The following is a 57,031-nucleotide window of genomic DNA, read 5'->3' as shown; positions in this document are numbered from 1 at the left end:
AAGTGAGCCGGACGGCGGCCTCCGGGCCCGCTCAGGGCCCGGCCGCCGCGTCGGGACGCGTGTAGGTGCGGCCCTTCCAGGCCGCGCCGCGCCCCCTGTAGTGCTGCACCGCGGAGTCCACCGTCATGAACAGGTACAGCAGAGCGGTGACCGGCAGCAGCGGGGCGAGCAGGAGCGGCTGCCGGTAGTGGCGGAGCATCGGCAGGTACGTCGCCGTCATCGTCAGCCACGCCAGCGCCCCGGCCACCGCCGCCGTACGGCTGCCCGCCGCGAGCCCCACGACGAGGGCCACCGGGGGCACCAGGTACACCACGGCGAGCCCTGCCACGGTGCCCGCCAGCACCAGCGGGTTGTGCCGCAGCTGCGCGTACGCGCTGCGCGAGACCATCCGCCACAGGTCGTGCAGCCGCGGATAGGGACGCACACTGACGACGCGGTCGGCGAGCCCGAGCCAGATGTGTCCCCCGGAGTCCTGCACGGCCCTCGCCATCGCCACGTCGTCGATGACGGCCTGCCGGATCGCGTCCGGAAAGCGGGCCCGCTCGGCGGCGGCGGTCCGCAGCAGCACACAGCCGCCCGCCGCGGCGGCGGTCCGCGCCCCCCTCCGGGCGATCCACCGGAACGGATACAGCTGCGCGAAGAAGTACACGAACGCCGGGACCACGAGCCGCTCCCAGACGCTCTCCACGCGCAGCCGGGCCATCTGGGACACGAGATCGAGGTCGCCGGTGACGGCCGCGGCCACCAGCTCCCGCAGACTGTCCGGCGCGTGGGCGATGTCCGCGTCCGTGAGCAGCAGGTACTCGGGTCCACGCGCGCGTGCCAGGTCGATGCCGTGCCGCACGGCCCAGAGCTTGCCGGTCCAGCCCGCGGGCGGATCCCCGGGCGAACCGACGGTCAGCGGCAGCCCACCGTGCCGCCGGCCCAGCTCACGGGCCAGCTCCCCGGTGCCGTCCGAACTGCCGTCGTCGACGAGGAAGACCTCGGCCCGCCCCGGATACTCCTGCGCGAGGAGCGACGGCAGGCTCCTGGGCAGCACGGCGGCCTCGTCACGCGCGGGTACGACGACACACACGGACGGCCAGGTGTCCGGCTCCCGGCGGGGCGGCAACCGGACGTCCGTACGCCAGAAGAAGCCCTGGCCGAGCAGCAGCCACAGCCAGGCAGCCAGTGATCCGACAGCGGTCCACGCAAGGGCGCTCATCCGCCGCAGTCTGCCCCACCACGGCGACCCGCCGAGGCGGATCCACTATGGTGACCGGGTGAAGATCGCGCTCATGGACTCCGGAATCGGACTGCTCGCGGCGGCCGCCGCGGTACGTCGTCTGCGCCCCGACGCGGAGCTCGTTCTCTCCTCGGACCCCGGCAGCATGCCGTGGGGTCCCCGTACGCCGGACGACGTGACCGCGCGCGCCCTCGCCGTCGCGGAGGCGGCCGCCGCGCACCGGCCCGACGCCCTGATCGTCGCCTGCAACACCGCCTCCGTGCACGCACTGCCCGCGCTCCGCGCCCGGCTGGAGCCCGCGGTGCCCGTCATCGGCACCGTCCCGGCGATCAAGCCGGCCGCCGCGGGCGGCGGACCCGTCGCGATCTGGGCCACGCCCGCCACCACCGGCAGCCCCTACCAGCGCGGACTCATCCGCGAGTTCGCAGGCGGTGTCACCGTCACCGAGGTGCCCTGCCCCGGCCTCGCGGACGCCGTCGAGCACGCCGACCGGGCGGCCGTCGACGCCGCCGTCGCCGCGGCCGCGGCGCGCACCCCCGACGATGTAAGGACCGTCGTCCTGGGCTGCACCCATTACGAACTGGTGGCCGAGCGCATCCGCGCCGCGGTGCAGCGCCCCGGCGCGCCGCCGCTCGTCCTGCACGGCTCCGCCGGAGCCGTGGCCGCCCAGGCACTGCGCCGCACCGGCCGGGCCCCGGCCCCCGACGCCACCGGCCCGGGCACTCTCACGGTGCTGCTCGGCGGACGCGAGGGCGTCCTGTCCGCGAACGCCCTGACGTACGACGAGGGCAGACTGCTCCAGGCGGTCAGCCCGGCGCACTGAGCGCCGCCCCTCTTCGGAGGCCACGCCTTGGCCCGTGACAGTGACGGTCCGCAAGCAGGTGCCCCCTGTGCGGAACATGAGTACGCTCATTGGCATGACGGACCACCCCCACGGCGAACAGGGCGCTGCCGACGCCCCGCATCCCGAGGTCTGGCACGGTCGCGCGTCCAACCGTGTGCAGTGGCTGCTCGCCTGCATCGGCGCCGCGTGCCTGGCACTGGGCATCGAGCTGGCGGTCGACTCGGCCTGGACGTCCGGCATCGCCCCGCTCGCCATGTCCGTGGTCGGCTGCATCGCCGCGGGGCTGCTGGTCCTCTTCGGCACGCTCGCGTTCGTCCATGTCGCCGTGAAGGTCGACAAGGAGTGCCTGGAGGTGCGGTGCGGCCACATGGGCGTCCCGCGCCGCCGCATCCCGCTGTCGCACATCACGGGCGCCGACTTCGCACCCCGCGTGACCCCGCGCCAGTGGGGTGGCTGGGGTTACCGCTGGCGCCCCGACCAGGGCACCGCCGTGGTCGTCCGGCGGGGCGAGGGTCTGGTGCTCCGCCTGGGCGACGGCCACACGTTCACGATCACGGTGGACAACGCGGAGGCGGCCGTACGGGTGATCCGGGGCCGCCTGAGGGCGGCCGCCACGGGCCACACCCACTGACGACCTGTCCCTGCGGGGCTGCGAACCCCGGCCGCCGCGGCCGACTGCGCCCCCTGGGCCCCCGGACGCGGGCCGTCAGCGCCCGCGTGACGCGGACCCGCGGCCGACCTGAGCCGACCCGCGGGCCCGGTCTCACCGGTCGGCCGGGCCGACCCGGTCCTCCGGCGGATTGGCCGGGGTGGGGCGTGCCGTGGCCAGGCCCGCCAGGAGGCCCGCGCCGGCCGTGACCGTGGTGAAGCTCAGGGCGTTGCCGACCGCGGCGATCGCGGCCAGCGCCGTCAGCGCCGCGCCCGCGGTGAGGACGATCGGGGTGGGCCGCGGCGACCTCCACAGTGCGTACAGGACCCACCCGAACACCGCGGCGAGCAGGACGACGCCCAGGACACCCTGCTCGGCGGCCTGCTGCAACGGCGCCGAGTGGGGTTTGCCGTCGGGCGGCAGCGTCTGCGTGGCCGTCGGGCTGAGTTCCGCGAAGCGTCCGGGACCGATGCCAAGGCCCGGTTCCCGGCCCGCCATCTCCAGGGCGTCGTGCCACAGCAGCACCCGGTGCTGGGTGAGCTGCCCCTCCAGGGACGTGGTCAGGCCGTCCGGCAGCGCGTCCTCGGCGATCGCCCAGGTCGCCCCGGTGACCAGGGCGACAGCGAGCGCGAGACCGCCGAGCCCGACGGCCCGGCGGTGCATACGGTCGGCGGCGAGGGAGCAGAGCAGTACGCCCAGACAGGCCACGAAGCCCGCCGTCGAACCCAGGACGGCCGCGGTCACCGCGATACCGGCGGCCAGCAGACGCAGGACGAGCCGCAGCCCCGGCGGGCGGGCCGCCCAGGCGGCACAGCACGCGGCCCCCGCGGAGAGGGTGAGCAGCGCGGCGGTCGCACCGGTCTGCCCGAGCGGCGAGGTCACCTGGCTGCCCGGATTGATGTGCGGGGCCGCCACGGCGAGACCCAGTCCGGCGAACGCGCCCGCGCAGGGCGCGGCGACCGGCAGCAGCTCGCCGCAGATCCGTCCCGAGGCGTAGCCGGCGGCCACGGCGAGGACCGCGAGCAGGACCCCCTCGGGCCGGCCGCCGTGTGCGGCGGCCGTGATCAGCGACCAGGCGGCGCACGCTCCGAGCACGACGACACCCGTCGCGTCCGAAGCGCTGCGTCTGTCGTGTGCCGACGCCGGACCGGCCGCCGACGTCATCCCCGTGGACCCCACCCCGACGCCCCCCGACCTGTGACAGCCCCGACCGCCCGGCCGAAAACGACCCGTACGTCAAAGGCTCCGGCACACCGTAACGGGTGATGCGCCGGTTTGTGGACGAGTTGCGCAGAAACGATGCAGCACATGAGGGGGAAGCGCACCGGCGGGCGCCCGGGGCCGCGCTGTCGGCGCCCCGGCCGGCCGCCGTACACTCCGGGAGTGACCGTCACAGCGACCTCCGTAGACGAGCCGGAACAGCTCGAACCGCAGGCCCGGCCCGTTTCGCGCGTGGCACGGCTGGCCCGGCGGTCCGGCCCGGCCGCCGCCGCGGCACTCTCCGGGGTGCTGCTGTACGTCAGTTTCCCGCCGCGCACCCTGTGGTGGCTGGCGCTGCCGGCCTTCGCGGTGTTCGGCTGGTGTCTGCGCGGCCGCACCTGGAAGGCCGCCCTCGGTCTCGGCTACCTCTTCGGGCTCGGCTTCCTGCTGCCGCTGCTCGTGTGGACCGGCGTGGAGGTCGGCCCCGGCCCGTGGCTGGCGCTCGTCGTCATCGAGGCGGTCTACGTCGCGCTCGTCGGCGCGGGCATCGCGGCCGTGTCCAAGCTGCCGGCCTGGCCGCTGTGGGCGGCGGCCCTCTGGATCGCCGGTGAGGCGGCACGCGCGCGCGTGCCGTTCGGCGGCTTCCCCTGGGGCAAGATCGCCTTCGGCCAGGCGGACGGGGTCTTCCTGCCCCTCGCGGCCGTGGGCGGCACACCCGTGCTCGGATTCGCGGTCGTCCTGTGCGGCTTCGGCCTGTACGAGACCGTCCGGCTCGGCCTCGGGGCGCGGCACACCGGCGCCGTACGCCGGGGAGCCGCCGCGGCCGCCCTGCTCGCCCTCGTCCTGCCGGTGGCGGCCGCCTTCGCCGCCCGCACCCTGGTCAGCGACCGGGCCGAGGACGGCACCGCGACCGTCGCCGTCATCCAGGGCAACGTGCCGCGCGCGGGCCTCGACTTCAACTCCCAGCGGCGCGCGGTCCTCGATCACCACGCGCGGGAGACCGAGCGCCTCGCCGCACGGATCGAGGCGGGCGACGTCGACCGGCCCGACTTCGTGCTGTGGCCGGAGAACTCCTCCGACATCGACCCGTTCCGCAACCCCGACGCCTACGCCGTGATCGACAAGGCCGCGAGGGCGATCGGCGCGCCCATCTCGGTCGGCGGCGTCGTCGAGAAGAACGGCAGGCTCTACAACGAGCAGATCCTCTGGGACCCGGCGAAGGGCCCCGGCGCCACCTACGACAAACGGCAGGTTCAGCCGTTCGGCGAGTACCTCCCCATGCGCTCCCTCATCGGCGCCATCAACGGGGACTGGACGTCCATGGTCCGCCAGGACTTCAGCCGGGGCGACAAGCCGGGCGTGTTCACCATGGCGGGTACCGAGGTCGGCCTCGCGACCTGCTACGAAGCCGCCTTCGACTGGGCCGTGCGCGACACCGTCACGAACGGCGCCCAGCTGATCTCCGTGCCGAGCAACAACGCCACGTTCGACCGCAGCGAGATGACCTACCAGCAGCTCGCCATGTCCCGCGTCCGCGCCGTGGAGCACAGCCGCACCGTCACCGTCCCGGTGACCAGCGGCGTCAGCGCCGTGATCATGCCGGACGGGGAGATCACCCAGCGGACCGGCATGTTCGTGGCGGACTCGCTCGTCCAGAAGGTCCCGCTGCGTTCCTCCGAGACCCCCGCGACCCGCCTCGGCGTCGTGCCGGAGGCCGTGCTGGTCCTGATCGCCGCTGGCGGCCTCGGCCTGGTGGTGTCGTCGGCGGTGCGCGGGCGACGCGCCGGTGCCCTGTAGCCGTCCGCCGCGTGGCCGGATGCGGAACGCGCGCGAGGTGGGGGAACCCGCCCATTAGGGTCGGTCCATGGCTACTCCTGACTTCATCCGTACGATCCGGGCCACCGCGGGCCGGCAGTTGCTCTGGCTTCCCGGAGTCACCGCCGTCGTCTTCGACGACGAGGGCAGGGTCCTGCTCGGGCGCCGGACCGACACCGGCAGATGGGCCGTCATCGGCGGCATGACGGAGCCGGGGGAGCAGCCCGCGGCCTGCGCGGTCCGGGAGGTCCACGAAGAGACCGGCGTACGGTGCGTCCCCGAGCGCGTCGTCCTCGTACAGGCCCTGCAACCGATCACGTATCCCAACGGCGACGTCTGTCAGTTCATGGACATCACCATCCGCTGCCGTGCCGTCGGCGGCGAGGCCCGGGTCAACGACGACGAGTCGCTGGAGGTCGGCTGGTTCGCCGTGGACGCCCTGCCGGCGCTGGACGAGTACGGGCTGTTCCGGATCAAGCAGGCACTGTCCGACGAGCCCACGTGGTTCGACCCCGCGGTCTGACCCGGGGCGAGGAGCGGGCGGCGCACCCCGCCCGCCGCGACCGCGGCCGGCCGAAACCGTCCGGCGGCGACCTCGGGTGACCTCCGGCGCCCGGACCGTGGCGGAGTTGTGCGGGCTCCTGTCCGGTGGGGTCCCGTCACGAGATATCTTGATGTCGAGCAATGTTGCAGACGTGGAGCGGAGCACCCGGTGACTGACTCGACCATCATCTATACGCACACTGACGAGGCCCCGGCCCTGGCGACCTATTCGTTCTTGCCGGTGGTCCAGGCGTACGCGTCGCAGGCCGGTGTCACTGTGGAAACCCGTGACATCTCGCTGGCCGGGCGGATCATCGCCCTCTTCCCCGACTACCTGGAGGAGGGGCAGCGCATCCCCGACGCGCTCGCCGAGCTGGGTGAGCTGGCCAAGACGCCCGAGGCCAACATCATCAAGCTGCCGAACATCTCGGCCTCGATCCCGCAGCTCAAGGCCGCGGTCGCCGAGCTGCAGGCGCAGGGCTACGCGCTGCCGGACTACCCGGACGACCCGAAGACCGACGAGGAGCGCGACATCCGCGCCCGCTACGACAAGGTCAAGGGCAGCGCCGTCAACCCGGTGCTGCGCGAGGGCAACTCCGACCGCCGCGCCCCCGCGTCGGTCAAGAACTACGCCAAGGCCCACCCGCACCGCATGGGCGCCTGGACCGCCGAGTCGAAGACGAACGTCGCGACCATGGGCGTCGACGACTTCCGGTCCACCGAGAAGTCCACGGTGATCTCCGAGGCCGGCACCCTGCGCATCGAGCTGACCGGCGACGACGGTTCCACCACCGTCCTGCGCGACTCCGTGCCCGTCCTCGCGGGCGAGGTCGTCGACGCCTCCGTCATGCACGTCGCCGCGCTGCGCGAGTTCCTCACCGCGCAGATCGCCCGGGCCAAGGCCGACGGCGTGCTGTTCTCCGTGCACCTCAAGGCCACCATGATGAAGGTCTCCGACCCGATCATCTTCGGCCACGTGGTGCGCGCCTTCTTCCCGAAGACGTTCGCCCAGTACGGCGAGACCCTCGCCGCCGCCGGTCTGACCCCGAACGACGGCCTCGGCGGCATCCACAAGGGCCTCGAGTCCCTGCCCGAGGGCGCCGAGATCAAGGCGTCCTTCGACGCCGAGCTCGCCGAGGGCCCGGAACTCGCCATGGTCGACTCGGACAAGGGCATCACCAACCTGCACGTCCCGTCCGACGTCATCGTCGACGCGTCCATGCCGGCGATGATCCGCACCTCCGGCCACATGTGGGGCCCGGACGGCCAGGAGGCCGACACCCTCGCGGTCCTCCCGGACAGCAGCTACGCCGGTGTCTACCAGGTCGTCCTCGACGACTGCCGCGCCAACGGCGCCTTCGACCCGTCGACGATGGGCTCGGTCCCGAACGTCGGTCTGATGGCGCAGAAGGCCGAGGAGTACGGCAGCCACGACAAGACCTTCGAGATCCCCGCCACCGGCACGGTCCGCGTCGTCGACCAGGCCGGGAACGTCGTCCTCCAGCAGGCGGTCTCCGCCGGCGACATCTTCCGCGCCTGCCAGACCAAGGACGACCCGATCCGGGACTGGGTCAAGCTCGCCGTCACCCGCGCCCGCGCCACCGGCGACCCGGCCGTGTTCTGGCTGGACGAGACCCGCGCCCACGACGCGCAGCTCATCGCCAAGGTCAACGCCTACCTGCCGGAGCACGACACCGAGGGCCTGGACATCAAGATCCTGTCCCCGGTCGAGGCGACCAAGCTGTCCGTGGAGCGCATCCGCCGCGGCGAGAACACCATCTCGGTCACCGGCAACGTCCTGCGCGACTACCTGACCGACCTGTTCCCGATCCTGGAGCTGGGCACCAGCGCCAAGATGCTCTCGATCGTCCCGCTGATGAACGGCGGCGGCCTCTTCGAGACGGGTGCCGGCGGCTCCGCGCCCAAGCACGTGCAGCAGCTGGTCAAGGAGAACTACCTGCGCTGGGACAGCCTGGGCGAGTTCCTCGCGCTGGCGTCCAGCTTCGAGCACCTCGCGCAGACCACGGACAACGCGCGGGCCCAGGTCCTCGCCGACACCCTCGACCGCGCGACGGCCACGTTCCTGGAGAACGACAAGTCGCCGAGCCGTCGCCTCGGCGGCATCGACAACCGCGGCAGCCACTTCTACCTCGCTCTGTACTGGGCGCAGGAGCTGGCCGCCCAGACCGACGACGCCGACCTCGCGAAGGTCATCGCGCCGCTCGCCGACACGCTGGCCTCGCAGGAGGAGACGATCGTCGCCGAGCTGAACGCGGTGCAGGGCGCCGCCGCGGAGATCGGCGGGTACTACCGGCCCGACCCGGCGAAGGCCGCGGCGGTCATGCGGCCGTCCGCGACGCTGAACGCCGCGCTGGCCACGCTCGCGTAGTACTCCGCTTCGCGCCCGGGATCCGTCCGCGGGCGCGTCGTGGCCGAGCGCGCGGTTCCCCGCGCCCCTGAGGGATCAGGGGCGCGGGGACCTTGTCAGGTGCGGCCGGCGCCTGTGTACAGGTCCAGCTCGCCCTCCAGTTCCACGGCCAGGACTGTCGCCTGCTCGTCCAGGTCGGCGGCCGCGGGGGCGTCGATCCAGGTCACGCCGGGCACCGTGTCGAGACCGCCGGTGACGTGGTGGCCGAGTGCGGTCCCCGTACCGAGGACCGTGACGCGGCGGACCCGGTTGCGCAGGCCCCGTACCGAGACGGTCTCGCGCGGGGCGTCGAAGCACACCAGGTAGAGCGTGCGCCGGTCGGCGGACAGGGTGCTGGGACCGTAGTGGTGTCCGGCCGGCAGTCCGGCGACCGTGCCGTACACCGCCTCGCGGTGCCGGGCGATCCACGCGCCCAGGCCCTCCATGCGTTCGACCTGCTCCTCGGGGATCGTGCCGTCCTCGCGCGGCCCCGCGGCCAGCAGCAGGTTGCCGCCCATGCCGATCGTCTCGGTGAAGTACCGCACCAGCTGGCGCACCGACTTGAAGGCGCGGTCCTGCGGCCGGTGGCTCCACGAGTCGTTGATGGTCAGGCAGAGCTCCCACGGACCGTCCGGCGCCTTCAAGGGGGTGCCCTGTTCGGGCGTCGCGTAGTCGCCGTGACCCGACAGCCGGCCGTTGAGGACGGTGTCCGGGTTGCCGGCGAGGACCAGCCCCGCGAGCTCGCCCATCCGCCACTGCTCCGCCGTGCGCTCCCACTCGCCGTCGAACCACAGGATGTCCGGGCGGAACCGCTCGACGAGTTCGCCGACCTGTCCGTCGCGGTACGCCAGGTAGCGGGCCCAGGCCGCCGGATCCTCCTTGCCGGGCTCGGCCTGCGAGTACGCGTTGAGCGGCACCGCGTACGGGCCCGGGTGCCGCTCGCTCGCGTAGTCCGGGTGGTTCCAGTCGGAGTGCGAGTAGTAGAGGCCCACCTTGAGGTCACGGGCGCGCAGCGCCTCGACGAACCCGGTGACGAGATCACGGCCCGCCGGGGTGTCCCGGACCACGTCGAGACTGCGGTGGCCGGTGTCCCACAGGGCGACGCCGTCGTGGTGCCGGGCGGTGAGGACGGCGTACCGGGCGCCGACACGGGCGAACAGCTCGGCCCAGGCGTCGGGGTCGTAGCGCGAGGCGGTGAAGCCGTCGAGCTGCTCCATGTACTGCGCGTGCGTCATCTCGCCGGTGTAGAAGGACCAGGACTCGGCGGCGCCGCCCACCGCGTAGACGCCGTAGTGGAGGAAGATGCCCAGCTTGGCATCGGGAAACCAGGGTTGCATCGGCATGCGTCCACGCTAGACGCAGGCCGCCGTCGGCGGACGGGCGCCGGTCACCGGCACCGGCCCGCTGTCACTTGGCGGTATCCGGTGGGTACAGGAGCGTTGGTCGCGTGTTCAATCACGGGTGACGCGTCACGTACGGACGGCCCCCCACCTCAGGAGGCACCGTGATCGCCGTTCCCGAGCCCGGACTGACCGAACGCGAACTCATCGACCGGGCCGTCGCGCTGCGGCCCGCGCTGCTCGAACGCCAGGCGGAGACCGAGCAACTGACGCGCTGTCCACAGGCCACGCACGACGACTTCGTACGGGCGGGCTTCTACCGGACGTTGCAGCCCCGCCGCTACGGCGGCTACGAGTTCGGGCTGCCGACGTTCTTCCGCGTGGTCACGGAGATCGCCCGCGGCTGCCCCTCCACCGGCTGGGCCCTGTCCCTGTCCGCCGCCCATGTGCTGCAGTTCGCCGCGCAGTTCGGGGAGCGGGCACAGGACGAGGTCTTCGGCGCGGACGGCGAGTTCCGCGCCGCGTCCACGGTCGCACCCGTCGGCGTGGCGCGGCCGGACGGCGACGGCCACGTCCTCCTCGACGGCACCTGGCCGTACTCCTCCGGCGCCCCCTACTCCACGCACTACCTCGGCCAGACCCTGCGCGCCCCCGAGGAGCCGGGCGGCCCGCCAGGCCCGACGGTGCTGTTCGTCGCCCCGCGCTCCGCGTGGACCGTGCTCGACGACGGGCACGGCGCCCTCGGCCTGCGCGGCAGCGGCTCCAACAGCATCCGCATGGACCGGGCCCGCATCCCCCGGCACCTCACCCGGGAGGTGAGCCTGCTCGACCTGCCCGTGGAGGGCGGCACCCCCGGCTCGAAGCTGCACGGCAACGCCCTGTACGCGGGCCGCGCGCCCAGCGTCTACCACGGGGAGCTGGCGGCCGTCATGACCGGCATCGCGTACGCCGCCGCGGACGAGTACGCCCGGATCCTCGTCGACCGGCCGCTGACCCTGGAACCGGACCGTACCCGTGCGGAACTGCACGACTACCAGCGCCACCTCGGCGAGGCACTCGGCGTGATCCACACCGCGCAGGCCGCGGTGCAGCGCACCGCCGAGGACTACATGGAGGCATGCCGTCGCAACGTCTCGGGCGACGCGCCGTTCACCGTCGCCGACGACAACCGTCTCGCGATCGTCTTCCTGAACGCCGGCCGCACGGCGTGGGACGTCACGCAGAACGTCCTCTTCCGCACGGCCGGCTCGCGCCACGCCCGGGACGGCGAACGGATGCAGCGCTACTTCCGCGACGCCGCCGCCTACTGGACGCACATCGGGGCGAGCATGGCCGAACCGCTGGCCCGCCGGGTCGGCTGTGACCGGCTGGGGCTGCCCTCGCACGACATCCCGCTCATTCCGTGACCGTTCGGTGCCGGGTGTGTGGAGTGGGCATGGCACGCCTGCGTGGCGGGTACGCGCTCAGCCGCGCCCGGGCCGGAGACCGGACCGGGCGGTCTGTTCCCGCCACTACGTCTGGATGTGCCATGGAGATTCCCTCGAACGACACCGCCGCGGTGGAGGCCCAGCGCGCGCTGAGCGCCCTGGCCGAGAACGCCGGGAACGGCGCCGCGCTGGACACACTGGCCGGTAGTGACGTGCTGGTCCCGGTGCCCGACGACGCGGCCGCCGAGACGACCGCGGACCCCACGGTCGTGGCGCTGCCCGTCCTCGAACAGCCGGGGGAGGACCCGCTGGTCCCGGTGTTCACCTCGGAGGTGACCATGGCGGAGCTGCTGCCGTCCGTGTCGCGCTACCGCCTCGTACCGCTGGGGCTGCTCGCCGCGCAGTGGCCCGCCGGGGATCTCTCCCTCACCATCGACGCCAGTACGCCGCACGGGCTGACGCTCGACTCCCAGGGCGTACGCACGCTGCTGGCGCGGCCGTCGGCCTGAGCGCGGGCGGCGGCCGGGCCCGGCCACGGGACGCGGCGGCCGGGCCCCCGGGGCGCGGACGTCCTCCCGCCGGCTTCCGCGCCCTGGCCCGTGGCCGGAAGGGATGAACGGCGCCGACACCGCTCATCCCTGACGCACGGGCGCCGTGATCAACGGTAGGACGTCACGGTCCCGTAATCGCTCCGCTGAGCGCGGTCCTTGTCCGGTATACGCGGTGGTCGGGTCACCCGGACCGCAGAGTCTGCGCGGGCGACTCCCCGAAACGCGCCCGGTAGCGCTGGGCGAAGCGCCCGAGATGCGCGAACCCCCACCGGTACGCCACCTCCGTGACCGTGACCGTCGAGGGTTCGGCCGCGCGCAACTGCTCGTGCGCCCGCCGCAGGCGGACCTCGGTGACGTAGGCGGTGGGGGACATGCCCACGTGCTTGCGGAACGCCTCCTGGAGGGCGCGCACCCCGATCTGCGACAGGGCCGCGAGGCGCGCCGCGTCGTAGTGCTCGGCCGGCCGTTCCTCGATGGCCCGCATGACCCGCCGCACCGTCGCGGGCCGCGCCGCCGGCCCGGGCGCCTCCAGCGCGTCGCGGTAGGAGTGGACGGACGCGAGCAGCAGGCCCTCCAGCAGCGTCTGCTCGATCCGGGCCCGGATCAGGGGTTGGTGCAGCAGTCCGCCCGTGGTGTCCTTCTCCAGCAGGCACCACATCGCGAGGTTCAGCCAACTGCGTCCCGCCCCGCGGGAGAAGTCGATGTACGGCTCGAAGCGGGGCGCCTGCCGGACGGTCCTGCCGAGCAGGGCCTCCAGCCGTCCGTGCACGGCCGGCATGTCGATCTTCACGCTGAGCGCGCGGCAGTCCGCCGACCAGTCGTCCACCCGTATCCCGTGTTCCGGCTGGAGGAGGAGGGCGCGCTCGGGCACGGCGTACGTCGTCGCCCCGTGACCCTGCCGACAGCGGAAACGGCCGGTGAGCGGCACGGTCACGTGGTAGACCCGCGGCTGCGCGAAGTCGATCGTCACCTCGGTGCCGAAACTGACGTCACCGACGGTCAGGGCGCCGAGTTCGGCCACACCGAGCCGGGTGAGGAAGTCCTCGGCGCGGCCCGGCACCTCCAGACGGAGGTCGTAGTAGTGCTTCGCGATGACGTCCAGGGACTCGTCCACGCACCGCGTCTCGTAGCGCCCGGTCCCGGCTTTCCGCTCTTCCTCTGCGATCACTTGATGCCCCCTGGCACAGCCCGCGCCGTCCTGCGTACGGCGCACCTGGTGATCGCGGCGGGGCGGCCGTGGCGGCCACATGAGGTTCGTTGCCCGGGTGCACGCTCCGCTACGGTCACACCGACATCTGTGACCGTACGGGATGTCCCGCTCCGGACGGGAGGCTTCAGCCCGCGTCGGTCAGCATGCGGGCCAGGGCGGCACGCTGGATCGGCCGTACCCGGGTGTGCAGGTCGCGGCCCTTGGGGGTGAGGACGACCCAGACCCCGCGGCGGTCCTCCAGGCAGACGCTGCGCTCCACCAGGCCCTCCTTCTCCAGGCGGCCGATCAGGCGGGAGAGGGCGCTCTGGCTGAGATGGATCCGGTCGGCGATGTTCTGCACCCGGCACGGCTCGGCCGGGACGGTGTCCGGGCCGGCGCCGGCGTGCGCGTCCGGGATGTTCGATGCGAGGATGTCGAGCACCTCGAAGTCACTGGCGCCCAGGCCGTGCGGATGCAGTTCGCGGTCGATCTCGCACATGGTGCGGGCGTGCACCGACAGGATGTCCCGCCACTGGTCCTCGAGCCGGGGAGCGGCCTTCTCTGCTGCCATGTACGCACGGTAACAGAGAAGAGGCCGCTCGTTGAGTGTGCAACTAGTGCAGTTGCATACAGTTGGCCGCCCGGTCCGCGTCGCTGATCCGGCCCGCGTGGCAGGTCGTCCTTCCCGTGCGGGCGGCCGTCCTGCTCAGGACGCCTCCTGGACCAGACCGACGCCGTTGCCGTCCGCGTCCTTCACGGACGCGATCAGCATGCCGCCGCCGACGTCCTGGACCTCCTGGACCACCTCGGCGCCCGCGCCGACGAGAGCGGCCAGGGCCGCCCCGATGTCGGCGACGTGCCAGAACGGGACGGGCCCGGTCAGGCCCTTGGCGTGACCGTTCGGGTCCAGCCCGACCTCCGGCCGGCCCGGCGCCCGGAAGCCGACGTAGTACGACTCGTCCACGTACGGCTCCACACCCAGGAGCGCGCCGAACACCGCCTTGGCGCGGGCCAGGTCCTTGACGGGATAGGTGATGGTCCTGAGACCTTCGGACATGACGGGCTCCTTCGTCGACGTTCCTCCACCGGCGGTCGTCCGCCGGTCTCCGGCCGGTTTCTCGCCGGTGCCCTCACGCTACGACCGGGGGGCGCGAACCCGCTTCTCCGATCCTGACCGGTCCTGCCGGGCGGCGCCGGCGGGTGGAGTGTCAGCCCGTGAAGATCTCCACCACCGACCAGACGGCGAGGCCGAGCATGCAGACGCCGCCGATCCGCTGCACGGTCTTGAGCGGGACGCGCTTCGCGATGAAACGGCCGGCCAGCAGCGCGAGCGCGGAGACCGACATGAGGGCCGCCGCGGCACCGACGGCCACCGACGCGGCCCCGTTCGTGGCCGCGAGGTTGGCGGTCGTGATCTGTGTCAGATCGCCCCACTCGCTGATGAAGACGGCCATGAAGGCGGTCGTGCAGACGGGCCAGAACCCCGTGACGGTCCGGCCGCCCGCGTCCTCCTCGTCGTCGTCCCCGCCCCCGCGCAGCAGCATGAAGGCACCGAACGCGAAGAGTGCGGCCGACACCGACTTGACGGTCCAGTCGGGCAGCAGGCCGATGAGGCTTCCGGCCCCGACGGCGATGGCGACGTGGACGACGAACGCGGTGGACGTACCGAACCACACGTAGAGGGGGCGCATACGGGTGCCCATGGCCAGCGACGCGAACATCGTCTTGTCGGGCAGCTCGGCGAGGAAGATCAGCCCGAAGGCGGTGACGATCGCCAGAGGGTCGAGGTGCATTCCGGTGGCTTTCTGTAGGACCGGGCCCCCGGATCGTCGCGAAGCGCCCTCGGCTGGGGCGACGGGAGAACCGGTCGGCCCGGCATGTCGGACGCGCCGCGGGATCCGCGGGCACGGCGATGCCTGGCCGAAGGTCTCGCCCGCCGCCCGTGTGATCACGGGGGCCCGGCCACCGGGAACCCGGGGGTTCCAGTGTGTCGACGACCGGTTCGCAGGGCTACTCCCCTTCGCAGTCAGTCAGTGTACAGGCCATCTGCGCAGGCCACCCATGGGCACGGGCACGCGGGCGGAAGCCGCGGACCGGGCGGGCGGAAGCCACGGACCGCGCGGGCGGGAGGCGGCGGAGCCAGGGGCCGGGCCGCCGGAGCCGCACCCCGTCGCCCGGCCCTCAGGTCGACTGGCGCTTGACCAGTTCCGTCGGCAGGATGACCGCTGCCGGATCCTCCCCGCCGATCTGGGCGAGCAGCACCCTGACCATCTCGGAGCTGATGCGGTCGTAGGGCTGGCGGATCGTCGTGAGCTCGGGGCTCGACGCGACCGCCGCGGAGGAGTCGTCGAAGCCGCCGACCGCGACGTCCCCGGGCACCGTGCGGCCCGCCCGGTGCAGCGCGCTCAGCACGCCCTGCGCCATCAGGTCGGAGGCCACGAAGACCGCGTCCATGTCCGGCGCGCGCTCCAGGAGCAGTTCGGCGCCCGCCTCGCCGCTGGCCCGGCTGTAGTCGCCGGACACGACGAGCCGTTCGTCCAGGTCGATGCCCGCCGCGGTCAGCACCTCCCGGTAGCCGGCGAGCCGCTCGACACCGCCGGGGGTGTCCAGCGGGCCCGTCACCATGCCCACCCGGCGACGGCCGAGCGACACCAGATGGCGCACCATGTCGCGGGCGCCGTCCCGGTCGTCCGCGGCCACGTAACTGATCTTGGAGCCGACCCCGATGGGCTTGCCGCACATGACGAGCGGCACACCGGCGTCGCGCAGCTGCTCGGCCACCGGGTCGCCGGAGTGGCTGGAGACCAGCAGCACTCCGTCGACATGGCCCGCCGTGATGTACCGCGTGATGCGGCGCCGCTCGTCGTCGGTGCCGGCCAGCATCAGCAGCAGCGGGATGTCGTGCGCCGCCAGCGCCTGGGTGCAACCACGCAGCAGGACGTTGAAGTTGGGGTCCTCGAAGAACTTCTCCTGCGGTTCCGTGAGCAGGAAGCCGATCGAGTCGGAGCGCCCGGTGATCAGCGAGCGGGCGTGCCGGTTCACGACGTAACCCGTCCTGCGGATGGCGGCGTTGACCGCCTCCTGGGCGGCGGGGCTCACATAGTGCCCGCCGTTCAGGACGCGCGACACCGTCCCCCGGGAGACCCCCGCCTCGCGCGCGACATCGTGGATCGTCGGCGGTCGGCGCCGGCCCCCCGTTTGGCTCATGGTCACGACTTTACGGCTCCCGACAGGAGATCCAGACTCCAGAACCGCTGGATGACCAGGAACAGCGCGACGAGCGGGACCACCGCGAGCAGCGCGCCGGTGATCACCAGGGTGTAGAGGGCCGGGGTGTTGGCGCCCTGTTCGAGGAGCGTGAACAGACCGAGCGTGATCGGGAACTTCTCGTCGTCGCTGAGCATGATGTACGGCAGCAGGAAGTTGTTCCACACCGCCACGAACTGGAACAGGAAGACCGTCACCAGGCCGGGCACCATCATCGGCAGCGCGATCCGCGTGAAGATCCGCAGCTCGCTCGCCCCGTCCATCCGTCCCGCCTCGACGACATCGGCGGGCACGGCCGCGGCCGAGTAGATCCGCGCGAGATACACGCCGTACGGGGACAGGATCAGCGGCAGCAGCACGGACGCGTACGAATCCGTGAGGTCGGCCTTCGCCATCAGGAGGTACTGCGGGATGGCGAGGATCACCGGCGGCATCAGCACGCCCGCCATCAGGATGTTGAAGACGGTCTCGCGCCCGCGGAAGCGGTAGATCGCGAGCGCGTAGCCGCTGAGCGCGGAGACGGCCGTCGACAGGAGGGCGCCGAGCCCCGCGTAGAGGGCGGAGTTGCCCATCCACTTCCAGTAGACGCCGTCACGGTAGGCGTCGAGGTCCGAGACGTTCTCGGTGAAGCCCGTTCCCGGCAGGAACGTGAACGTCGCGAACAGCTCGCTGCCCGACTTGGTCGCCGCGATCACCACCCACGCCACCGGCAGCAGGCAGTAGAGCGCGCCGATCAGCAGGGTCACCGTCGGGACGAAGGAGGTCCGGCGGCGCGGGGGCGGCCCCTGGGCGGTGCCGGGTGTGGTGCCGGCGGCCGGGGCCGCCTTGCGGACGGCGAGAGCGGTCATCGTGCTGCCTCCTGCTTGTCGCCGGTGTTCGCGGCCCGCAGGAAGCCGAAGGACATGACCAGCGTGACGAGGGCGATGATCACCGCGGTCGCCGCGGCGGAGTGGAGGTCACCGTTGATGAAGGCGTCCTCGTACACCTTCATCAGCGGACTCCAGGTGGTGGAGACGGAGTTGGTGAGGGGCTTGAGCGTGGTCGGCTCGCTGAACACCTGGAGCGTCGCGATGATGGAGAAGAAGAAGGTCAGTACCAGCGAGGGCACCACCATCGGGATCTTGATCCGCAGGGCGATCTGCAGCGGGGTGGCCCCGTCCAGCTTCGCCGCCTCGTACACCTCGGCCGGGATGGACTGCAGCGAGGTGTAGATGACGATCATGTTGAAGCCGGTGCCGCCCCACACCGCGATGTTGGACAGCGCGACATACAGCGGCCCGCCGTCCAGCAGATCCGGTTGCGGCAGGCCCAGCCCGTCGAGGACGAAGTAGAAGGGGCTGACGTCCGGCAGGTAGAGAAAGCCCCAGAGCATGGCCGCGACGACACCGGGAACGGCGTACGGGAGGAAGATCGCGAGCCGGGTGAACGGTGCGAGGCGGACCCGGTCGGTGTCGAGCATCAGCGCGAAGAGCAGCGCGAGCCCGAGCATGACCGGGACCACGATGGCGCCGTACCCGAGCACGCGCAGCGCTCCGTCGAGCAGCTCGGAGTCGGAGAGGGCCTCGGTGTAGTTCTCCAGCCCCGCCCAGACCTCGCTCCGCGCGCCCGAACCGAGACCCAGCCCCTTGACCTGGACCTTGTGCAGGCTGAGCCACACCGCGTAGCCGATGGGGAGCGCGAAGAAGAGAGCGAACAGGATCGTGGCGGGGAGCAGGAAGACATAGGGCGCGCTTCGCGTCCGTCCGGCGGTGGGGGACGGGTGGGCGTACGGGGTCCGCTCGGCCCCGTACGCCGTCCCGTCCCGGCGTGCGCTGGTCACTCCGCGACCTCGAAGCCCTGCTTCTGGAGGTCGGCGACGGTGTCGTCCTGCATCTTCGCCAGGGCCGCGCCGAAGTCCGCCTTGTTCTTGGCGGCCGAGCCGAAGGCGTCCCGGAACGTGGTGTACGCGACGTTCACGTTCGGGCCCCACGCCGAGGGTGCGGTGTTCTTGGCGATGGAGGCGGCCTGCGAGTAGAAGTCCGGCTGGTTCGAGAAGTACGCCGGCGGCTCGGCGAAGGCGTCACTGGTCTGCGCCGTCGTGGCGGCCGGGTAGATGCCGCCCTCCTTCGCGAGCGCCGTCAGGGCGGCGGGGTCGGTGTTCAGCCAGGCGGCGAACTTCGCGGCGGCCGACCTGTGCCGGGAGTCGGTGGTGACGGCCGTGGACGAACCGCCCCAGCTGCCCGTGACGTTCTCTCCGGCGGACCACTGCGGCAGCGGGGCCATCGCCCACTTGCCCTTGGTGTCGGGCGCGGCGGTGGTGAGCGTGCCGGGTGCCCAGACCGCGCTGACCCAGGCGATCTGCTTGCCGGTGTTCAGCGCCTTGTTCCAGGAGGGCGTGTACATCGGCTGGTTGTCGATCGCGCCCTCCTTCACGAGGCCGCCCCAGAAGTCGGCGACCTTCCGCGTCGCCGCGTCGTCGATGCCGACCTTCCAGGTGTCGCCCTCGGTGGTCCACCACTTGGCACCGGCCTGCTGCGCGAGACCGGCGAAGAGCCCGGAGTCGTTGGCGGAGAAGGTGGTCAGGTCCGTCTCCGGTGCCTTCTTCTTCAGCGTCCGGGCGGTCTCGGCGAACTGCTCCCACGTCTCGGGGACGTCGAGGCCGTACTTCTCGAACAGGTCCTCGCGGTAGTAGAACATCATCGGCCCGGAGTCCTGCGGGATCGCGTACACCGCGTCCGAGCCCAGGGTGGTCTGCTGCCAGACGCCCTCGGCGAACTTGTCCTTCGCCCCGTCCACGTCACCGGCTATGTCGGCGAGCGCGTCATTGCTGACCAGCGTCGGCAGGGCCTGGTACTCGGCCTGGACCAGGTCCGGGGCCTTCTTCGCCTTGTGCGCCGTCAGGATCTTGGTGACCAGCGTGTCACCGGACGCCTGCTTCTTGACCGTGACCTTGATCCGGTCCTTCATGCCCTGGCCCTCGTTCCACAGGTCGACGACCTTGTCCATGCCCGGTGCCCAGGCCCAGTAGGTCAGCGAGACCGGCCCCGAGGCGGCCCCGCCGTCCCCGTCGGAGCCGTCGTCCGACGATCCGCAGGCGGCGAGTGCGGTGGCGCCGAGCGTGACGGCGATCGAGATGGTCACGAGGCGACGCAGCTTCGTGTGTGGCATGGATGTATCTCCCTGACCGTGGTCCCCGCCTGCTGCGGGGGCCTGCCATGCTTCTGTGAGCGTTCACAGTAGAGAAACATCTCGGACACTTGTCAATGGTTGTTGCTGTGCGGTTATGTTGGCTTCGCGCCGCTGTTCCAGTGTGTGCACGTTCCCAAATGATCGAATTACCGGGAGACAATCCATGCCGGAGACCACCCCCAAGGGCCTCACCGGGCTCGCCTTCGGTGGGGACTACAACCCCGAGCAGTGGCCGGAGGCCGCCTGGCACGAGGACGTCCGGCTGATGCGCGAGGCCGGCGTCACGATGGTCAGCGTCGGTATCTTCTCCTGGGCCCTGCTCGAACCCTCGCCGGGTGCCTACGACTTCGGCTGGCTCGACCGCGTGTTGGACCTGCTGCACGAGAACGGGATCCGCGCCGATCTGGGCACGCCGACCGTCGCGCCGCCCGCCTGGTTCTACCGCGAACACCCCGAAGCCCTGCCGGTGGCCGCCGACGGCACCCGTTACGAGTTCGGCTCGCGCGGCGCCATCTGCCACAGCGACCCGCACTACCGGTCGGCCGCCGCCAACATCACCACCCAGCTCGCCACCCGGTACGCGGAGCACCCCGCACTCGCCCTGTGGCACGTCCACAACGAGTACGGCGTCCCCGTCTCGGCCTGCTACTGCGACGGCTGCGCCGCCCACTTCCGCCGCTGGCTCGCCGGAGCGTACGGCACGGTCGACGCCGTCAACGAGGCGTGGGGCACGGCGTTCTGGGGCCAGCGGTACGCGGACCTCGACCAGATCAACCCGCCCCGGCTGACCCCGACGGTCGGCAACCCGGCCCAGGCGCTCGACTACAAGCGGTTCGCCGACGCCACCATGCGCGAGAACTTCGTGGCCGAGCGGGACATCCTGCACCGCCTGGCACCGGGCATCCCGGTCACCACCAACTTCATGACCGCCCTCAGCCAGTGCGACTCCGTCGACTACTGGGCGTGGGGCCGCGAGGTCGACCTCGTCAGCAACGACCACTACCTGATCACCGACGGCCGCCGTACGCACGTGAACCTCGCGATGGCCGCCGACCTCACCCGTTCCGTGGCGGGCGGCGCCCCCTGGCTGCTGCTCGAACACTCCACGTCGGGCGTCAACTGGCAGGCCCGCAACCCCGCGAAGGCGCCCGGCCAGATGACCCGCAACTCCCTCGCCCACGTGGCCCGGGGCTCCGAGGGCGCCATGTTCTTCCAGTGGCGGCAGTCCCGGCGCGGCGCGGAGAAGTTCCACTCGGCGATGCTGCCGCACGCCGGAACCGACTCGCGCGTCTGGCGCGAGGTGGTCGAACTCGGCGCCGCCGTCGACTCGTTGAGCACGATCCGCGGCACCCGCACGGTGGCCGACGCCGCCGTCCTGTGGGACTGGCACTCGTGGTGGGCGCAGAACCTGCAGTGGCGTCCGAGCGAGGACCACGATCCGCGTGAGCGCGCCGACGCCTTCTACGAGGCGCTCTACGACCGCCACCTCACCGTCGACTTCGCCCACCCGGAAGCCGACCTGTCGGCCTATCCCCTTGTCGTCGTCCCGGCCCTCTACCTGATGACCGAGGCCGCCGGACGGAACCTGGAACGGTACGTCGAGGCCGGCGGCACGCTCGTCGTCTCCTACTTCTCCGGCATCGTCGACGAGCACGACGCCGTGCACGACGGTCCGTACCCCGGCCCGCTGCGTGACGTCCTCGGCCTGACCGTCGAGGAGTTCTCGCCGCTGCTCGCCGGCGAGCGGGTGCGGATCACCGGCCCCGACGGATCCGAACTCGCCGGTGACGTCTGGAGCGAGGTCGTGGTGCCGCGCGGCGCCGACACCGTCTGGACGTACGCCGACGGGCTCGCCGCGGGCCGCCCCGCGGTCACCCGGCACCGGCTCGGCGCGGGGTCCGCGTGGTACGTGTCCACGCGGCTCGGGGCCGCCGGGCTCGACGCCCTGATCGGCTGGGCGGCCGACGACGCGCGGATCGCTCCGCGGGGGGATCTGCCGCGGGACGTCGAAGTGGTGCGGCGGGTGGGGGAGTCGGGGGCGTTCCTCTTCGCCGTCAACCACTGCGGTGTCGAGGTCAAGGTGCCGCTCGACGCGCACGGTACGGAGTTGCTCACCGGGGAGCGGGCCGCGGGGCGGCTCGCGGTGCCCGCGGGAGCCGTCCGGGTCGTCCGCCTCGACGACTGAGCCGGCTCGCCCACCCACAGTTTTCGCCCCCGCCGCCCCTTCCCGTCCCATCCCTGGGGGCTGCGCCCCCAGACCCCCGCGATCGCGCTCCGCGCTCGTCCTCAATCGCCGGACGGGCTGATTCTTCAGCCCGTCCGGCGATTGAGGACCGGGGGTTCGGGGGCTGGCCCCCGAGGTCGGGACGGGAAGGGGCGGCGGGGGCGAGGAAGACCCCGTCACGACCCGGGGCACACCCACACCACGTCGAAGGGACCACGGACGACGATGTTCCATCCCAGACGCACGCTCAAGGCCCTGCTCCTGCCGCTGGCAGCCGCCCTCGCCCTCACCCTGCTGCCCGCGCAGAGCGCGACCGCGGCCACCACCCTCACCAACCCCGGCTTCGAAGCCGACGGCACCGGCACGGCGACCCCGGCCGGCTGGTCGACCTACTCGGCGGCGGGCCAGAGCGCGGCCTCGTTCACCGAGCCGGGCGGCCACGGTGGAAGCCACCGGCTCACGCACTACTCGGCCTCCGCGTACAAGGTGGAGACGTACCAGTACCTCTCCGGTCTCACCAACGGCACCTACAAGCTCACCGCCTGGGTCCGCTCGGGCGGCGGCCAGAACTCCGCGTACCTCGCGCTGAAGAACTGCGGGAGCCCGGAGCAGCGCACCGACATCCCGGTCTCGTCCAGCGGCTGGCTCCGGATCGTCGCCTCCGTCGCCGTGACGAACAACCAGTGCACGATCGGCGTCAGCTCCGACGCGAAGGCGGGCAACTGGATCAACGTGGACGACCTGACGTTCGCGCCCGGGACGACAGGTCTGCCCGTCAAGGGATCCGACGTGTCCTCACTGGCCAAGAGCGAGGCGAAGGGCGGCGTCTACCGGACCGGCTCGGGCACGACCGGTGACGCCCTCGCCATCCTCAGGTCCGCGGGACAGAACTACGCCCGCCTCAAGGTGTGGGTGAACCCCGCCGACGGCTACAACGACAAGGCGCGCGTCCTGGCGACCGCCAAGCGCGTCAAGGCGCAGGGCATGAAGCTCCTCGTCGACTTCCACTACTCGGACACCTGGGCCGACCCCGGCGCCCAGTCCAAGCCCGCCGCCTGGGCCGGGCACTCCTACAGCCGGCTGCGGAGCGACGTCTACGACCACACGTACGACGTCCTGAACGCCCTGAAGGCGCAGGGCACCACCGCCGACATGGTGCAGGTCGGCAACGAGATCAACGGCGGCATGCTCTGGAACGAGGGCCCCACCTCGAACTGGTCGCAGCTCGCCGGACTGCTCAACTCCGGCCACGACGCGGTCAAGGCGGTCCACCCGGGCACGACGGTGGCGCTGCACCTCGCCAAGGGCGGTGACCTGGCGGGCACCCGCTGGTGGTTCGACAACGCGGTCGCGAACGGCGTGCGGTTCGACGTCATCGGGCTGTCCTACTACGGCTACTGGCACGGCACGCTCGCCGACTTCCAGACCACCCTGGACGATGCGGCGTCCCGCTACGGCCGGCCGGTGTACCTCGCCGAGACGGCCTACCCCTTCCGGCTGGACAGCAAGGACTCGCACGAGAACATCATCGACCTCGCGAGTGAACTCGTCCCCGGCTACGCCGCCTCGACGGCGGGTCAGACCCGGTGGATGAAGGACGTGGCGAGCATCGTGGAGGCCGTTCCGAACGGCCGCGGTCTCGGCATCTTCTACTGGGAGTCCACCTGGACCGCGGTGACCGGCAACGGCTGGGATCCGGCGGACCCCTCGTCCGGCAACGGCTGGGAGAACCAGGCCCTGTTCGGCTACGACGACAGGCCGCTGCCGGCGATGGCGTGGTTCAGCCACCGCTGACGGCCTGAGGGCGCACGCGGGTGTGACGGAGGAGAGTCCGCCTCCGTCACACCCGCGCACCCTCCGTCACTCGCCGTGCCAGAACGGCTCGCGCAGCTTGAACTTCTGGAGCTTCCCGGTCGCCGTACGCGGCAGCGACTCGACGAAGTCGACCCGCTTGGGCGTCTTGAACCCGGCGAGCCGCGTACGGCAGTGCGCGATCAGCTCCTGGGCCGTGACACCGGATCCGTCCGTCACCACGAGCGCGGTCACCAGTTCGCCCCACTTGGCGTCCGGGATGCCGATCACCGCCACCTCGCGCACCGCCGGATGCGAGGTGAGCACGTCCTCCACCTCGATCGACGAGACGTTCTCGCCGCCGGAGATGATGACGTCCTTCTTGCGGTCGGAGATCACCAGGTAGCCCTCGTCGTCGAGGTATCCGCCGTCCCCGGTGTGGAACCAGCCGCCCGCCTGGGCCTTCGCCGTCTCCTCGGGCTGCTCCCAGTAGCCGTCGAGGTTGTGGTTCGACGCGGTCAGCACCTCCCCGTCCACGTCGACGTCGACACGTACGCCCAGAGCGGGCACCCCCGCCCGCCCGAGCCTGCGGGCGCGCTCGGCGGGGGCCAGGTCGTCCCACTCGGCGCGGCCGCGGTTGACGGTGACGAGCGGCGAGGTCTCGGTGAGCCCGTAGATCTGGATGAACTCCCAGCCCAGCGTCTCCATCACCCGTTCGATCGTGCGGGTCGGGGGCGGTGCGCCCGCGCAGACGATACGGACCCGGTCGCGGCCGGGGATCCCGCCCTCCCAGTCGGCGGCGGCGTCGAGCACGGCGTTCAGCACGGCGGGCGCCGCGCACATCAGGGTGACGCCGTGCCGTTCGACGCGGCGCAGGATCTCCGTCCCGTCGATCTGGCGGAGCACGATGTGCCGGCCGCCGACCCCCGTGACGCCGTACGGCATGCCCCAGCCGTTGGCGTGGAACATCGGGAGCGTGTGCAGATAGACGTCCCGGTCGCTGATCGTGGTGTGCAGCCCGAACACGGCCGAGTTCAGCCACAGGTTGCGGTGCGTGAGCTGAACCCCCTTGGGCCGGGCGGTCGTGCCGGACGTGTAGTTGACGCTGGCCGTCGCGCCCTCGTCCGGATCCGCCCACTCCCGCGGCTCGGTGCCGCGCAGGAACAGGTCCTCGTCGTCGCCGAGGACGAACTTGTGCTTGACGTCGAGCGAGTCGAGCACGTCCGCGCACGAGGGGTCCGCGTAGACGACCGAGGCGCCGGAGTGCCGCACGATGTAGTCGATCTCGGACCGGGTGAGCCGGAAGTTCACCGGTACCAGGACGCGTCCCCAGCCGGAGACGCCGAAGAACGAGGTCAGCAGGCGTGCCGAGTTCTGCGAGACGACCGCCACCCGGCCGCTCACCGGGACGTCCAGCTCGTCCAGCTTGGCGGCCTGTGCGCGGGCGAGTGCCGCCAGCTCCCGGTAGGTGAGCTCGCCGAGGCTCGGCCCCGGCTGTTCCGGTTCGTCGACGACGGCGACGCGGTCCGGATAGACGTGGGCCGCACGGTCGAGGAAGTCACGGACGGTCAGCGGGTAGTACACGACAGCACCTCCGGGTCGGTGGTTCCTTCCTACCTCGTCCGGCCGCATCCGTACCCCGTGAACCGGTGCCGCGAAGCCCGTTGCGCGGTGACGCACCCCAAGAGTACTGTCCGAGACACCTATTCAACATATTGAGTATGAGGTGGATGATGCACCCCTTCCGCAAGGCGGTCGAGGACGGCGACCACGCGGCCGTCGTCGACCTGCTCGCCGAGGACGTCGTGTTCACCAGCCCGGTGGTCTTCAAGCCGTACACCGGCAAGCCGATCACCTCCGCGATCCTGGGCGCCGTCATGCAGGTGCTCGAGGACTTCCGCTACGTCCGGGAGATCGCGGACCCCGACGGCCGCGACCTCGCCCTCGTCTTCGAGGCCCGCGTGGGGGACCGTGCCCTCCAGGGCTGCGACCTGCTGCACTTCGACGAGAGCGGCCGGATCGACGACCTGACGGTGATGGTCCGCCCGCTGTCGGCGGCGCAGGCGCTCCAGGCGGCGATGGCGGCCCGCTTCGACGCCGTCGAGCAGGAGGCGTCGGGCACGTCCTGACCGCCGGGGGGCTAGCCTGATCTCCCGCCGCGACGCCGCGACCAGGAGACACGCACATGACCAGCCCTCGCTCCGAGCCGGCGGACGGCCCCGCCGGGCCTCCCGCGTCCGGTCCTCGGACCCCGGTGTGGCGGGGGCAGGGGCCGGCCGTGGCGGTGGTCGCGGCCGGCGGCGCGGCCGGTGCGTCCGCGCGCTACGGGGCCGCGCTGCTCTGGCCCACGCAGACGGGCGGCTTCCCCTGGACCACCTTCTGGGTCAACGTCGCCGGCTGCTTCGTGATCGGCGTCTTCATGGTCGTGGTCACCGACGTGTGGGCGGCGCACCCACTCGTCCGCCCCTTCTTCGGCACCGGGGTGCTCGGCGGCTTCACCACCTTCTCGACGTACGCCGTCGACCTGCGGGAGCTCATCGCCGACGGCCGCCCCCGTACCGCCCTCGCCTACCTCGCGGCCACCCTCCTGGCGGCACTCGCGGCGGTGTGGCTGGCCGTGACGCTCACGCGCGTCCTCGCGGGCCGGCGCCGCAGGACGCACGCCGCGGCCGACGGGCACGAGGGGGAGGGCCCGTCGTGAACTGGGTACTGGTGATCGTCGGCGCCATGGTCGGCGCGCCCCTGCGTTACCTGACCGACCGTGCCGTGCAGTCCCGGTACGGCACGGCCTTCCCCTGGGGCACCTTGGCCGTCAACATCACCGGCTGCCTGGTCCTGGGCGCGCTGACCGGCGCGGCCACGGCGGGAGCGGCCTCCTCGCACCTCCAACTGCTGCTGGGCACGGGCCTGTGCGGGGCGCTCACCACGTACTCGACGTTCTCGTACGAGACCCTGCGCCTCGCCGAGGACGGCGCCCGCATCCGAGCCGTCGTGAACGCGACCGCGAGCGTGGCCGTGGGGCTGGGGGCGGCCTTCGCGGGGGTGGCGGTGGCCGAGGCGGTCTGGGGGTAGGCACGGAGGTCACACCGGTGGGCTGACGGCGGTCGCGCCGGTGCGCCCGACGGCGGTCGAGCCGGTGGGACGGCGGCGGCCGGCCTTGACAGCGCCCGGTCGTGCCCCGCAGGATCACTTCTGTGAACCTGTCAGACAGCCAGACAGCTGGCTCGGTGCCGCGGCGCGTCAGCGCCATGGAAGCCGTGCTCGGGCATCTGCGTGGTGCCATCGAGCGCGGCGAGTACGCCGTGGGGGACAAGCTGCCCTCCGAGGCGGAGCTGTGCCGGCGTCTCGAAGTCAGCCGGCCCGTGCTGCGGGAGGCCCTGCGCGCCCTGCAGACCATGGGGCTGACCGTGTCCCGGACCGGCAAGGGCACGTTCGTCGTGTCGACCGGACCCGTCGAGGACCCCACCTTCGGCGACTACACGGCCAGTGACCTGATGGAGGTCCGGCGGCACGTCGAGATCCCGGTGGCCGGCTACGCCGCCGAGCGCCGTACCCCCGAGGACCTCGACCGCCTGGTCGGCCTCCTGGAACGGATGGAACGCGAACGGGACACCGCCGCGTGGGCGGCCATGGACACGCTGTTCCACCTCGCCGTGGCGCAGGCCGCGCAGAACCCGGTCTTCCGCCGGGTGATCGAGGAGATCCGGGACGCGCTGGCCCGGCAGTCGGCGTTCCTCAACGGACTCGGCGGCCGTCGCGAGCAGTCCGACGGCGAACACCGCGCCATCGTCGAGGCCCTCGTCGACGGCAGCGCGGCCGACGCGACCGAGGCCATGGCGCACCACCTCGACCGCGTCGGGACGACCCTTTCCGCGATCGTGCGCTCCGAGCGCATCCGTTCCGCGGGCACCTCCACAGAAGGCGAAACACAGGCGTGAGCGAGCAGTACCTCGAAGGACGGACCGTGCGGGCAGAACGAAGAGGACGGGCGGGAGAGAGCGGGCGGGACGGCAGGGGCGTCGGCGCCGGCCTCTCGTACGTGCGCCGGGGCGGGGTGGACGCATGAGTCCCCTCAGCGTCGACGCCCTCGCCGGGTGCGGGAACTCGCTCGCCGCGGCGCCCTCCGTCCGCGAACCGCTGCACGCACCGGTGGCCCACCTCGTCCGCGGGGGTGTCGTCGAGGGCGTCCACCACGGCTCCGTGGTCGTGCTGGCCGCCGACGGGAGCGTGGAACTGCAACTGGGTGACATCGAGGCGGCCTTCTACCCGCGTTCGGCGCTCAAGCCGGTGCAGGCGGTGGCCATGCTGCGGGCCGGGCTGCCGCTCGACGGCGACCTGCTGTCCCTGGCCGCGGCCAGTCACTCCGGCGAGGAACGCCACCTCGCCGGTACGCGGCGGATCCTGGAGCTCGCCGGACTCACCGAGGACGATCTGCGCAACGTCCCGGACCTGCCCTTCCACCCCGTCGTCCGGGAGAACTGGATCCGTGCCGGGCGGCTGCCGTCGCGGCTCGCCCAGAACTGCTCGGGCAAGCATGCCGCGATGCTCTACACCGCGCGGCTGAACGGGTGGTCGCTCGACGACTACCTGAACCCCGAGCATCCCCTCCAGCAGGCGATCGCGGAGATCGTCGAGGACCTGACCGGGCAGGGCATCGCGCGGGTCACGGTCGACGGGTGCGGGGCTCCGCTGTTCGCCGTCTCGCTGCACGGGCTGGCGCGTGCCGTCGCGCGGATCACGACCGCACCGGCCGGTACGCCCGAGGCGCGGGTCGCCGACGCGATGCGCGAGCACGCCGAGATGGCGTCCGGCTCCGGGCGGGACGTCGCCGCGCTGATGCGGGCCGTGCCGGGGCTGCTGGCGAAGGACGGTTTCGAGGGTGTGCAGGTCGCTGCGCTGCCGGACGGGCGGGCGGTCGCGGTGAAGATAGCGGACGGGGCGGACCGGGCGCGAGTGCCGGTCGCCGCGGCGGCGCTGGCGCGTGCGGGGGTTGATGCCGGGGTGCTGGGGGAGTTCGGCGGGGGGCCGGTGCTGGGGGGTGGCGCGGTGGTCGGCCACATCCGTCCGACGCGCCCCCTGGACCCCCTCCCACCCGCGCCCTCGGGTGGGAGGGGATGAGGGTGTGCGGGTGCGTGGGCGTGTGGGTGCGTGGTGATGTGCGGGTCGGTGGTGGCTGATCGCGCAGTTCCCCGCGCCCCTGGGCAAGCCGTCCCCCGACCCGACCGACACGGCACCCCCACCCAGGGGCGCGAGGAACGGCGCGCTAAGCCCCGACTGGCCCGCAGCATCGACATTGCTGAGCTCCCACTCACCCCAAGGGGCGCGGGGAACTGCGCGCTCAGCCCCCACCGGAGCCGCAGGTATCGACGTTGCTGAGCCCTGACTCACCCCTAGGGGCGCGGGGAACTGCGCGCTAAGCCTCGGCGGGAGCGGTTCTCGACGCTCGTGGGTCTGTCGGTGTTTCGGAAGCAGAGGCGGGCGCGTCGCTTTCCGGCCACCCCGCGTTGACACCCTGACCGAGTGTTGGCCAAGGGTTTCTCCGTCGATCTGCGTCGATGTCAGCTGCTCGGGCTCACGGGCTCGGTCGTCCTCGCGGCGGGAGGTGAAACGGCCGGCGCCCTGCCCGTACGGGAGCTGCCGTCGCTCGCGTCCGGACGGGCGGCGCTCGGCCTGGTCGGCGTGTACTTCGGGGTCGTGCTGCTCATCGCCGCCTGGGCCCTGCTGGGGCGGGTGGTCCGAGGACCCGAACCGCCGAGCCCCCGGGCCCTGCTGGTCGTGCTCGCCGTGTGGGCGCTCCCCCTGCTGCTCGCTCCGCCCCTGTTCAGCCGGGACGTCTACAGCTACCTGGCCCAGGGCGCGATGGTCGACGCGCACATGGACGTCTACACACACGGACCCGCGATGCTCGGCGGACCGCTCGCGGACGAGGTGGCGCCGGTGTGGCGGCGTACCGCGACCCCGTACGGGCCCGTCTTCCTGGCCGTCGCCTCCGCGCTGTCCGGGCTGACGCGCGGCGAGGTGCCGGCCGGGCTGGTCGGGATGCGGGTCGTCGCCCTGCTCGGTGTGGCGCTGATGGCCGCCGCCCTGCCGAGGCTCGCCCGGCACAGCGGTGCCGACCCCGCCGCCGCGCTGTGGCTGGGCGCGCTCAACCCGCTCGTGCTGCTGCACCTGGTGGCCGGCGCGCACAACGACGCCATCATGCTCGGCCTGCTCGGCGCCGGACTGGTGGCGGCGCTCGGCCGGTGGCCCGTCCTGGGCGCCGTCCTCGTCACCCTGGCGGCACTGGTCAAGGCCCCGGCCGTACTCGGCCTCGCGGCCGTGGTGGTGCTCCAGGTACGGGCCGGACGGGGCCCGGTGCGGGCCACCGTCACGACCACGGCCGCCGCGCTCGCCACCACGGTCGCCGCGACCGCCGCGGCCGGCACGGGCTACGGCTGGATCGGCGCACTGAAGACACCCGTGTCCCCGCACAACTGGTCGCCCACCAGTCTGCTCGGCCGGGCCACCGGCACCGTCCTGCGGGGCCTGGGCAGCGACCTCGCCCCGTTCGCGCTGCCCGCCTGGCACGCCCTCGGCCTCGTGCTCACCGTCGTCGTCATCGCCTTCATCTGGCTGCGCCGCCCCCGCGTCAGCCCCGTCTACGCGCTGGGCCTCAGCCTGGCGACGGTCGCCGTACTCGGCCCGGCCATCCGGCCCTGGTACGCGCTGTGGGGCCTGTTCCTCATCGCCGCCGCCGCGCCCAGCGCCTCCGTACGCCACCGGGTGGCCGCCGTGACCGGGGCCCTCGCCCTCGCCGTCCTGCCCAGCGGCGGACCGGCCGACGGCGAGCAGCTGGCCCTGGCGGTGTCGGGCGGAACGCTCGCGCTGGTCGTCCTGTGGCAGGCGCGGCAGACGTCGAACGCGCCCGTCCTGGGGCGGGCGGCATGAAACTTCCCCGCACCGGACGCGGGCGCCTGGCGGCCGTCCTCGTCCTGGCCACCGCCGTGACCCTCTTCACCGCGACCGTCCCCCTGCTGCGGGACTGGTTCGACCTGCGTGTCTACCACGGAGCCGTCGACTCCTGGATCCACCACGGCGGCCGCCTCTACGACTACCGGGTGCCGGGGACGGCGTACGGCTTCACGTACCCGCCGTTCGCGGCGGTCTGCATGCTGCCGATGGCCCTGCTCGGGCTGCCCGCCGCGATCGCCGTCGGTCTGCTGCTCAACCTCGCCGCGACGGCCTTCGTCCTGTACGTCCTGGCCGGCCACCGGCTGCGCCGGTACGGCGTCTTCGGCATCGCCGTCAGTGCCTGTCTGCTCGCCCTCCTCGAACCGGTCCGCGACACCTTCAGCTTCGGGCAGGTCAACCTCCTGCTGCTGGCCCTCGTCCTCGGTGACGCCCGGTTGACGGCCGGACGCAGCCGCTGGGCCGGTGTCGGGATCGGCCTCGCCGCGGCGGTCAAACTCACACCCGCGATCTTCATCGTCCTGCTGCTGCTCGCCAGGCGCCCGCGGGCCGCGGCCACGGCGACGGGGGTCGCGGTGGCCGCCACCGCGTTCGCGGCCGTCGCCGCGCCGGACGCCTCCCGCTTCTACTGGACGGAGGCGGTCTGGGACACCTCACGCATCGGCCGGCTCGCCTATGTCTCCAACCAGTCGCTGCAGGGCGTACTGGCCCGGCTGGCCGAGCCCGCCGAGCCGGACCGCGCCGTCTGGGCGCTGCTGGCGCTGGCCGTGCTCGGGGTGTGGGTGTGGCGCGCGCGCCGGGCTCTCGCCGCGGATGACGTCCTCGGGGCGTTCGCCCTCACCGGGCTCGTCGCCTGCCTCGTCAGCCCCATCACCTGGGTGCACCACCTCGTCTGGCTGCTGCCCTCGCTCGCGATCCTGGCGGAGGCGGGCCTGCGGCACAGACGGCTGCTGTGGCTCGCCGGCGGGATGTACGTCCTGTTGTGCAGCAGCGTCGTGTGGCTGTGGTTCGACGACGCGTCGGGCATCGGCGGCTTCGTCGGTGGCAACGCGTACGTGTGGATCACCCTGGGCCTGCTGTTCGGTCTGCCCGTCGGTCAGCCGCGGGAGGAGCGCCTGCCGTGGAGACGCAGGGCCAGTGCCACGGCTCCCGCGCCCAGTCCGGCGGCGCCCGCGATCGTCCCCGCCGTCACCAGCGGGCCGCCGAAGCCGTCGGACGCGTCGTCGGGTCCGGTCCCGGGCACCGCCGGGGCGGCCCGCGGAGCGAGCGACGCGCCGGGACCCGGTTTCGCCGGCGCCTCCGGGCCCGGGGCGGGCCGGGACACCGGACGCGGCAGGAGCGATCCGACCGGCTCGACCCGCCCGGTGGCCGCGAAACCCCAGTCGAGCAGCGAGCGGGCCTCCTCGTACACGGCGAACCGGCCGCCCTCCTGAGGGTCCATCACCGTGACGACGAGGGTGTGCCCGCCCCGGCGCGCGGCCACGACGAGGGTGTTGCCGGCCCGGGAGGTGTAACCGTTCTTGATGCCGATGAGCCCCGGATAGGGCGCGACGCCGTCGGCGCCGGTCAGCAGCCGGTTGGTGTTCTGGATGTCGTACGCCCAGTCGCCGGCGGGGAACTTCGCGCGGACGGTGGCGCAGTAGCGGACGAAGTCCGTGATGCCGAGCCCCGCCCGCCCGAACACGGCCAGGTCGTACGCGGACGACACCTGGCCGGGCGAGTCGTAGCCGTCGGGTGAGACGACCCGGGTGTCACGGGCGCCCAGCGCCTGCGCCTTGGCCTGCATCTGGGCGGCCGTGGCGTGCCAGCCGCCGTTCATCCCGGCGAGGACGCGGACGGCGTCGTTGCCGGAGTTCAGGAAGACGCCCCGCCACAGGTCGGACGCCCGGTAGGTCCGCCCCGCGCGGACCCCGACCAGGCTGCTGCCGGGGCCGATGTCCCGCAGCTCCGCCTCGGTGACGGTGTGCCGGACCGCCGCGGGCAGCGCCGGGAGGACGGTCACCGCGAAGAGCGTCTTCAACGTGCTGGCCGGCGGCAGCCGCAGGTGCGCGTGGTGGGCCGCCAGCACCGCACCGGTGTCGGCGTCGGCCACCAGCCACGAGCGTGCGGAGAGGTCCCGCGGCAGGGCGGGCGCCCCTGCCCGGGGCCGGACCTGTGTCCCCGGACGGTCCAGTGGCGAGGGGGGCGGGCCGGGGGTGCGTGGAGCCGGCGCGGTGTGCGCGCCGCCCGTCCCGACGCGGGAGCCGGTGGAGGTCGTGTCCGCCCCGCCGAGGGCCGCGGCCGGTCCCGGCGGGAGGGCGAGCGCCCCGGCCACACAGAGGGCGGAGCAGGAGACGGCCGTGCGGACAGAGAATCCGATATTCATACCGCAAACGTAGGAACGCGCAGGTCGCGAGGCGTGCTGCCCCGGCCGATCGGAGCCGTCGAACACCCGGATGCCGCAGCGGCCGTCCGCCGACACGCCCGCCGACACGTCCGGCGAGGTGCCCTCCGAGACGTCCGGCGTAGACGTGCGCCGAGACGCCCGGTGAGACGTCCGCCGACACGCCGGTCCGGCGCGGGAGTCCGCGGCGGAGGGACTACAGCGCCCCCGGTACCGTCTGCTGGACCTGCCTCAGGAACGTCGCGTTGTCCGGGGTCTGCCGCATCCGCTCCAGCAGGGTCTCCAGTCCCGCCTGGCCGTCACCCCGGGAGTGCAGCGCGCGCCGCAGGCCCCGGACGGCCGCCAACTCCGGTGCCGGGACGAGGAGTTCCTCGCGGCGGGTGCCCGACGGGGTGATGTCGACGGCGGGGAAGACACGGCGGGACGCGAGGGTGCGGTCCAGCCGGAGCTCCATGTTGCCGGTGCTCTTGAGCTCCTCGAAGTAGTAGTCGTCGGCGCGGGACCCGGTCTCCACGAGGGCCGTGGCGAGGATGGTGAGCGAACCGCCCTCCTCGGCGAGCCGCGCGGCGCCGAAGAGCCGCTTGGGCCCTTGCAGCGACGCCGCGTCGACACCACCGCTGAGGGTCCGCCCGCCCGCCGCCGCCGCGTTGTTGTGGGCCCGGCACAACCGGGTCAGCGAGTCGAGGAGGATCACGACGTCCTGGCCCGCCTCGACGAGCCGCTTGGCGCGCTCCACGGCCAGTTCGGCGAGCGCGATGTGCTGTTTCGGACCCTGGTCGAAGGTGGAGGCGAACACCTGACCGCGTACCGAACGGCGCATGTCGGTGACCTCCTCCGGCCGCTCGTCGAGGAGCACCACCATCAGCTGGGTCTCGGGGTGGTTGCCGGCGACCGCGGCGGCCAGCTGCTGGAGCAGCACGGTCTTGCCGGTCCTGGGCGGGGCGACGATCAGGCCGCGCTGCCCCTTGCCGACCGGCGCGACCAGGTCGACGAGGCGGGTGGTCACACCGCCCGCGGGGTGTTCGAGCCGCAGCCGCTCGGACGGGTGCAGCGGGGTCAGGTCACGGAAGTGCGGGCGGCCGCGCACCTCCTCGGCGGGGCGTCCTTCGACGTGCCGGATCTCGGTGAGGGCGCGCTGCCGGCCGCGTACGCCATGGACGAGATCGCCCTTGCGCAGGCCGTACCGGCGGATCAGCGCGGCGGAGACCTGCGGGTCGGCCGCGGTGGGGAGCAGATTCTCGGCGCGCAGGTGGCCCTGCCCGTTCGAGGTGATGTCGAGTACGCCGGTGGCCGACTCCTGCGTGACGGGAGTGGGCGGGCGTTCGAGTGTGGTGGTCATGAGGGGTGTCCTTTCGCGGACGGGTTCACGTTCGTGGGGGTCGTGCGGCATGCGTCATGGGGAGCGGGAGAGGCCGGCGCAGGGGCGGTGTCTGCACGCCCTGCACGGCGGAACGCGTCACCTCTCGGACCGCGTGACGCCGAAACGCCGTACGGAGAGAGGTGGTGCGGAGAAGAGGCTGCGCGCCGGTCGGGAATCGACGGGCGGACCAGCTGAAAGGGACTGCATCGGCACCGGCGCCTGAAACAGGCGTACACAAGTGCTGCGGCAACTGTAGCACCACTTCTCGCCGGGACGGCGGGATCGGTTGTTTCCCGGGGTGTCGACGGCGTTGACAGCGGTGCCGCCCCGCGCCACGGTGGTCGGCATGGCCGAGGGCGGGATCGTCGAACGCGTACGGGAACTGCGGCCGCTGATCAGGCGGAACGCGCTGCGTGCCGAGCGTGAACGGCGGGTGCCCGACGAGGTCGTCGCCGCGCTGGCCGGCACCGGCGTGTACCGGATGAACGTCCCCGCCCGGTACGGGGGTCACCGGACTCCACTGCGCACCCAGGTCGACGCCTTCGCCGAGATCGCCGCCGAGTGCGCCTCCACGGCGTGGGTGACACTGGGGCACGCCGGGGTCTCGTACATCGCGTCCCTCTTCCCCGACGAGGCACAGGACGACTTCTTCACCGGACCGAGCGGCCCGGACGTCAGGATCGGCGGCACCCTCGTCCCCGGCGCCACCGCGGTGCCGTACGACGGGGGTTACCGGGTGGACGGGCCCTCGGCCTTCGCGACCGGCTGCCACCACGCGCAGTGGCATCTGCTGACCGCCGCGGTCGTCCCGGCCGGCGGGCGGCCCCGGCAAGGGCCGCCGGAGGCGGTGTGGGTCGCGGTGCCGATGTCCGAACTGGAGATCCTGGACGACTGGGACGTCACAGGTCTGGCCGGTACCGGCAGCAACACGGTCGTGGCGCGGGACATTCCCGTCCCCGCGCACCGGGTGCTGCCGGTCGGGCCGATGCTCGACGGACAGTCCCTGTCGAAGACCAACGCGGACGACCCCTTCTACCGCATGCCGGTACTGCTGCTGTTCTGCGCGTGGGCGGCGTCGGCCGCGCTGGGCGCGGGGCGGGCGGCGACGGCGGAGTTCGGCGAACGCATCCACCGCCGCGGCATCACGTACACCTTCCACCAGCGGCAGCACGAGGCCACGGTCACCCATCTCCAGGCCGCCGAGGCACAGTTGAGGGTCTCCGCCGCCGAACTGGTGGTGGCCCGGCTGGTCGGCGAGATCGAGACGAAGGCCCGCGACGGCGGCACGTACACCCCGCTCGAACGGGCCAGGATCCGCGCCGAGAGCGGGTACGCGGCCCGCCTGTGCAAGGAGGCCGTCGATCTGGTCGCCGCGGCCTCCGGAGCCTCCTCCCTCCAGCGGGACGTCCCCATGCAGCGCATCGTCCGCGACATCCAGGCCCTGTGCCTGCACTCCTTCGTCAACCCCGCCACCAACCTGGAGATCTACGGCCGCGTACTCTCGGGCGTCGACCCGGGCACCCCTTTCCTGTGACGCCCTCCGACGGCCGTCCACGGCAGTCAGGAGATCGCGTTGGACAGCACGGCCGCCGAACCGTCGGACGCAGCGCCCGATGCGCCCGGTGCGCCGCACCGCCTGGACCCGGCCGGCGGCTGCCCGCACGCCGACAACGCACGCCTCCTCGCCCGCGGCGCCGTGGCGCCCGTCGTCCTGCCCGGCGAGGTGGACGGCATGGCGGTGCTGGGCCACGACGCACTGAAGGAGTTCCTCGCCCACCCGCAAGTCGCCAAGGACGCACGGCACTTCACCGCGCTGCGGGAGGGCCGCATCGCCGCCGGCTGGCCGCTGGCGACCTTCGCGACCGTACGGGGCATGACGACCGCGGACGGCGACGACCACCGGCGGCTGCGCGCACTGGTCAGCAAGGCGTTCACCGCCCGGCGGGTCGAGGAACTGCGGCCACGCATCGAGGAGCTGACGGCCCGCCTGACTCCGGCTGTCGGCTATCGGGACAGCTCGAAGATCCCGTAGCCGAACGCCTCGGCGGTGACCCTGTCACCGTCGACGGCGACGCCGGACACCTCCAGGGCCCGGCCGGGCCGGAAGTCACCGGTGGAACAACTCGTGGGGTCCTGGCGGGGGTTGACGACGACGAGGTATCGCCCGCCGCGTACGTGCACGAAGGGGTAGCCCGCGTGCACGACCTCCACCGAGCCGTCCGGCCCCAGTTCGGGGGTCGAGGTGCGCAGGGCGATGAGACGGCGCACGAGATGGAGGAGGGACGTCTCGTCGGCGCGCTGGGCGGCGACGGTGGGACGGTCGGGGGCGGGATCGACCGGCAGGTACGGGTGCTCGGACGTCGAGAAGCCGGCGTTCGGGCCGTCGTCCCACTGCATCGGCGTGCGGGAGCCGGCCCGGTTGTAACGGGGGCCCAGCACGCTGCCCTCCGTGTCGGGCAGGTCCGGGATGTACCGCATGCCGATCTCGTCGCCGTAGTAGATGGCGGGCAGGGTGGGCCAGGTGAGCTGGAAGACGAAGGCGACCGGGAGCTGTTCCGCCGAGCGGGGCCCGCAGTTGAGTCGGGAGAAGTCGTGGTTGGCGGTGGGCAGGGAGATGAAGCCGCTGTCGCCGAGAGCCGTCGACGCCTGCTCCCACGCCTCGACGAAGGGGCGCGGCGACCCCTTGCCGCCCGGGTCGAAGAAGCAGTCGAGCGGATCCCAGTCGAGGTTGACGGTCCCGGAGCCGTTGCTCCACAGCGAGCGCAGCGCCAGACCGTCCGAGGGGCCGCCGAACTGCAGGAAGAAGTCCGTGTGGAACCCCGCCGGGACGGAGACCTCCGGATCGCCCCACTCCGAGAGCAGCACCGCCTCCGGGTGCGCACGGTCCAGCCAGTGGCGCAGCTCCGTCCAGATCCTGCTCGTCTCCGCCTTGTCCGGGTCGTCCTTGACGAGCGAGGCGGCCATGTCGACGCGGAAGCCCGACAGGCCGAGGCCCAGCCAGTGGTCCATGATCGTGCGCAGCGCCGCACGGTTGGCGCGCGGACCCTCCGCGTCCACCGGCTGACGCCACGGCTCGGCCGGATCCTGCCGCGCGTAACCGAAGTTGAGGGCGGGCTGGAAGGCGAAGAAGTTCGGCAGGTACGCACCCGGCCGGCTGCCGGGCGAGGCCACGAAGCCGTCCGGCCGGCCCTCGGCCGCCCAGATGTAGCGGTGGTCCCCGGGGTCGTTCGCCGACGCCGTGAACCACGGGTGCTGGTCGGAGGTGTGCCCCGCGACCAGATCGAGGAGTACGCGGATGCCGCGGCGGCCCGCCTGCTCGACGAGCTTCGCCAGGTCGTCGTTCGAGCCGTAGCGCGGTGCCACGTTCAGATAGTCCGCGACGTCGTAGCCGGCGTCCCCGAACGGCGAGACGAAGCACGGGTTCAGCCACACCGTGTTCACCCCGAGCCAGGCCAGGTGGTCCAGCCGCTCGGCGATGCCGGCGAAGTCACCGATCCCGTCGCCGTTCGAGTCCGCGAACGACTGCGGGTAGATCTGGTAGAAGACGGCGCCGGCCAGCCAGGCGGGTGCGGGACGGAAGGAAGTCATGGGGCAGGTACAGCCTTTCCCTGTGCGGACGTCGTACGGGTGCCGACGTCGGGCCACGGGTTCACATGACCGGCATCGGCACTCGTCATTCCTCACTGTCGAGGGTGACAGTGCCGGGGTGCGTCCGGAAGGCCGCACCGTGGCCGGAGGCCGGGCGGAAGGCCCTATGCTGATCGGCGATGTTCACCCCGCAAGGTCCCACGTTCCGCGAACTCGCCGTGCAGGCGCTGTCGTCCGTCGAGCACGGCTACGACCTGCTCGCACCGAAGTTCGACCACACCCCGTTCCGTACGCCGGACCCCTTCCTCCGGTCCGTCGCGCGGGCCCTGACGGGCATCGGCCCGTTCGGCAGCGGGCTCGACCTGTGCTGCGGCACCGGCGCGGGCATGGAGGTGCTGCGGTCGGTGTGCCGCGAGCGCGTCACCGGGATCGACATCAGCACGGGCATGCTCGACGTGGCGAGGCGCCGGGAGCGTCCGGACGGACCGCCCGCCGGCTGGGTGCGCGGTGACGCACGTGCCCTGCCCTTCGGCCCGGTCTTCGACCTGGTGGTCAGCTTCGGCGCGTTCGGGCACTTCCTGCCCCGCGAACTGCCGGGACTGTTCGCGCAGGTCCACTCCGTGCTCCGGCCCGGCGGGCGGTTCGCCTTCCCGATCGTGGCTCCCGCCCGCCCCGGCTCGCGCGGCTACTGGGCGATGCTCGGCTTCGACGCGGCGATGAAGGTGCGGAACGCGGTGTGGCGTCCCCCGTTCGTCATGTACTACCGGGACTTCCGGCTCGGTGCGGTCCGGCGGGAACTGGCGGAGGCGGGCTTCACCGTCGAACTGCACGCCCTGCCCGAGTTCGGCCGCAGGGACGACGGCAGCCCGCGCTGCCGGATGGTGCTCGCCACGAGGCCCGGGCCGGCGCTCTAGCCACCACGCGTCGTACTGGCGTATGAGAGCCGTCAAGAGTGTGCGGAGCGGCGTCAGGGAGCCGTCAACGAACGCCGTGGGCGGCTCGGGCGGCTGTTTCCTCAAGAGGTCAACGCGGCCGGCCGGGGCCCGACGCAGTCCGTCGGGCCCGGGCGCCGCATCCCGCACCTCATCCAGGAGCTCACGATGGCCGATCTGGCCTTCGTCGTCACCACGGTCGCGATCTTCGCGCTGGTGGCGCTCGTCGCCAAGGGGGTGACGAAGCTGTGACCGCCGAAAACGCCGAAAACGTCGTCGGCCTGATCGTGGCCGTCGCCCTGCTGGGCTATCTCGTCCTCGCCCTTGTGTTCCCCGAGAGGTTCTGAGCCCAGACATGAGCCCCGTACTCGCCGGCGTCCTCCAGCTGCTGGCACTCATCGCGGCGCTGGCACTCGTCCATCGCCCCCTCGGCGACCACATGGCCCGCGTCTACTCCTCGGACCGGCATCTGCGCGTCGAGAAATGGATCTACAAGGGCATCGGCGCCGACCCGGACGCCGGCATGCGCTGGCCCGCGTACCTGCGCGGCGTCCTCGCCTTCTCCGCCGCCGGGGTGCTCTTCCTGTACCTCCTGCAGCGCGTGCAGGGCGTCCTGCCCGGTTCGCTTGGCTTCTCCTCGATCGACCCGGACCAGGCGTTCAACACCGCCGTCTCCTTCGTCACCAACACCAACTGGCAGTCGTACTACGGCGAGCAGGCCATGGGCCACGTCGTCCAGACCGCCGGCCTCGCCGTCCAGAACTTCGTCTCCGCGGCCGTCGGCATGGCGGTCGCCGTCGCCCTCGTACGAGGGTTCGCGCGGTCCCGCACCGGCGAGCTGGGCAACTTCTGGGCGGACCTGGTCCGCGGGGTCGTCCGCATCCTGCTGCCGCTGTCCGTGGTCGCGGCGATCGTCCTGGCCGCCTGCGGAGTGATCCAGAACTTCTCCGGCATCCACGAGGTCGGCCAGTTCTCGGGCGGCCCGCAGCAGTGGAACGGCGGCGCGGTCGCCTCCCAGGAGGCGATCAAGCTGCTCGGCACCAACGGCGGCGGCTACTTCAACGCCAACAGCGCCCACCCCTTCGAGAACCCCACCCCCTTCTCCAACCTCTTCGAGATCTTCCTGCTGCTGGTGATCCCGTTCTCGCTGACCCGCACCTTCGGCCGGATGGTCGGCAGCCTGAAGCAGGGATACGCGATCCTCGCCACCATGGCCACCATCTGGGTCGGCTTCGTCGCCCTGATGATGTGGACCGAGTTCGCGCACCACGGCCCGGCCTTCGACCTCGCGGGCGGCGCACTGGAGGGCAAGGAGACCCGCTTCGGCGTCGGCGCCTCGTCGATCTTCGCGGTGTCCACCACCCTGACCTCCACCGGCGCGGTGAACTCCTTCCACTCCTCGTTCACCGGGTTCGGCGGCGGCATCACCATGCTCGGCATGCAGCTCGGGGAGATCGCCCCCGGCGGCACCGGCTCCGGCCTCTACGGCATGCTCGTCATGGCGGTCATCGCGGTCTTCATCGCGGGACTCATGGTGGGCCGCACCCCCGAGTACCTGGGCAAGAAGATCGGCACCCGCGAGATCAAGTTCGCGGCCTGCTACCTCCTCGTCACCCCCGCCCTGGTGCTCGTCCTCACCGCCGCGGCCATGGCCCTGCCGACCCCCGGCGACTCGATGACCAACAGTGGGGCGCACGGCTTCTCCGAGATCCTCTACGCCTATTCGTCCGCGGCCAACAACAACGGGTCGGCCTTCGCCGGCCTGAACGCCGACACGCAGTGGTTCAACAGCACCCTGGGACTGGCGATGCTGCTGGGCCGCTTCCTGCCCATGGTGTTCGTCCTCGCGCTGGCCGGCTCACTCGCCGGGCAGCGGCCCGTGCCCGCGACCGCGGGCACGCTGCGCACCGAGAAACCGCTGTTCACCGGGTTGCTGGTGGGCGCGATCCTCATCATCACCGGTCTGACCTATTTCCCGGCGCTCGCGCTGGGCCCGCTCGCTGAGGGACTGGCGTCATGACGACACACGTACACACCGACACCCCGGCCACACCCGACGCCGCCGGCACCACCGCGACCGCGGGCGAAGGCCGGGTGGGCGCGGGTGTCTTCGACCCGGCGCAACTGGTCAGGTCGCTGCCGGACGCCTTCCGCAAGCTCGACCCACGGGTGATGGTCAAGTCTCCCGTGATGTTCGTCGTGCTGGTCGGCTCCGTCCTGACGACGGTCTTCGCGTTCAAGGACCCCGGCGACTGGTTCGGCTGGACGATCAGCGCCTGGCTCTGGCTGACCGTCGTCTTCGCCAACCTGGCGGAGGCGGTGGCGGAGGGCCGCGGCAAGGCCCAGGCGGACACGCTGCGCAGGGCCAAGACGGACACGATGGCCCGGCGCGTCACCGCCCCGGCCCGGGGCCCCGGCGCGGCCTCCGCGTCGGGGCCGGGGGAGGAGGCCGTCCGCGGCACCGAGCTGCGCGTCGGCGACCTGGTCGTCTGCGAGGCCGGTGACATCATCCCGGGCGACGGTGACGTCGTCGAGGGCGTGGCCTCCGTGGACGAGTCGGCGATCACGGGCGAGTCGGCCCCGGTCATCCGGGAGTCCGGCGGCGACCGGTCGGCCGTCACCGGCGGCACGAAGGTGCTCTCCGACCGCGTCGTCATCAGGATCACCACGAAGCCCGGCGAGACCTTCATCGACCGCATGATCAACCTGGTCGAGGGCGCCGCCCGCCAGAAGACGCCCAACGAGATCGCGCTCAACATCCTGCTGGCCTCGCTGACGATCGTCTTCCTTCTCGCCGTGGCCACGCTGCCCGCCTTCGCGGACCACGCCGGCACGCACCTCACCCTGGTCGTGCTGGTGGCGCTGCTCGTCTGCCTGATACCGACCACCATCGGCGCCCTGCTCTCCGCGATCGGCATCGCCGGCATGGACCGGCTGGTGCAGCGCAACGTCCTGGCCATGTCCGGCAGGGCGGTCGAGGCCGCCGGTGACGTGTCGACGCTGCTGCTCGACAAGACCGGCACCATCACCCTCGGCAACCGCCGGGCGGCCGAGTTCGTGCCGGTCGCCACCACCGCCGAGGCCGAGCTGGCCGACGCCGCCCAGCTCTCCTCACTGGCCGACGAGACACCCGAGGGACGCTCCGTCGTCGTCCTGGCCAAGGAGCGGTACGGGCTGCGCGAACGCCACCAGGGCGAGCTGGCGCACGCCGAGTGGATCACCTTCACCGCACAGACCCGGATGTCCGGGGTGGACGTCGACGGACGCCGCATCCGCAAGGGAGCGGCCGGTTCGGTCGCCACCTGGGTGCGGGAGCGGGGCGGCACCGTCGCCGCCGACGCGGCCGGCCTGGCCGACCGGATCTCCGCGGAGGGCGGCACCCCGCTGCTCGTGGCGGTCGAGGACTCCCGGGGCGCCCGGGTGCTGGGCGTCATCCACCTCAAGGACGTCGTCAAGGACGGCATGCGCGAGCGGTTCGGTGAGCTGCGCCGCATGGGCATCAAGACCGTCATGATCACCGGCGACAATCCGCTGACCGCCAAGGCCATCGCGGAGGAGGCAGGCGTCGACGACTTCCTCGCGGAGGCCACTCCCGAGGACAAGATGGCGCTGATCAAGCGGGAGCAGGCCGGCGGCAAACTCGTCGCGATGACGGGCGACGGGACGAACGACGCCCCGGCGCTGGCCCAGGCGGACGTGGGGGTGGCCATGAACACGGGCACCTCGGCCGCCAAGGAGGCCGGCAACATGGTCGACCTCGACTCCGACCCGACGAAGCTCATCGAGATCGTCGAGATCGGCAAGCAGCTCCTCATCACCCGGGGCGCGCTCACCACGTTCTCCATCGCCAACGACGTCGCCAAGTACTTCGCGATCATCCCGGCGCTGTTCGCGGCCGTCTACCCGGGCCTGGACAAGCTCAACATCATGCGGTTGTCCTCACCCGACTCGGCGATCCTCTCCGCGGTCGTCTTCAACGCGCTGATCATCATCGCGCTGGTGCCGCTCGCCCTGCGGGGAGTGCGCTACCGGCCGCTGAGCGCGGACCGGCTGCTCCGCCGCAACCTGGGCGTCTACGGTCTGGGCGGCCTGGTCGCGCCCTTCGTCGGCATCAAGGTCATCGACCTGCTCATCTCCCTCCTCCCCGGCCTGTAACCCCCTGAAAGCGTGCTGATCGCCATGAACAACCCGGTCACGAACACCGCCCGGCTGCTGGGAGCGGGTCTGCGGGCCCTGCTCGTCCTGACCCTGGTCTGCGGCGTGCTCTATCCGCTGGGGGTGACGGGCGTCGCCCAGGCCCTCCTCAAGGACAAGGCCGACGGGTCGGAGATCTCGTCGGGCGGCACGGTCGTCGGCTCGTCACTGATCGGCCAGCAGGGCTACGGGCTCGACTACTTCCAGCCCAGGCCCGCGAACGGTCTGGGCGAGAACTCCGTCAACAAGCGGTACGAGCTGATCCTCTCGGGCGCCACCAACCGCTCCGGCGACAACGCCGAACTGATCAAGTGGATCGAGGAGGCCAGGGCGAGGGTCGTCAAGGACAACTCGACCGCCGGCCACAGGGTCGACCCCTCCCAGGTCCCCGCCGACGCGGTGACGTCCTCCGGTTCCGGACTGGACCCGGACATCTCCCCGGCGTACGCCGACCTCCAGGTGCACCGGGTGGCCGAGCGGAACGGTCTGTCCGTGGCCCGGGTCCGGGAACTCGTGGACGAGCACACCGAGGGCCGCACGCTCGGTTTCATCGGCGAACCCCGGGTGAACGTCCTGGAACTCAACACGGCGCTCAGGGGGCTGACCGGAGGGTGATCCGAGAGCCCGGGTCCGCGGTCGGCCCTTCACCGGCGGGCCACGAGCGGTCGGCGCGGGCCGGCCGCTCGCGCCGGGCCGTTGTCAGTGGCCCGCGCTAGTCTGCCGAGAAATGGTCAGCTGTCCGATTCGGGAGGTTTCCATGGTTTCGCGCCTCAATCCCTACATCAGCTTCGACGGCGACGCCCGGCAGGCGATGGAGTTCTACAAGGAGGTCTTCGGCGGCACGCTGCGGCTCAACACCTTCGGGGAGTCCGGTGCGCCGGACATCCCGGAGGCCGACAAGATCATGCATGCCATGCTGGAGACCCCGAGCGGCTTCGCCCTGATGGGCGCCGACACCCCACCGGGCATGGAGTACACGCGGGGCGACAACTTCTCGGTGAGCCTGAGCGGTGACGACGACGCCGAACTGCGCGGCTACTGGGAGAAGTTGTCGGCCGACGGCGTCGTGTCTGTGCCGCTCGAGAAGCAGATGTGGGGCGACGTCTTCGGTATGTGTACGGACCGGTTCGGTGTGCCCTGGATGGTCAACATCGGCGAGGCACAGGGGTAGGACCGGGCGGGTCCGCGGGTGGGCGGCTCCGGCGGGGCCGCCCCCTCCCCGGCCGCGTGCGGGCGGGTGCCGGGCACCGGTGGGCGGAGCCGGCGGAGACCGGTGGCACACTGACCCGGTCACCGAAGGAGCCCAGCCAGTGCCCATGATCCGCAACCTGAGCAGAGCGGTCCGCCGTGCCTACCGCCACACCGTGGACCTCAGTCATCCCGCCCGTTCCCCTCTGGGCAGCGCGGTGGAGAACTGCGTGGTCTACCACAGCGGCGGACGGCAGCCCGGCGACTGGGCTCCGGCCGAGGCGATCCACCGGACCCGCACGGCCGGCCGGGACGGCTTCGTGTGGATCGGCCTCCACGAACCCACCGCGGAGGAGTTCGCGGACCTCGCCGAGCTGTTCGGCCTGCATCCGCTGGCCGTCGAGGACGCGATCCACGCGCATCAGCGACCGAAGGTGGAGCGGTACGACGACACGCTGTTCGCCGTGTTCAAGACCGTCCGGTACGTCGAGCACGAGCAGCTCACCGCGACCAGTGAGGTCGTGGACACCGGCGAGCTCATGGTCTTCGTCGGCCAGGACTTCGTGATCACCATCCGCCACGGCAGCCACGGCTCCCTCGGTCCGCTGCGCGAGGCCCTGGAGAAACTGCCCGAGCAGCTGCAGAAGGGGCCCTCGGCGGTCCTGCACGCCGTCGCGGACCAGGTGGTCGACGACTATCTCGACGTCACGTACGCCGTGCAGAACGACATAGAGGCCGTGGAGACCGCGGTCTTCGCCGAGCGCACCGCCCGTGGCGACGCCGGCCAGATCTACCAGCTCAAGCGCGAGCTCCTCGAACTGAAGCGGGCCGTGGTCCCCCTGGACCGGCCGCTGCAGATACTCGCCCACGAGCCGCCGGCCGCGGTCTCCCCGGCGATCCAGCCGTACTTCCGCGACGTGGCCGACCACCTGGCCCGGGTCACCGAGCAGATCAACGCCTTCGACGGGCTGATCGACTCCATCCTGCAGGCCCACGTGGCCCAGGTGACGGTCGCCCAGAACGAGGACATGCGCAAGATCACCGCCTGGGCCGCCATCGTGGCCGTCCCCACCATGATCTGTGGCGTCTACGGCATGAACTTCGAACACATGCCGGAACTGCGCTGGACATACGGCTATCCGGTCGTCCTCGGTGTCATCGCCACGCTCTGTGTCGTCATCCACCGGGGGTTCCGCCGCAACGGCTGGCTCTGAAACGGAGGCGGAGAGGGAGGCGGGGACGAGGACGGAGACGGGTCGTCCGGTCAGAGGTCCGGCTCGTCCAGGACGCCGTCCAGGGCGAGCCGTATCGCCGCCTCCGGACTCAGCCCCCGGCCCTCGCTCACCGCCGCGGCGAACACGCTCTCGCCGAGGTCCGCCCGCAGGCGGCGCGCGTACTCCCTGCGCAAGACGGTCGTCTCGATGTCACTGAGCTGGGGGAGTCCGGCCGACTACCAGAGGCGCGTGCCCACTCCGAGAAGCCGCGCGGCGCGTTCGGGCTCGCCGCCGACGGCCTCCGCGGCGAGCAGGAGACCGGCGACGGCCGCGGCCCCGAAACGGTCGTGGACGCGCCACTTGGCGGCGAGGGCCTCGCGCGCGGAGCGCAGCGCCTCCTGCGGCCGCCCGAGCCGATCCCGGCGAGGGCGACGAAGAAGTCACCCCAGGCCCGCATCCACAGCTCCCCGCGCTTCGCGCAGGCGACGCGCAGCTGTTCCGCGACCACCGCGCACCGCTCGAACGCGCCCTGGCCGGCCAGCAGATACGCCTGCACGGCCAGCGTCAGCAACTGTAAGAACTCCGCTCCGCCCCCGCCCGCGGGCCCCTCGGTACTGCTCCCGTAGAGCAGGGCGGACCGCGCCGACTCGCCGCGCACCGCGAGGCTCGCCCCCGTCAACGGCAGCGCGGGGACGGGGAGACGCCGCTCCTGCGCCAGCCACACGTACGCCGCGCTCACGGACTCGGCCGCCTCCACGTCGTCCGGCACGACGGTGACCAGGCGGTGCGCCCAGGTCGCCAGGGTGTGCCCGGGAGCGTCCTCGGGCACCCGGCCCAGCGCCCGCTCCTCCCGGTCCTCGGCGTCTGCCAGTACGACCGCAGGGTCTTCGACGACGCCGAACTCGCCCCGCTGGACCTGCCGCACCGCGGACGGGTCGCCGCCGACCTCGTCTGGTGCGACGAACTGCTCTCCAACACGCGTACCTTCGCTCCGCCGGGGCTGGCGCTCCAATGCGAGGTCGACGACTCGAACGTGACCGCACTGGCTCGTGCGCTGCGGGCCGAGACGGCGCGGGTGCGCGCCCGTCGGGCCGTCGGCCCGGGCACCATCCGGCTCGACCTGACGGAGCTGGCGTTCATCGACGTCGGCGCGCTGCGCCTGCTGGTCTTCACGGCTCTCTCCCTGCACACGTCCGGCAGCGCCCTCGCCCCGCGCGGTGTGGCCCCGCACATCAGGCGGCTGATGCGGGTGACCGGCTGGGACCGCATCCCCGGTCTGCGCCTCGACGCAGGGAACGTGCGGCAGGAGGTGATGCCCTGACCCGGCGCCACCGCCGGACCACCGGCGGCTCAGGACGCCGGACCGGGCGGCAGGGTCGCCAGTCCCGCACGCAGGAAGGCCATCGCCGCGTCGATGTCGGCCTCGTGGGGCCGGTGGCACACCTCGCTGATCACCGCGGCCGCGGCGGCGGCCGCCATCCGCGGCCCGAAGTCGTCCGGGGCGGTGCCCTGCTCCTCGGCGAGGATCCGCGCGCCGTCCTGGATGACCTCCGCCATGCGCGCCCCGGCGGCCGCGCGGAGCTGCGGATTGAGATCCAGCATGCGGTCGGCCAGATCGTCCAGATCGCTGCGCTGGGCGATCTCCTCGCGCAGCCAGTGCTCCGTCGCGTCCAGGATCGTCCGGTCCGCCGCCCGCTCACGCAGTGCGGTGTTGAGCCGCTCGTTGAAGGAGTCGAACTCCGCGAGCGCCAGCTCCAGTTTGGACGGGAAATACAGGGTGACCGTACGTGGGGAGACCTCTGCCGCCGTGGCGATGTCGGCGATCGTCGTCGCCTCGAACCCGCGGTCGGCGAAGAGCTCGTAGGCCGCGCGGAGGATCGCTTCCCGGCGCCGCGCCTTGCTGCGTTCCCGAAGACCCTCACTCGTCATGGCCACACTTTACCATCGGTGGCTAATTTACATCCGACTGTAAAAATGCGTTAGGGTGTAGAGATGTCGCGGTCCGGCCGAGGGCCCGCGGGGAGAGGGAGGAAGTCGGGCATGGCGTCACGCCTGTACACGTGGGGACAATGGGCGGTGCGCCGCCGCGGCAGGGTCCTGGCCGTATGGCTGCTGCTGCTCGCCGTGGTCGGAGGGCTCGGCATCACCTTGCACGGCAAGGTGAGCACCGAGTTCTCGGTGCCCGGGATCGAGTCCCAGAAGGCCCAGGACCTGCTGGAGGAGAAGTTCCCGACCGCCGCCGGCGGCGTGGCCCGGGTCGTGTTCGCCGCCCCCGAGGGCGGCACGCTCGACGAGCCCCGGACCGAAGCGGCCCTCACCGCGAGCCTGAAGAAGGCCGCCGAGGTACCGGGCGTCGTGAACGTCTCCGACCCCGCCAGGACCGGGACGGTCTCCGCGACGGGACGCATCGGCTACGCGGACGTCGTGTTCCGCCAGTCGGCCGACAACGTGCCCGAGACGTCCAAGGACACCCTGTCCGAGGCGATGGAGCGGGCCCGGGACGCCGGTCTCGAGGTCGAGTTCGGCGGCTCGGCGATGCAGCCGAAGACCGAGGTCGGCGGTCCGGCCGAGATCGTGGGCGTCGTGATCGCCTTCGCCGTCCTGGCCCTGGCCCTCGGCTCCCTGATCGCGGCCGGACTCCCGCTGCTGACCGCCGTCGTAGGGGTGGCGATCGGCGTGCTGGGCGTCCAGTTCGTCTCCCGCTTCGTGGAGATGACCAGCACCGCCACCGTGCTCGCCCTCATGATCGGCCTCGCGGTGGGCATCGACTACGCCCTGTTCATCCTCTCCCGCCACCGCGAGCAGCTCGCCGATCCGGACACGGACGTCGAGGACTCCATCGCGCGGGCCGTCGCCACCGCGGGCGGCGCGGTCGTCTTCGCCGGAGCCACCGTCATCATCGCGCTGGCCGCGCTGGCGGTCACCGGCATCCCGTTCCTCACCGTCATGGGCCTGGCCGCCGCCGCGACCGTCCTGCTCGCCGTGCTCGTCGCGCTCAGCCTGGTGCCCGCCGTGCTGGGCATGTTCGGTGAGAGGCTGCGCCCGCGCCCCCGCCGCTCCGGGCGCGCCCCCGGTTCCTGGGCACTCGGCTGGGCCCGCGTCGTCACCGGCAAGCCCCTGATCGTCCTGCTGGTGGGCGTGGTCGGGCTGCTCGCGCTCGCCCTGCCCGCCCGCGACCTGCGCCTCGGACTGCCGGGCTACGCGTCACAGCCCGCCGACAGCACCCAGCACAAGAGCTACGACCTGCTCAGCGAGGGCTTCGGACCCGGCTTCAACGCGACCGTCACCGCCGTCGTCGACACCAGCGGGATACCGGCCGCCGAGCAGACCGAGGCGCTGACCCGTCTGCGTGAGTCCCTGTCCCGGGACCGGGGTGTGGCCGCCGTCGCCGAGCCCGTGCCCAACCCGGACTCCAGCCTGGCCGTCGTCTCGGTCGTCCCGAGGACCGGCCCGGACGCCCAGGCCACCACCGACCTGGTGCACCGGCTGCGGGAGAACGCCCCGGCCGTCGACAGGGCGGGCGGCACCCTCTACATCGCCGGTGCCACCCCCGCGGCCATCGACATAGCGGGCAAACTCTCCGGCGTCCTGCCCCTGTTCATCGCCATCATCGTGATCCTCGCGCTGATCCTGCTGATGATCGCCTTCCGTTCCCTGCTGGTCCCGGTGAAGGCCGCCCTCGGCTTCCTCCTGTCGGTCGCCGCGTCCCTGGGCGCCACCGTGTGGGTCTTCCAGGACGGCCATCTGAACGGTCTCCTCGGCATCCCCTCCGCCGGCCCGGTCACCAGCTTCCTTCCCGTGCTCCTCATCGGAGTCCTCTTCGGACTGGCCATGGACTACGAGGTCTTCCTCGTCAGCCGCATGCGCGAGCACCACGAGCACACGGGCAGCGCGGCCGAGGCCGTCGTCCACGGGGTGGCGCGCAGCGGGCGGGTGGTCAGCGCCGCCGCGCTCATCATGGTCGCGGTCTTCGGCGGCTTCGTGTTCAACCACGACCCGATCATCAAGTCCATCGGCTTCGCGCTGGCCTTCGGCGTCTTCATCGACGCCTTCGTGGTCCGCATGACCCTCGTCCCGGCTGCCATGGCCCTCATCGGCCGCCGCGCCTGGGGGCTGCCGCACTGGCTGGACCGGGTCACCCCCGACGTGGACATCGAGGGTGCCAAGCTCCCGCCGCGCAGCACGGCCGGGCAGGACGACACCCGACGCGAGCCGGTCGGCGCGCCCGGCGCCCGCTGAGCGGGCGCCGGGCGCCGAGCGTGGGGCGCGTGGGGCGCGCGCCCCACGCCGAGCACGCGCCGCGCCGGACGCGTCTCGCGCCGGACGCGTCTCGCGCCGGACGCGTCTCGCGCCGGACGCGCGCATCGCGCCGGGCACATGCCCCGCGCCGGACGCGCGGCTCCCGCTGGACGCGCGGCGTGCGCCGAGGTCGCGTCTCGCGCCGAGCCACACCTCCCGCCGGACATACGGCTCGCGCCGAGTGCACCGTCATGGGTGCGGCGCGTCCGGCCGGGCCCAACGCCGCGCGGGCCCAACGCCGCGCGGCCCCGGAGCCGCGCGGGCCCGTGGTCACGCGGTCGCGCCCGTCACGCTCCCGGGGGTTCGTCGACCGCCGGGAGCGTGAACTCGTAGACCAGCGCGTCCTGTTCGGCGTCCACCACCAGATCGGTGATCTCCAGGGGGCGGGCGTACTGGTCATGCACCCGCCGCGTCACACGGACCGCGGCCGTGTCGACGGGCCCGCTGATGGAGTCCCGGTGGTGCAGGGTCAGCCCCGCCCGGCGCATCCAGTCGTACACGCGCCGCAGGTGGGCCGACGACGTACCGTCGGCGCGATCGCGGTAGCGGGCGAGTTCCTCGACCTCGGCGAGGGCGACGGCCGAGAACGACGTCACGGCCGTCCGCCGCCCGTGCCCGTCCGGTGCGGCGGACTCGTACCGGTGCACCAGCGTGGGCCGCCGCGGGGCGAGTCCGAGCGCCGCCGCGTGCTCCGGCGGGGGAGTCTCCCAGGTCACGGTCGCACGGTCGACGGCGCCGGCATGAGCCGTGTGCGCGCCGAGCGGGAAACCGAGTGACGGAAGGTGCCCGACCGGCGGGCCGGGCAGTTTCGCGTGGGTGCCGCGCCGGTCGGTGGAGACCAGGCCGTCCCGGCGAAGGACGTCCAGTGCCTGCCGGACCGTCTCACGGCTGGCTCCGAACCGGGCGGCCAACTGCCGCTCACCCGGCAGCCGTTCGCCGGGCGGGACGGTTCCGTCGCGCAGCGCGCCGAGCAGCTCGGAGGCGATGCGTGAGTACAGAGGCTGAAGGTCGTCGTGCGTGGTGCTGCGGGCCATGTCCGCGCTCCCCTTGTGACAAGACGTAGCCGTGCGGGCTCGGGTGCCACGCCCCTCGGCCCTGGTCATGGGGCGGAAGGACGCGCTCCCTCGTACGCGACCATCTCTAGCATTGGTCTAAACCATGCGGGAAGTGCGCCCCGGCGGGTCGGCCGGGATCAGGCCGAATACAGCCCGTGTCCCGCCCGCGCGTCCGGGGCCCGTCCTCCCGCACGGCCCGGCTCGTCCCGGTCCCTCACAGGGCGCCGTAGAGGGCGTCGACGAGCGCCATCTTGCGGGGATCGTCGGCGATGTGCGGACCCATCCGGTTCATCACGTAGCCCAGCGAGACACCCGCCTCCGGGTCGGCGAGGCCGCAGGAACCGCCGAAGCCGTCGTGGCCGAAAGCCCGGGGATTGGGACCGTAGGAGCGGTCGGGCCCGCTGAGCCACAGTCCGAGGGCGACCTCCGTCTCGGTGCCGAGGCCGGCGCCGAGGACCAGGTCGCGGCAGGCCCCCTGCCCTTCGCGGACCCGCTCGGCGGCCGCCGGGGACAGGACTCGGTGCGTCCCGTACGACCCCCGGCCGGCCAGGATCCCGTACAGCGCGGCGACCGCCCGGGCCGTGCCGTGCCCGTTGGCGGCCGGGACCTCGGCGGCCCGCCACCCCGCCGAGCACGCCTCGGCCGCCCCCGTCCCGGGATTGGCCAGCGCGGCCAGCGCCACCGGCGCCAACCGGCCGAGGACCGCCGCTTGTTCACCGGGTTCGCCGGTCGGCGGGTGCACCAGCTCGGCCGCGCGTCCGTACTCCTTCTCCGGCAGGCCGATGGTGAAGTCGATGCCGAGCGGCCCGGTCACCTCCCGCCGCAGGAACGCGCCGGGCAGCAGTCCCGAGACCCGCCGCACCACCTCACCGACCAGGAAGCCGTACGTCAGGGCGTGATAGCCCGACACCGTCCCCGGCTCCCACCAGGGCTCCGTCGCCGCGAGCCGCTTCGTGGTGAGCTCCCAGTCGTAGAGCTGCTCCAGCGAGTGCGGCTCGCGCAGCCCGGCCAGACCCGCCCGGTGCGACAGCAGATGCCGTACGAGGACCGACTCCTTGCCCGCCGCCGCGAACTCCGGCCAGTAGGCGGCGACCGGCGCGTCCAGGTCGAGCAGGCCGCGGTCGGCCAGGATGTGCGCACACAGGGCCGTCGGTCCCTTCGAGGTCGACCACACGTTGACGAGCGTGTCCCGCTCCCAGGCGCGCGTGCCGGCCGCGTCCGCCCAGCCGCCCCACAGGTCCACCACCGTCTCACCGTGCAGGGTGACGGTCACCGCCGCGCCCAGCTCCCCACGGTCCCGGAAGTTCTCCTCGAACGCGGCGCGCACCGGCTCGAAGCGGGTCTCGCAGTGGCCCTGGACCTGGGACATGGCTCCTCCGTCGTCCGCCGGGTATAGGGGGAGGCTCCGGCTCCGCGCAACATACCGACTGGTCGGACCAGAGGGAAGTGCCCGGCAGAGGCGCGGGGAACCGCGCGCCACGCCACGGCGGAGCCGCACCCGCCCGACGCCCCGGCACCGGCCCGCCGGTGGTCAGAAGCGCGCGGGCAGCCACGCCAGCTTGACCGCCTCCTGGTAAGGCCCCCCGCCCTCGTGGTCGTTGAAGTCGTACACCTCGATGGCCTTGTCGTCGTGCCCCCACGCGTTGAAGGCCGCGAAGACCGTCGACGGCGGGCACGTCTGGTCCTCGAGAGCCGCCGAGAACAGGGCGGGGGCCCGCCCGCGCGAGGCGAAGTGCACCCCGTCGAAGTACGACAGCGTGCGCAGCACCTGCTCGGTGCGCCCGCGGTGCGTCTTGAGGTAGTTGCCGATCTCCCGGTACGGATCACGGTCCGTGAGCCGGGTGGCGCGCGGGTAGTCGCAGAGGAACGGCACGTCCGGTGCGACCGCCACGAGGTCCGGCACCAGACCGCCCACCGCGATGGAGATGCCGCCGCCCTGACTGGCACCCACCACCGCGGTGCGCGTGGCGTCGACCAGCGGATGGGAACGCGCGGCCTCCACGGCACGCACCCCGTCGGTGAACACCCGCCGGTAGTAGTAGTTCTCGGGGGCGTCGATGCCCCGCGTCATGAACCCGGGGTAGGCGGGCACGCTGCCCACCGGGTCCGGGGTGTCACCACCGCCGCCCCACGCGCCGCCCTGGCCCCGGGTGTCCATCACGAAGTGCGCGAAGCCGGCCGAGGCCCACAGCAGGTGGGTGTGCGCGAGGCCCCGGCCGCCGCCGTACCCGATGAACTCCACCACCGCGGGCAGCGGCGTGTCCGCTCCGGCGGGCAGGGTCAGCCAGCCCTTCACGGGGTGACCGCCGAACCCGGCGAACGTGACGTCGTGCACGGTGACGTTCCGCAGATGCGTGTCGACCGGCTCGAAACGGGCGTCCAGGCCGTGAGCGCGCGCCTCCTGCAGCGTCTTGGCCCAGAAGGCGTCGAAGTCCGCCGGTTCGACGGACGCGCTCGCATAGTCCCGGAGCTGATCGAGAGGAAGGTCGAACAGGGCCATGAAATGCCGCCTTTGCTACGGACAAGGGTGCGGACGATCACACCGTACGGGCGGCGTCCGGGGGCCGCCAGGGCGTGTCACGCACCGCACCCGGACGCGCGTCCCGACTCCGCGCCGCCTAGGCCGCGTTCGATCCTCCGCAGCCGCAGCCGCAGCCGCAGCCGCCGAGAAGCCGCGCCGGGGCCGAAGTCCTGCCGCTCCGGCGGGGGAGTGCGCCGCCGTCCCCGTCCGTCAGGTCCGGTGCCGCGCCCATTCCGGTCCCGTACGGGCCCAGGCGCGCTCCCACTCGGCCAGGCGACGGCGCGCGGCGACCCGCCGTACCACGGCGTGCAGGGCCAGTACGGCGGCCCCGGCCGCCCCGGCGGCGCAGGCGCCCACCGCGAGCCCGTGCTGCCACACCACCGTGCGGCTCGTCGGGGCGGGGACGATCCGGTCCCGCCCGTCCAGCCAGATGTCCGTGTGGTCGCCGGCCCGGGTACCGGCGGACACCCGGGTGGTGCCCGTACGGACCTGCCCGCCGGGCTCGGTCCAGCGGACACCCACCCGCTGGACCGGCCGCCGGTCCCCCTCGGCACTCGGCGTGGTGGCGGGCGTGCCCCCGACGACCTCGGCGCGCACCCGGTGACGTTCGGCCCGCTGCTCCGCCGCCGTGCTCCGCGCCCCGTCGTACGCCCACCAGCCCGCGGCCAGTCCGGCCAGCGGCGCGCCGACGCACAGCACGACGGCGACGGCCAGGGCGGTCCACGCCTCCACCACGTCCGAACGGCGGCGCAGCGGATTGTGCCGCTGCCGTCGCCCGATCACTCGCGTCCGCGTCCGCGTCTCCCTCGTGCGCATGTCCCGCCTCCTCGACACTCGGACCGGGCCGCGACACCCGGACCGTCCCGCGGCCCGCGCGGCACACCGCGCCCCCGGACCACCGCTCGCCGGCCGTCCCGGCTTCCTCGCCCACGCCCTCACCGCCGTACGTCGTCCGTGTGCCCCGTGGAGGCCGACCGGACCCCTCGAAGGGCCGGTTCGCCGCTCCCCGCCGGGCGGCCCGGCGTGCGAGCGTCACGACGACCGCCCCGGACAGGACCCACCGGACACGCCGGCCACGGCCCGGGAAGAACCGCCGCCCGGCCCGGCAGCCGGCGCGAGCGGACCCGAACGGCTCAAGAACGCGTTCCGCCACGACTGATCGGCGCCCTGTGTGGAACCCAAGTCCCGTCCCCTGCGAACAGGAGTCCCTCCCCATGGCCAAGGACCGCATGACGGCGCTCGACGCGCACTGGCGTGCCGCGAACTACCTGGCCGTCGGTCAGATCTACCTGCTCGGCAACCCGCTGCTGACCGAGCCCCTGCGCCCCGAGCACATCAAGCCCCGGCTGCTCGGCCACTGGGGCACCTCGCCCGGCCTCAACCTGGTGCACACCCATCTCAACCGTGTGATCGCCGAGCGCGATCTCGACGCCATCTGCGTGTGGGGTCCCGGCCACGGCGGCCCCGCCGTCCTCGCGAACTCCTGGCTGGAGGGCAGCTACACACAGACGTACCCGGACGTCACCCGGGACGCCGCCGGGATGGAGCGGCTCTTCCGGCAGTTCTCCTTCCCGGGCGGAGTCCCGAGCCACGTCGCCCCCGAGACGCCGGGTTCCCTCCACGAGGGCGGTGAGCTGGGCTACTCCCTCGCCCACGCGTACGGGGCGGCCTTCGACAACCCGGACCTCCTGGTCACCTGCGTGATCGGGGACGGCGAGGCCGAGACGGGTCCGCTCGCGGGCTCCTGGCACTCCAACAAGTTCCTCGACCCGGTCCACGACGGCGCCGTCCTGCCGGTCCTGCACCTCAACGGCTACAAGATCGCCAACCCCACCGTGCTCGCCCGGTTGCCGCGCGCCGAACTCGACGAACTCCTGCGGGGATACGGCCACGACCCCCTGTACGTGTCCGGCGACGACCCCCGCCGCGTACACCGGGAGCTGGCGAAGGCGATGGACCTGGCGCTGGACCGCATCGCCCGCATCCAGCAGGAGGCGCGCACCGGAAGGAGGGGCCGGACCGGACCGTACGAGCGCCCCCGCTGGCCCGTCGTCGTCCTGCGCACCCCGAAGGGCTGGACCGGCCCCGCCGAGGTGGACGGGCAGCCCGTCGAGGGGACGTGGCGCTCCCACCAGGTCCCGCTGTCCGGTGTCCGCGACAACCCCGAGCACCTGCGGCAACTGGAGGGCTGGCTGCGCTCGTACCGGCCCGAGGAACTCTTCGACGCCGAGGGCCGTCCCACGTCCCTCGTCCTCGACTGCGTGCCGAAGGGCTCCCGCCGCCTCGGCGCGAACCCGCACACCAACGGCGGTCTGCTGCTGCACGGCCTTCCCATGCCGCGCCTGGAGGACTTCGCGGTCCCCGTCGACAAGCCCGGCGCGAGCACCCACGAGCCCACCCGCATCCTCGGCAACCTGCTCGCCCGCATCATGGCCGACTCGGCGGAACGCCGGAACTTCCGTGTCGTGGGCCCCGACGAGACCGAGTCGAACCGGCTGGGCGCCCTGTACGAGGCGACCGGCAAGACCTGGCAGGCCGAGATCACCGACACCGACGAACACCTCGTCCGCGACGGCCGCGTGATGGAGATCCTCTCCGAACACCTCTGCCAGGGCTGGCTGGAGGGCTACCTCCTCACCGGGCGGCACGGACTGTTCTCGTCCTACGAGGCGTTCGTGCACATCGTCGACTCCATGGTCAACCAGCACATCAAGTGGCTCAAGACCTCACGGGAGTTGTCGTGGCGGGCGCCGCTGGCCTCCCTCAACTACCTGCTGACCTCGCACGTCTGGCGCCAGGACCACAACGGTTTCTCCCACCAGGACCCGGGTTTCGTCGACCACGTCCTCAGCAAGAGCCCGGCGGTCGTGCGGGTCTACCTGCCGCCGGACGCCAACACCCTGCTGTCCGTCGCGGACCACGCCCTGCGCAGCCGCGACCACGTGAACGTGATCGTCGCCGGGAAGCAGCCCTGCTTCGACTGGCTGTCCATGGAGCAGGCCCGCGCCCACTGCGCGCGCGGCGCGGGCATCTGGGAGTGGGCCGGGACGGAGAACGGGGACCGCGAACCCGACGTGGTCCTCGGCTGCGCGGGCGACGTGCCCACCCAGGAGGTCCTCGCCGCGGCCTCGCTCCTGCGCACCCATCTGCCCGATCTGGCCGTCCGGGTCGTCAACGTCATCGACATCGCACGTCTCATGCCGCGGGGCGAACACCCGCACGGCATGGCCGACTCCGACTACGACGCCCTCTTCACCGTGGACAAGCCGGTGGTCTTCGCCTATCACGGCTACCCCTGGCTGATCCACCGGCTGGCCTACCGGCGCACCGGCCACGGCAACCTCCATGTGCGCGGTTACCGGGAGTCGGGCACCACCACGACCCCGTTCGACATGGTCGTCCGCAACGACCTCGACCGGTACCGCCTGGTCATGGACGTCATCGACCGGGTCCCGGGTCTCGCCGTGCGCGCCGCCGCCGTACGCCAGCGGATGGTGGACGTACGCACCCGCCACGAGGCATGGATCCGCGAACACGGCACCGACCTGCCCGAGGTCGCCGAGTGGACCTGGCCCGGCTGAGGGGGTCGGGCGCCGCCCCCGGGCCGCCCCGGGGGGGGGGGCGGGGGGGGCGGGGGGGGGGGGGGGCCGGAGCGGTAGATTGGGGTAAGGTGCACCCGCTGGCCCGCCTCCCCCAGCACCCCGGGGGC

Annotated in this window: 48 protein-coding genes and 2 pseudogenes (1 of these 50 cut by a window edge); 29 read left to right on the top strand and 21 right to left on the bottom strand. The window is 72.5% G+C overall.

Annotation, left to right across the window (positions count from 1 at the left end; genetic code table 11):
- Positions 1 to 6, top strand: the end of a protein-coding gene (locus ACFYXC_RS31870) for a TerD family protein (protein ID WP_389555519.1). The gene continues 1,278 nt to the left of window position 1, outside the view; 6 of the gene's 1,284 nt are visible here — the last part of the coding sequence; the start codon falls outside the window, past its left edge; it ends in the stop codon at positions 4 to 6.
- A gap of 25 nt (positions 7 to 31) precedes the next feature.
- Here the strand turns inward: ACFYXC_RS31870 and ACFYXC_RS31865 are convergent, their stop codons facing one another.
- Entirely contained in the window at positions 32 to 1,204 is a 1,173-nt protein-coding gene (locus ACFYXC_RS31865) for a glycosyltransferase (RefSeq protein ID WP_389555517.1), read from the bottom strand.
- Between the two features lie 58 nt (positions 1,205 to 1,262).
- On the opposite strand from ACFYXC_RS31865, the gene ACFYXC_RS31860 reads away from it, so the two are divergent.
- Complete coding sequence (locus ACFYXC_RS31860; RefSeq protein WP_388910264.1) at positions 1,263 to 2,048, top strand: glutamate racemase; 786 nt, start codon at positions 1,263 to 1,265, stop codon at positions 2,046 to 2,048.
- 94 nt (positions 2,049 to 2,142) lie between these two features.
- Positions 2,143 to 2,700, top strand: a complete 558-nt coding sequence (locus ACFYXC_RS31855) for a hypothetical protein (protein ID WP_389555515.1) — start codon at positions 2,143 to 2,145, stop codon at positions 2,698 to 2,700.
- Between the two features lie 132 nt (positions 2,701 to 2,832).
- Here ACFYXC_RS31855 and ACFYXC_RS31850 read toward each other — a convergent pair whose 3' ends face one another.
- Entirely contained in the window at positions 2,833 to 3,882 is a 1,050-nt protein-coding gene (locus ACFYXC_RS31850; protein WP_389555513.1) for an O-antigen ligase family protein, read from the bottom strand.
- 219 nt (positions 3,883 to 4,101) lie between these two features.
- On the opposite strand from ACFYXC_RS31850, the gene lnt reads away from it, so the two are divergent.
- The 3 genes from lnt to ACFYXC_RS31835 all read left to right on the top strand — a co-directional run bounded on the left by lnt (position 4,102) and on the right by ACFYXC_RS31835 (position 8,665).
- A complete protein-coding gene (gene lnt / locus ACFYXC_RS31845) occupies positions 4,102 to 5,715 on the top strand; it encodes an apolipoprotein N-acyltransferase (protein ID WP_389555511.1) in 1,614 nt (537 codons plus the stop codon).
- A gap of 67 nt (positions 5,716 to 5,782) precedes the next feature.
- Positions 5,783 to 6,256, top strand: a complete 474-nt coding sequence (locus ACFYXC_RS31840; RefSeq protein ID WP_388910276.1) for an NUDIX domain-containing protein — start codon at positions 5,783 to 5,785, stop codon at positions 6,254 to 6,256.
- A gap of 189 nt (positions 6,257 to 6,445) precedes the next feature.
- Positions 6,446 to 8,665 (top strand): NADP-dependent isocitrate dehydrogenase, encoded by a 2,220-nt coding sequence (locus tag ACFYXC_RS31835; protein WP_389555510.1) that lies wholly within the window; start codon positions 6,446 to 6,448, stop codon positions 8,663 to 8,665.
- Between the two features lie 95 nt (positions 8,666 to 8,760).
- Here ACFYXC_RS31835 and ACFYXC_RS31830 read toward each other — a convergent pair whose 3' ends face one another.
- A complete protein-coding gene (locus tag ACFYXC_RS31830) occupies positions 8,761 to 10,026 on the bottom strand; it encodes an alpha-L-fucosidase (RefSeq protein WP_389555508.1) in 1,266 nt (421 codons plus the stop codon).
- Between the two features lie 161 nt (positions 10,027 to 10,187).
- Here ACFYXC_RS31830 and ACFYXC_RS31825 point away from each other — a divergent pair, with 161 nt between their 5' ends.
- Positions 10,188 to 11,429 (top strand): acyl-CoA dehydrogenase family protein, encoded by a 1,242-nt coding sequence (locus ACFYXC_RS31825; protein WP_389555506.1) that lies wholly within the window; start codon positions 10,188 to 10,190, stop codon positions 11,427 to 11,429.
- A gap of 122 nt (positions 11,430 to 11,551) precedes the next feature.
- On the top strand, positions 11,552 to 11,959 hold the full coding sequence (locus ACFYXC_RS31820) for an SseB family protein (protein ID WP_388910288.1): 408 nt from the start codon (positions 11,552 to 11,554) through the stop codon (positions 11,957 to 11,959).
- A gap of 223 nt (positions 11,960 to 12,182) precedes the next feature.
- On the opposite strand, the gene ACFYXC_RS31815 is transcribed toward ACFYXC_RS31820, so the two are convergent.
- From ACFYXC_RS31815 to ACFYXC_RS31780, 8 genes are all read right to left on the bottom strand, one after another.
- Positions 12,183 to 13,169 (bottom strand): AraC family transcriptional regulator, encoded by a 987-nt coding sequence (locus ACFYXC_RS31815; RefSeq protein WP_389555504.1) that lies wholly within the window; start codon positions 13,167 to 13,169, stop codon positions 12,183 to 12,185.
- A 166-nt stretch (positions 13,170 to 13,335) separates the two neighbouring features.
- Positions 13,336 to 13,761, bottom strand: a complete 426-nt coding sequence (locus tag ACFYXC_RS31810) for a MarR family winged helix-turn-helix transcriptional regulator (RefSeq protein WP_388910294.1) — start codon at positions 13,759 to 13,761, stop codon at positions 13,336 to 13,338.
- Between the two features lie 135 nt (positions 13,762 to 13,896).
- Positions 13,897 to 14,247, bottom strand: a complete 351-nt coding sequence (locus ACFYXC_RS31805) for a VOC family protein (protein WP_388910297.1) — start codon at positions 14,245 to 14,247, stop codon at positions 13,897 to 13,899.
- 151 nt (positions 14,248 to 14,398) lie between these two features.
- Positions 14,399 to 14,983 (bottom strand): TMEM165/GDT1 family protein, encoded by a 585-nt coding sequence (locus tag ACFYXC_RS31800; protein ID WP_389555502.1) that lies wholly within the window; start codon positions 14,981 to 14,983, stop codon positions 14,399 to 14,401.
- A 388-nt stretch (positions 14,984 to 15,371) separates the two neighbouring features.
- On the bottom strand, positions 15,372 to 16,403 hold the full coding sequence (locus ACFYXC_RS31795) for a LacI family DNA-binding transcriptional regulator (protein ID WP_388910303.1): 1,032 nt from the start codon (positions 16,401 to 16,403) through the stop codon (positions 15,372 to 15,374).
- Entirely contained in the window at positions 16,400 to 17,305 is a 906-nt protein-coding gene (locus ACFYXC_RS31790; protein WP_389555500.1) for a carbohydrate ABC transporter permease, read from the bottom strand. Before ACFYXC_RS31790 ends, ACFYXC_RS31795 begins: the two co-directional genes overlap by 4 nt.
- Positions 17,302 to 18,276: a carbohydrate ABC transporter permease gene (locus ACFYXC_RS31785; RefSeq protein WP_389555498.1), complete on the bottom strand. Its 975-nt coding sequence runs from the start codon at positions 18,274 to 18,276 to the stop codon at positions 17,302 to 17,304. Before ACFYXC_RS31785 ends, ACFYXC_RS31790 begins: the two co-directional genes overlap by 4 nt.
- Positions 18,273 to 19,604, bottom strand: coding sequence for an extracellular solute-binding protein (locus ACFYXC_RS31780; RefSeq protein WP_389555496.1), 1,332 nt, complete (start codon positions 19,602 to 19,604; stop codon positions 18,273 to 18,275). Before ACFYXC_RS31780 ends, ACFYXC_RS31785 begins: the two co-directional genes overlap by 4 nt.
- Before the next feature lie 184 nt (positions 19,605 to 19,788).
- On the opposite strand from ACFYXC_RS31780, the gene ACFYXC_RS31775 reads away from it, so the two are divergent.
- Complete coding sequence (locus ACFYXC_RS31775) at positions 19,789 to 21,810, top strand: beta-galactosidase (RefSeq protein ID WP_389555494.1); 2,022 nt, start codon at positions 19,789 to 19,791, stop codon at positions 21,808 to 21,810.
- Between the two features lie 264 nt (positions 21,811 to 22,074).
- Complete coding sequence (locus ACFYXC_RS31770) at positions 22,075 to 23,643, top strand: arabinogalactan endo-beta-1,4-galactanase (protein ID WP_389555493.1); 1,569 nt, start codon at positions 22,075 to 22,077, stop codon at positions 23,641 to 23,643.
- A gap of 66 nt (positions 23,644 to 23,709) precedes the next feature.
- On the opposite strand, the gene ACFYXC_RS31765 is transcribed toward ACFYXC_RS31770, so the two are convergent.
- The gene (locus tag ACFYXC_RS31765; protein ID WP_389555491.1) at positions 23,710 to 25,224 is read right to left on the bottom strand and encodes an AMP-binding protein; all 1,515 of its coding nucleotides are present in this window, start codon (positions 25,222 to 25,224) and stop codon (positions 23,710 to 23,712) included.
- Positions 25,225 to 25,373: 149 nt separating this feature from the next.
- Between ACFYXC_RS31765 and ACFYXC_RS31760 the strand changes: the two genes are divergently transcribed.
- From ACFYXC_RS31760 to ACFYXC_RS31730, 7 genes are all read left to right on the top strand, one after another.
- Positions 25,374 to 25,769, top strand: coding sequence for a nuclear transport factor 2 family protein (locus ACFYXC_RS31760; protein WP_388910799.1), 396 nt, complete (start codon positions 25,374 to 25,376; stop codon positions 25,767 to 25,769).
- 56 nt (positions 25,770 to 25,825) lie between these two features.
- A complete protein-coding gene (gene crcB / locus ACFYXC_RS31755) occupies positions 25,826 to 26,341 on the top strand; it encodes a fluoride efflux transporter CrcB (protein ID WP_389555490.1) in 516 nt (171 codons plus the stop codon).
- Entirely contained in the window at positions 26,338 to 26,712 is a 375-nt protein-coding gene (gene crcB, locus ACFYXC_RS31750; protein WP_389555488.1) for a fluoride efflux transporter CrcB, read from the top strand. The genes crcB (ACFYXC_RS31755) and crcB (ACFYXC_RS31750) overlap by 4 nt, the downstream gene beginning before the upstream one ends.
- Before the next feature lie 122 nt (positions 26,713 to 26,834).
- Positions 26,835 to 27,578: a FadR/GntR family transcriptional regulator gene (locus ACFYXC_RS31745; protein ID WP_388910325.1), complete on the top strand. Its 744-nt coding sequence runs from the start codon at positions 26,835 to 26,837 to the stop codon at positions 27,576 to 27,578.
- 124 nt (positions 27,579 to 27,702) lie between these two features.
- Positions 27,703 to 28,758, top strand: coding sequence for an asparaginase (locus ACFYXC_RS31740; RefSeq protein WP_389555486.1), 1,056 nt, complete (start codon positions 27,703 to 27,705; stop codon positions 28,756 to 28,758).
- A 402-nt stretch (positions 28,759 to 29,160) separates the two neighbouring features.
- Entirely contained in the window at positions 29,161 to 30,567 is a 1,407-nt protein-coding gene (gene mptB, locus ACFYXC_RS31735; protein WP_389555485.1) for a polyprenol phosphomannose-dependent alpha 1,6 mannosyltransferase MptB, read from the top strand.
- Positions 30,564 to 32,021: a glycosyltransferase 87 family protein gene (locus ACFYXC_RS31730; protein WP_389555483.1), complete on the top strand. Its 1,458-nt coding sequence runs from the start codon at positions 30,564 to 30,566 to the stop codon at positions 32,019 to 32,021. Before mptB ends, ACFYXC_RS31730 begins: the two co-directional genes overlap by 4 nt.
- An 11-nt stretch (positions 32,022 to 32,032) precedes the next feature.
- On the opposite strand, the pseudogene ACFYXC_RS31725 reads toward ACFYXC_RS31730, so the two are convergent.
- Positions 32,033 to 32,953 (bottom strand): annotated as a pseudogene (locus ACFYXC_RS31725) (D-alanyl-D-alanine carboxypeptidase family protein); the annotation flags it as partial.
- 214 nt (positions 32,954 to 33,167) lie between these two features.
- Positions 33,168 to 34,310 carry a transcription termination factor Rho gene (rho, locus tag ACFYXC_RS31720; protein WP_389555481.1) on the bottom strand — a complete coding sequence of 381 codons (1,143 nt, stop codon included), beginning with the start codon at positions 34,308 to 34,310 and terminating at the stop codon, positions 33,168 to 33,170.
- A gap of 340 nt (positions 34,311 to 34,650) precedes the next feature.
- On the opposite strand from rho, the gene ACFYXC_RS31715 reads away from it, so the two are divergent.
- Both ACFYXC_RS31715 and ACFYXC_RS31710 read left to right on the top strand, forming a co-directional pair.
- Positions 34,651 to 35,865, top strand: coding sequence for an acyl-CoA dehydrogenase family protein (locus ACFYXC_RS31715; RefSeq protein WP_389555647.1), 1,215 nt, complete (start codon positions 34,651 to 34,653; stop codon positions 35,863 to 35,865).
- 39 nt (positions 35,866 to 35,904) lie between these two features.
- Positions 35,905 to 36,321 (top strand): annotated as a pseudogene (locus ACFYXC_RS31710) (cytochrome P450); the annotation flags it as partial.
- Between the two features lie 14 nt (positions 36,322 to 36,335).
- On the opposite strand, the gene ACFYXC_RS31705 reads toward ACFYXC_RS31710, so the two are convergent.
- Positions 36,336 to 37,919 (bottom strand): alpha-amylase family glycosyl hydrolase, encoded by a 1,584-nt coding sequence (locus ACFYXC_RS31705; protein ID WP_389555479.1) that lies wholly within the window; start codon positions 37,917 to 37,919, stop codon positions 36,336 to 36,338.
- Positions 37,920 to 38,098: 179 nt separating this feature from the next.
- On the opposite strand from ACFYXC_RS31705, the gene ACFYXC_RS31700 reads away from it, so the two are divergent.
- The 7 genes from ACFYXC_RS31700 to ACFYXC_RS31670 all read left to right on the top strand — a co-directional run bounded on the left by ACFYXC_RS31700 (position 38,099) and on the right by ACFYXC_RS31670 (position 45,447).
- Positions 38,099 to 38,833: a class I SAM-dependent methyltransferase gene (locus ACFYXC_RS31700; RefSeq protein WP_389555477.1), complete on the top strand. Its 735-nt coding sequence runs from the start codon at positions 38,099 to 38,101 to the stop codon at positions 38,831 to 38,833.
- A gap of 266 nt (positions 38,834 to 39,099) precedes the next feature.
- The gene (gene kdpF, locus ACFYXC_RS31695) at positions 39,100 to 39,198 is read left to right on the top strand and encodes a K(+)-transporting ATPase subunit F (RefSeq protein WP_388910352.1); all 99 of its coding nucleotides are present in this window, start codon (positions 39,100 to 39,102) and stop codon (positions 39,196 to 39,198) included.
- Between the two features lie 8 nt (positions 39,199 to 39,206).
- Positions 39,207 to 40,871, top strand: coding sequence for a potassium-transporting ATPase subunit KdpA (gene kdpA / locus ACFYXC_RS31690; RefSeq protein WP_389555475.1), 1,665 nt, complete (start codon positions 39,207 to 39,209; stop codon positions 40,869 to 40,871).
- The gene (gene kdpB, locus ACFYXC_RS31685) at positions 40,868 to 43,006 is read left to right on the top strand and encodes a potassium-transporting ATPase subunit KdpB (RefSeq protein WP_389555473.1); all 2,139 of its coding nucleotides are present in this window, start codon (positions 40,868 to 40,870) and stop codon (positions 43,004 to 43,006) included. Before kdpA ends, kdpB begins: the two co-directional genes overlap by 4 nt.
- A 24-nt stretch (positions 43,007 to 43,030) precedes the next feature.
- A complete protein-coding gene (locus ACFYXC_RS31680; RefSeq protein ID WP_389555645.1) occupies positions 43,031 to 43,660 on the top strand; it encodes a potassium-transporting ATPase subunit C in 630 nt (209 codons plus the stop codon).
- Positions 43,661 to 43,802: 142 nt separating this feature from the next.
- Entirely contained in the window at positions 43,803 to 44,216 is a 414-nt protein-coding gene (locus tag ACFYXC_RS31675) for a VOC family protein (RefSeq protein ID WP_388910362.1), read from the top strand.
- Between the two features lie 145 nt (positions 44,217 to 44,361).
- Positions 44,362 to 45,447, top strand: a complete 1,086-nt coding sequence (locus ACFYXC_RS31670) for a magnesium and cobalt transport protein CorA (protein WP_388910365.1) — start codon at positions 44,362 to 44,364, stop codon at positions 45,445 to 45,447.
- 50 nt (positions 45,448 to 45,497) lie between these two features.
- Here ACFYXC_RS31670 and ACFYXC_RS31665 read toward each other — a convergent pair whose 3' ends face one another.
- Positions 45,498 to 45,641 carry a hypothetical protein gene (locus ACFYXC_RS31665; RefSeq protein WP_389555470.1) on the bottom strand — a complete coding sequence of 48 codons (144 nt, stop codon included), beginning with the start codon at positions 45,639 to 45,641 and terminating at the stop codon, positions 45,498 to 45,500.
- Positions 45,642 to 46,252: 611 nt separating this feature from the next.
- On the opposite strand from ACFYXC_RS31665, the gene ACFYXC_RS31660 reads away from it, so the two are divergent.
- A complete protein-coding gene (locus ACFYXC_RS31660) occupies positions 46,253 to 46,768 on the top strand; it encodes an STAS domain-containing protein (RefSeq protein ID WP_389555468.1) in 516 nt (171 codons plus the stop codon).
- A gap of 29 nt (positions 46,769 to 46,797) precedes the next feature.
- Here ACFYXC_RS31660 and ACFYXC_RS31655 read toward each other — a convergent pair whose 3' ends face one another.
- Positions 46,798 to 47,376, bottom strand: coding sequence for a TetR/AcrR family transcriptional regulator (locus tag ACFYXC_RS31655; protein WP_388910371.1), 579 nt, complete (start codon positions 47,374 to 47,376; stop codon positions 46,798 to 46,800).
- A gap of 111 nt (positions 47,377 to 47,487) precedes the next feature.
- Between ACFYXC_RS31655 and ACFYXC_RS31650 the strand changes: the two genes are divergently transcribed.
- Positions 47,488 to 49,686, top strand: coding sequence for an MMPL family transporter (locus ACFYXC_RS31650; protein ID WP_389555467.1), 2,199 nt, complete (start codon positions 47,488 to 47,490; stop codon positions 49,684 to 49,686).
- Between the two features lie 347 nt (positions 49,687 to 50,033).
- On the opposite strand, the gene ACFYXC_RS31645 is transcribed toward ACFYXC_RS31650, so the two are convergent.
- From ACFYXC_RS31645 to ACFYXC_RS31630, 4 genes are all read right to left on the bottom strand, one after another.
- On the bottom strand, positions 50,034 to 50,780 hold the full coding sequence (locus tag ACFYXC_RS31645; RefSeq protein WP_388910377.1) for a GntR family transcriptional regulator: 747 nt from the start codon (positions 50,778 to 50,780) through the stop codon (positions 50,034 to 50,036).
- Positions 50,781 to 51,015: 235 nt separating this feature from the next.
- Positions 51,016 to 52,170 (bottom strand): serine hydrolase domain-containing protein, encoded by a 1,155-nt coding sequence (locus tag ACFYXC_RS31640; RefSeq protein WP_389555465.1) that lies wholly within the window; start codon positions 52,168 to 52,170, stop codon positions 51,016 to 51,018.
- 162 nt (positions 52,171 to 52,332) lie between these two features.
- Entirely contained in the window at positions 52,333 to 53,301 is a 969-nt protein-coding gene (locus ACFYXC_RS31635; RefSeq protein ID WP_389555463.1) for an acetylxylan esterase, read from the bottom strand.
- 231 nt (positions 53,302 to 53,532) lie between these two features.
- Entirely contained in the window at positions 53,533 to 54,138 is a 606-nt protein-coding gene (locus tag ACFYXC_RS31630; RefSeq protein ID WP_389555461.1) for a hypothetical protein, read from the bottom strand.
- Between the two features lie 353 nt (positions 54,139 to 54,491).
- On the opposite strand from ACFYXC_RS31630, the gene ACFYXC_RS31625 reads away from it, so the two are divergent.
- Entirely contained in the window at positions 54,492 to 56,903 is a 2,412-nt protein-coding gene (locus tag ACFYXC_RS31625; protein WP_389555460.1) for a phosphoketolase, read from the top strand.
- The last annotated feature ends 128 nt before the right edge of the window (positions 56,904 to 57,031 follow it).

The organism is Streptomyces sp. NPDC002701 (genome assembly GCF_042889045.1).
GTDB lineage: Bacteria > Actinomycetota > Actinomycetes > Streptomycetales > Streptomycetaceae > Streptomyces.
The sequence above is the reverse complement of the archived record's forward strand: the minus strand, read 5'-3'. Positions and strand labels throughout refer to the sequence as shown.

Excerpts from the sequence above, each read along its gene's own strand:
- ACFYXC_RS31865 (WP_389555517.1), bottom strand. The coding sequence starts at position 1,204 with ATGAGCGCCCTTGCGTGGACCGCTGTCGGATCACTGGCTGCCTGGCTG.
- ACFYXC_RS31855 (WP_389555515.1), top strand. The coding sequence starts at position 2,143 with ATGACGGACCACCCCCACGGCGAACAGGGCGCTGCCGACGCCCCGCAT.
- ACFYXC_RS31850 (WP_389555513.1), bottom strand. The coding sequence starts at position 3,882 with ATGACGTCGGCGGCCGGTCCGGCGTCGGCACACGACAGACGCAGCGCT.
- ACFYXC_RS31840 (WP_388910276.1), top strand. The coding sequence starts at position 5,783 with ATGGCTACTCCTGACTTCATCCGTACGATCCGGGCCACCGCGGGCCGG.
- ACFYXC_RS31830 (WP_389555508.1), bottom strand. The coding sequence starts at position 10,026 with ATGCCGATGCAACCCTGGTTTCCCGATGCCAAGCTGGGCATCTTCCTC.
- ACFYXC_RS31820 (WP_388910288.1), top strand. The coding sequence starts at position 11,552 with ATGGAGATTCCCTCGAACGACACCGCCGCGGTGGAGGCCCAGCGCGCG.
- ACFYXC_RS31810 (WP_388910294.1), bottom strand. The coding sequence starts at position 13,761 with ATGGCAGCAGAGAAGGCCGCTCCCCGGCTCGAGGACCAGTGGCGGGAC.
- ACFYXC_RS31805 (WP_388910297.1), bottom strand. The coding sequence starts at position 14,247 with ATGTCCGAAGGTCTCAGGACCATCACCTATCCCGTCAAGGACCTGGCC.
- ACFYXC_RS31800 (WP_389555502.1), bottom strand. The coding sequence starts at position 14,983 with ATGCACCTCGACCCTCTGGCGATCGTCACCGCCTTCGGGCTGATCTTC.
- ACFYXC_RS31790 (WP_389555500.1), bottom strand. The coding sequence starts at position 17,305 with ATGACCGCTCTCGCCGTCCGCAAGGCGGCCCCGGCCGCCGGCACCACA.
- ACFYXC_RS31780 (WP_389555496.1), bottom strand. The coding sequence starts at position 19,604 with ATGCCACACACGAAGCTGCGTCGCCTCGTGACCATCTCGATCGCCGTC.
- ACFYXC_RS31775 (WP_389555494.1), top strand. The coding sequence starts at position 19,789 with ATGCCGGAGACCACCCCCAAGGGCCTCACCGGGCTCGCCTTCGGTGGG.
- ACFYXC_RS31770 (WP_389555493.1), top strand. The coding sequence starts at position 22,075 with ATGTTCCATCCCAGACGCACGCTCAAGGCCCTGCTCCTGCCGCTGGCA.
- ACFYXC_RS31760 (WP_388910799.1), top strand. The coding sequence starts at position 25,374 with ATGCACCCCTTCCGCAAGGCGGTCGAGGACGGCGACCACGCGGCCGTC.
- crcB (WP_389555490.1), top strand. The coding sequence starts at position 25,826 with ATGACCAGCCCTCGCTCCGAGCCGGCGGACGGCCCCGCCGGGCCTCCC.
- ACFYXC_RS31740 (WP_389555486.1), top strand. The coding sequence starts at position 27,703 with ATGAGTCCCCTCAGCGTCGACGCCCTCGCCGGGTGCGGGAACTCGCTC.
- ACFYXC_RS31730 (WP_389555483.1), top strand. The coding sequence starts at position 30,564 with ATGAAACTTCCCCGCACCGGACGCGGGCGCCTGGCGGCCGTCCTCGTC.
- rho (WP_389555481.1), bottom strand. The coding sequence starts at position 34,310 with ATGACCACCACACTCGAACGCCCGCCCACTCCCGTCACGCAGGAGTCG.
- ACFYXC_RS31705 (WP_389555479.1), bottom strand. The coding sequence starts at position 37,919 with ATGACTTCCTTCCGTCCCGCACCCGCCTGGCTGGCCGGCGCCGTCTTC.
- ACFYXC_RS31700 (WP_389555477.1), top strand. The coding sequence starts at position 38,099 with ATGTTCACCCCGCAAGGTCCCACGTTCCGCGAACTCGCCGTGCAGGCG.
- kdpA (WP_389555475.1), top strand. The coding sequence starts at position 39,207 with ATGAGCCCCGTACTCGCCGGCGTCCTCCAGCTGCTGGCACTCATCGCG.
- kdpB (WP_389555473.1), top strand. The coding sequence starts at position 40,868 with ATGACGACACACGTACACACCGACACCCCGGCCACACCCGACGCCGCC.
- ACFYXC_RS31680 (WP_389555645.1), top strand. The coding sequence starts at position 43,031 with ATGAACAACCCGGTCACGAACACCGCCCGGCTGCTGGGAGCGGGTCTG.
- ACFYXC_RS31675 (WP_388910362.1), top strand. The coding sequence starts at position 43,803 with ATGGTTTCGCGCCTCAATCCCTACATCAGCTTCGACGGCGACGCCCGG.
- ACFYXC_RS31670 (WP_388910365.1), top strand. The coding sequence starts at position 44,362 with ATGATCCGCAACCTGAGCAGAGCGGTCCGCCGTGCCTACCGCCACACC.
- ACFYXC_RS31655 (WP_388910371.1), bottom strand. The coding sequence starts at position 47,376 with ATGACGAGTGAGGGTCTTCGGGAACGCAGCAAGGCGCGGCGCCGGGAA.
- ACFYXC_RS31650 (WP_389555467.1), top strand. The coding sequence starts at position 47,488 with ATGGCGTCACGCCTGTACACGTGGGGACAATGGGCGGTGCGCCGCCGC.
- ACFYXC_RS31645 (WP_388910377.1), bottom strand. The coding sequence starts at position 50,780 with ATGGCCCGCAGCACCACGCACGACGACCTTCAGCCTCTGTACTCACGC.
- ACFYXC_RS31640 (WP_389555465.1), bottom strand. The coding sequence starts at position 52,170 with ATGTCCCAGGTCCAGGGCCACTGCGAGACCCGCTTCGAGCCGGTGCGC.
- ACFYXC_RS31635 (WP_389555463.1), bottom strand. The coding sequence starts at position 53,301 with ATGGCCCTGTTCGACCTTCCTCTCGATCAGCTCCGGGACTATGCGAGC.
- ACFYXC_RS31630 (WP_389555461.1), bottom strand. The coding sequence starts at position 54,138 with ATGCGCACGAGGGAGACGCGGACGCGGACGCGAGTGATCGGGCGACGG.